The sequence below is a fragment of the Streptomyces sp. NPDC056222 genome (assembly GCF_042264065.1).
Lineage (GTDB): Bacteria > Actinomycetota > Actinomycetes > Streptomycetales > Streptomycetaceae > Streptomyces.
The window spans coordinates 1-56,182 of the sequence record NZ_JBHJTL010000053.1 but is presented as its reverse complement, the minus strand read 5'-3'; the positions used below and the strand labels follow the sequence as shown (position 1 = coordinate 56,182).

Below are 56,182 nucleotides of genomic sequence, written 5' to 3'. Positions count from 1 at the left end.
GATTGTTCGGCGGCGTCCTACTCTCCCACAGGGTCCCCCCTGCAGTACCATCGGCGCTGAAAGGCTTAGCTTCCGGGTTCGGAATGTAACCGGGCGTTTCCCTAACGCTATGACCACCGAAACACTATGAAGTTGAACCGCCGCGCCCCGACCAAGTGGGGGGCGTGTTCGTTACTTCAGAACTAACACAGTGGACGCGAGCAACTGAGGACAAGCCCTCGGCCTATTAGTACCGGTCAGCTCCACCCATTACTGGGCTTCCACATCCGGCCTATCAACCCAGTCGTCTACTGGGAGCCTTACCCTCTCAAGGAGGTGGGAATACTCATCTCGAAGCAGGCTTCCCGCTTAGATGCTTTCAGCGGTTATCCCTCCCGAACGTAGCCAACCAGCCATGCCCTTGGCAGGACAACTGGCACACCAGAGGTTCGTCCGTCCCGGTCCTCTCGTACTAGGGACAGCCCTTCTCAATATTCCTACGCGCGCAGCGGATAGGGACCGAACTGTCTCACGACGTTCTAAACCCAGCTCGCGTACCGCTTTAATGGGCGAACAGCCCAACCCTTGGGACCGACTCCAGCCCCAGGATGCGACGAGCCGACATCGAGGTGCCAAACCATCCCGTCGATATGGACTCTTGGGGAAGATCAGCCTGTTATCCCCGGGGTACCTTTTATCCGTTGAGCGACGGCGCTTCCACAAGCCACCGCCGGATCACTAGTCCCGACTTTCGTCCCTGCTCGACCCGTCGGTCTCACAGTCAAGCTCCCTTGTGCACTTACACTCAACACCTGATTGCCAACCAGGCTGAGGGAACCTTTGGGCGCCTCCGTTACCCTTTGGGAGGCAACCGCCCCAGTTAAACTACCCATCAGACACTGTCCCTGATCCGGATCACGGACCGAGGTTAGACATCCAGCACGACCAGAGTGGTATTTCAACGGCGACTCCACCATGACTGGCGTCACGGCTTCAAAGTCTCCCACCTATCCTACACAAGCCGAACCGAACACCAATATCAAACTGTAGTAAAGGTCCCGGGGTCTTTCCGTCCTGCTGCGCGAAACGAGCATCTTTACTCGTAGTGCAATTTCACCGGGCCTATGGTTGAGACAGTCGAGAAGTCGTTACGCCATTCGTGCAGGTCGGAACTTACCCGACAAGGAATTTCGCTACCTTAGGATGGTTATAGTTACCACCGCCGTTTACTGGCGCTTAAGTTCTCAGCTTCGCAACCCCGAAAGGTCACTAACCGGTCCCCTTAACGTTCCAGCACCGGGCAGGCGTCAGTCCGTATACATCGCCTTACGGCTTCGCACGGACCTGTGTTTTTAGTAAACAGTCGCTTCTCGCTGGTCTCTGCGGCCACCCCCAGCTCACGGAGTAAATCCGATCACCAGTGATGGCCCCCCTTCTCCCGAAGTTACGGGGGCATTTTGCCGAGTTCCTTAACCATAGTTCACCCGAACGCCTCGGTATTCTCTACCTGACCACCTGAGTCGGTTTAGGGTACGGGCCGCCATGAAACTCGCTAGAGGCTTTTCTCGACAGCATAGGATCATCCACTTCACCACAATCGGCTCGGCATCAGGTCTCAGCCTTAATGTGTGACGGATTTGCCTACCACACGGCCTACACCCTTACCCCGGGACAACCACCGCCCGGGCTGGACTACCTTCCTGCGTCACCCCATCGCTTACCTACTACCACCTTGGTTCGCCGGCTCCACCACTTTCCTTTCCCCGAAGGGTCCGGAACGGCTTCACGGGCTTAGCATTAATGGGCTCGATATTGGGCGTTTCAAAGCGGGTACCGGAATATCAACCGGTTGTCCATCGACTACGCCTGTCGGCCTCGCCTTAGGTCCCGACTTACCCTGGGCAGATCAGCTTGACCCAGGAACCCTTAGTCAATCGGCGCACACGTTTCTCACGTGTGTATCGCTACTCATGCCTGCATTCTCACTCGTGAACCGTCCACAACTCGCTTCCGCGGCTGCTTCACCCGGCACACGACGCTCCCCTACCCATCACAGCACCCGTTGGGGCTTATTGCTGCAATGACACGACTTCGGCGGTACGCTTGAGCCCCGCTACATTGTCGGCGCGGAATCACTTGACCAGTGAGCTATTACGCACTCTTTCAAGGGTGGCTGCTTCTAAGCCAACCTCCTGGTTGTCTCTGCGACTCCACATCCTTTCCCACTTAGCGTACGCTTAGGGGCCTTAGTCGATGCTCTGGGCTGTTTCCCTCTCGACCATGGAGCTTATCCCCCACAGTCTCACTGCCGTGCTCTCACTTACCGGCATTCGGAGTTTGGCTAAGGTCAGTAACCCGGTAGGGCCCATCGCCTATCCAGTGCTCTACCTCCGGCAAGAAACACACGACGCTGCACCTAAATGCATTTCGGGGAGAACCAGCTATCACGGAGTTTGATTGGCCTTTCACCCCTAACCACAGGTCATCCCCCAGGTTTTCAACCCTGGTGGGTTCGGTCCTCCACGAAGTCTTACCTCCGCTTCAACCTGCCCATGGCTAGATCACTCCGCTTCGGGTCTTGAGCGTGCTACTGAATCGCCCTATTCGGACTCGCTTTCGCTACGGCTTCCCCACACGGGTTAACCTCGCAACACACCGCAAACTCGCAGGCTCATTCTTCAAAAGGCACGCAGTCACGACCCATTGGGTAAACCCAATGAGCGACGCTCCCACGGCTTGTAGGCACACGGTTTCAGGTACTATTTCACTCCGCTCCCGCGGTACTTTTCACCATTCCCTCACGGTACTATCCGCTATCGGTCACCAGGGAATATTTAGGCTTAGCGGGTGGTCCCGCCAGATTCACACGGGATTTCTCGGGCCCCGTGCTACTTGGGTGTCTCTTAAACGAGCCGTCAATGTTTCAGCTACGGGGGTCTTACCCTCTACGCCGGACCTTTCGCATGTCCTTCGCCTACATCAACGGTTTCTGACTCGTCTCACAGCCGGCAGACTGTGAAAAAGAGATCCCACAACCCCGTATGCGCAACCCCTGCCGGGTATCACACGCATACGGTTTGGCCTCATCCGGTTTCGCTCGCCACTACTCCCGGAATCACGGTTGTTTTCTCTTCCTGAGGGTACTGAGATGTTTCACTTCCCCTCGTTCCCTCCACATGCCCTATGTGTTCAGGCATGGGTGACAGCCCATGACGACTGCCGGGTTTCCCCATTCGGAAACCCCCGGATCAAAGCCTGGTTGACGGCTCCCCGGGGACTATCGTGGCCTCCCACGTCCTTCATCGGTTCCTGGTGCCAAGGCATCCACCGTGCGCCCTTAAAAACTTGGCCACAGATGCTCGCGTCCACTGTGTAGTTCTCAAGCAACGACCAGCCACCCATCACCCCGCCACAAACAGGCGAGTTCACTGGGGCCGGCATCGCGAAGATACAAACCTTACGGCCGTACCCTCAGATACCCAACAACGTGCCAAGCGTGAGCCACCCTCCGTGTCCCTCTTTCCACGCCGAAGCAGTACTGGAAGAACCATCGAGTTCACTCACGCCAACTAATCAACGTTCCACCCATGAGCTGACCGTGCAGAACGTTTGCCTGCAATCGGTACTGTGCTCCTTAGAAAGGAGGTGATCCAGCCGCACCTTCCGGTACGGCTACCTTGTTACGACTTCGTCCCAATCGCCAGTCCCACCTTCGACAGCTCCCTCCCACAAGGGGTTGGGCCACCGGCTTCGGGTGTTACCGACTTTCGTGACGTGACGGGCGGTGTGTACAAGGCCCGGGAACGTATTCACCGCAGCAATGCTGATCTGCGATTACTAGCAACTCCGACTTCATGGGGTCGAGTTGCAGACCCCAATCCGAACTGAGACCGGCTTTTTGAGATTCGCTCCGCCTCGCGGCATCGCAGCTCTTTGTACCGGCCATTGTAGCACGTGTGCAGCCCAAGACATAAGGGGCATGATGACTTGACGTCGTCCCCACCTTCCTCCGAGTTGACCCCGGCGGTCTCCTGTGAGTCCCCATCACCCCGAAGGGCATGCTGGCAACACAGGACAAGGGTTGCGCTCGTTGCGGGACTTAACCCAACATCTCACGACACGAGCTGACGACAGCCATGCACCACCTGTATACCGACCACAAGGGGGGCACTATCTCTAATGCTTTCCGGTATATGTCAAGCCTTGGTAAGGTTCTTCGCGTTGCGTCGAATTAAGCCACATGCTCCGCTGCTTGTGCGGGCCCCCGTCAATTCCTTTGAGTTTTAGCCTTGCGGCCGTACTCCCCAGGCGGGGAACTTAATGCGTTAGCTGCGGCACCGACGACGTGGAATGTCGCCAACACCTAGTTCCCAACGTTTACGGCGTGGACTACCAGGGTATCTAATCCTGTTCGCTCCCCACGCTTTCGCTCCTCAGCGTCAGTAATGGCCCAGAGATCCGCCTTCGCCACCGGTGTTCCTCCTGATATCTGCGCATTTCACCGCTACACCAGGAATTCCGATCTCCCCTACCACACTCTAGCCTGCCCGTATCGGATGCAGACCCGGGGTTAAGCCCCGGGCTTTCACACCCGACGTGACAAGCCGCCTACGAGCTCTTTACGCCCAATAATTCCGGACAACGCTTGCGCCCTACGTATTACCGCGGCTGCTGGCACGTAGTTAGCCGGCGCTTCTTCTGCAGGTACCGTCACTTTCGCTTCTTCCCTGCTGAAAGAGGTTTACAACCCGAAGGCCGTCATCCCTCACGCGGCGTCGCTGCATCAGGCTTTCGCCCATTGTGCAATATTCCCCACTGCTGCCTCCCGTAGGAGTCTGGGCCGTGTCTCAGTCCCAGTGTGGCCGGTCGCCCTCTCAGGCCGGCTACCCGTCGTCGCCTTGGTGGGCCATTACCCCACCAACAAGCTGATAGGCCGCGGGCTCATCCTTCACCGCCGGAGCTTTCAACCAGCTCCCATGCGGAAGCCGGTGTTATCCGGTATTAGACCCCGTTTCCAGGGCTTGTCCCAGAGTGAAGGGCAGATTGCCCACGTGTTACTCACCCGTTCGCCACTAATCCACCCCGAAGGGCTTCATCGTTCGACTTGCATGTGTTAAGCACGCCGCCAGCGTTCGTCCTGAGCCAGGATCAAACTCTCCGTGAATGTTTACCCGTAATCGGGTGCACACCACGAGAGCGGAACGACCGGTCGGAATAGGACCAGTCGTTCACAGCGTCCTCGCTGTGTTGTTGCCTACCCGCCACAAGGGCCGGCAGGACTTTCAAAGGAACCTCGCCATCCGAAGATGGACGGGGTATCAACTAATCTGGCGTTGATTTTTGGCACGCTGTTGAGTTCTCAAGGAACGGACGCTTCCTTTGTACTCACCCTCTCGGGCTTTCCTCCGGGCTTTTCCCTTCGGTCTTTCGTGTTTCCAGCTTAGCAGATCCGATTTCCGTTTCTGCCACCCGCTGGAGCGGGCTTGCCGTTTTAGGAATTCGCTTTTCGCGCTTTCCCTTGCGGCGAGGTCAAACACTACCAGGCTTTTCCGCTCCCCCTGACCACCCCTCCGCAGGCATGCAGAGGTGTAGACCACTGGGGTTAGGATCTGGCTTGATAGGTGCTGCCGACCCACGACTCAAAGTCGCGTTGGGGTCAAGCAGGAGTACGACAGTACATCCCACCGTCAGTAGAGGCAAATCGTTTCCGGCTAGCCCCTAGGTCCGCCAACTGGTACGTCTCGTGCGGAACTAGGACTTCGTATGACATACGCTGCTGAACAGTACGCCGTCCAGGACAGGTAGTGACGGCGCCACACAATCTCCGCCCCTGGGAGGCTTCCCATGACAACCGTGACGTCGCCACTTGCTGGACGCGCCATCGGTCTCGCCGCAGTACCCGACCCCGTCTTCTCCGGCGCGATGGTCGGACCCGGCACCGCCATCGACCCCGTACGTGAGCCGTCGGAGGCCGTGTCTCCGGTCGACGGCGTCATTGTGTCTCTGCACCCGCACGCGTTCGTCGTCGTCGACGGCGAGGGCCACGGTGTTCTGACCCACCTCGGGATCGACACCGTTCAGCTCAATGGGCAGGGCTTCGAGCTGCTCGTGAACAAGGGGGACACCGTGACGCGGGGACAGGCCGTCGTCCGTTGGAACCCGGCCGAGGTCGAGGCCGCGGGCAAGTCCCCCATCTGCCCCGTGGTGGCCCTGGAGGCCACCGCCGACTCTCTCTCCGATGTCGTCGACAGCGGCGACGTGAAGGCCGACGACCAGCTCTTCAGCTGGAACTGAGGCCGTCGTCCTCGTGACGACCACGAGTTCGACATTCATCGCGGCGGCACGATGCCGCCGCTCTATCGGAGACGGGTGAGATGGAGACAACGCTGCGAGGCGTCGGCGTCAGCCACGGAGTGGCGATCGGCGAGGTCCGGCACATGGGTACGGCGGTTCTGGAGCCGCCGGCCAAGCAGATTCCCGCCGAGGAGGCGGAGCGCGAACAGGGGCGCGCCCGTCAGGCCGTGGAAGCTGTGGCTGCCGACCTCATTGCGCGTGGCAATCTGGCCGGGGGCGAGGCACAGCATGTGCTGGAAGCCCAGGCGATGATCGCCCAGGACCCGGAGCTCATCGCCGACGTCGACCGCCGGATCGCGGTCGGCAGCACGGCGGAGCGCGGTATCTACGACGCCTTCTCCCACTACCGCGAGCTGCTCGCGGGCGCGGGTGAGTACATGGCCGGACGTGTCGCGGACCTCGACGACGTGCGGAACCGTATCGTCGCGCGCCTGCTGGGCGTTCCGATGCCGGGCGTGCCCGACAGTGACGAGCCGTACGTGCTGATCGCGCGGGACCTGGCTCCTGCGGACACGGCGCTGCTCGACCCGACGCTCGTCCTCGGGTTCGTGACCGAGGAGGGTGGGCCGACCAGCCACAGCGCGATTCTCGCGCGGGCGCTGGGTGTGCCGGCCGTGGTGGCTCTGCCGGGTGCCGGTGAGATCGGCGAGGGCACGGTCATCGCGGTGGACGGTTCCACCGGCGAGATCTTCGTGGACCCGACCGAGGAGCGTAAGGAGCGGATGACTGCGGCCGCCGCCGAGCGCAAGGCCGCGCTCGCCGCGTCCAGTGGTCCGGGCGCGACCTCCGACGGGCACAAGGTGCCGCTGCTGGCCAATGTCGGTGGTCCGGCTGATGTTCCGGCCGCGGTGGAGGCGGGGGCCGAGGGCGTCGGTCTGTTCCGTACGGAGTTCCTCTTCCTGGACGACAGCAAGAAGGCTCCGTCGGAGGAGAAGCAGATCGAGGCGTACCGCAAGGTGCTCGAGGCGTTCCCCGAGGGTCGTGTGGTCGTGCGGGTGCTGGATGCCGGTGCGGACAAGCCGCTCGACTTCCTGACGCCGGCGGACGAGCCGAACCCGGCGCTGGGTGTGCGGGGTCTGCGTTCGCTGCTCGACCACCCGGACGTGCTGCGGACGCAGCTGACTGCGCTGGCGAAGGCCGTCGAGGGTCTGCCGGTGTACCTCGAGGTCATGGCGCCGATGGTGGCCGACCGTACGGACGCGAAGGCCTTCGCCGATGCGTGCCGTGAGGCGGGGCTGCGGGCGAAGTTCGGCGCGATGGTGGAGATTCCCTCCGCCGCTCTGCGGGCGCGTTCGATCCTGCAGGAGGTGGAGTTCCTGTCGCTGGGCACCAACGACCTGGCGCAGTACACCTTCGCCGCCGACCGTCAGGTCGGAGCCGTGTCGCGGCTGCAGGATCCGTGGCAGCCGGCTCTGCTCGACCTCGTGGCGCTGTCCGCCGAGGCGGCCAAGGCCGAGGGCAAGAGCTGTGGTGTCTGTGGTGAGGCCGCTTCGGATCCGCTGCTGGCCTGTGTGCTGACGGGTCTGGGTGTCACCTCTCTGTCGATGGGTGCCGCGTCGATCCCCTATGTGCGGGCGACGCTCGCGAAGTACACGCTGGCGCAGTGTGAGCGTGCCGCGGCCGCGGCACGCGCGGCGGACACGGCCGAGGAGGCCCGGGTGGCCGCGCAGGCGGTGCTGTCCGGGGAGTGATCCCGGTACGTCGTGGTTGTTGAAGGGGCTTCCCGTCACAGGTGTGGCGGGGAGCCCCTTCGGCGTCAGTGGTGGGTGGGCCAGTCGTCGTCCTCGGGGGTGACGGGGAAGCCGGCGCGGTAATCGACGTGGGGTTCGGGCGGGAGCGGGTCTCCGGTGTGGGCGTCGGTGCAGTAGGCGCTGAACACCTCGGCTTCGGTGAGGGGGTGCAGGGTGCCCTGGGTGAGGCGCCAGCCGTGGAGGCTGTCGCGTGCTCCGGGCCTCGTGGTGCGCAGGACCACTCCCCCGGGGCTGTCGTGTGCGATGCCGGCGGCGAGGACAGTGGCGAATTCGGCTCCGGCGCCGCTGTCGATCTGGGCGGGGCCGTCGTGGTCGCGGGTGGCATGGAGCACCGCGAGAAGTTGTTCGTCCGCGGCTGGGACGCTGCAGACGAGATGGTGGGTGCCGGGTCCAGCGGCTTCGAGGAGTCGCATGAGCAGGTGGGAGGCCCGGTCGAAGGCGGCGCGGCCGATGTCCTGTCCGCAGTCGGCGCAGTCGCCGGTGTCGGTGAGGAGCATGGCGGCGTACTCCCAGGTGGCACGTCGGACGGCTGCGTCGATGAGGGTGGGGACCAGAGTGGTCATGGGCTGGCCGGTGTAGGGGATGCGGGCTCCAGTGGCGGCCAGTTCGGCGGTGAAGCGGCTGCGGCTGGCGGGGCGGTCGGGGTCGAGACCGGTGTCGTCGCAGTACTGCGCGTACTCCTCGGGGTCGAAGAGGGCGACGGTGGTGTGCCCGCCCTGGCCGGCGAGGGCCTTGAGCAGGCCCTCGATCTGGCGGAGGTAGGCCGGGTGGTCGTCGAAGGCGAAGGTGTCGTACCGGCGCATGGCGGTGAAGTCGTCCTCGTCGGCGAGGAGGCCGACGGTGCTGGGGACTTCGCGGCGCAGGGCGCGGCGCAGGGATGTGGTGGTGCCGGGTCGTGTCATGTCTCCCCCTGAGCGCTGTCGATCAGTGCTCACTCACCGTAACCGGCGCCACTGACAGTGACGGCTTGCCGATCCGGTCGCGGATCAGACGGTGCTGCGCCGCGCCAGCGGCGACGAGGCCGAGCCCGAGGAGGGGCCAGGCGAGCGCGCCGGCGGTCATGACACCGGTGACGAGGAGCGGGCCGGCGAATCGCTGGGTGGATTGGGCGAGTCCGTGGGCGCCGAGGTAGGCGCCCTGTGCTTCGGCGGGGGCCAGGGCGACGGAGAGTTCCCAGGAGGAGGTCGCGTGGACGATCTCGGCGAAGGTGAGGGCGATGACGGCGACGACGAGGGCCGTGATGGCGAGGGCTCGTCCGCCGGCCGCGGAGGCGGCGAGGGCGAGGGTGCCGACGACGAAGAGGGCGGCGAGCGGGACGAGGAGCCGTCGGGCGGCTTCGGCGGTGGCGCCGAAGCGGGCGAGCGGGACTTGGAAGATGACGACCAGGACGGTGTTGAGGACCAGCAGCAGCGGGGCGAGGCCGACGGGTGCCGCGGTGGCGTGGACGATCCAGAGAGGGATGGCGACCTGGAGGATCGTGTCGTCGAGGAAGAGGGCGGCGTCGGTGGCCGTGTAGGCGAGGAAGGTGCGGTCGCGCCACGGGGTGATGGGTGTGGCGGCCGTTCGGTCGCCTGCCGTCTCGGAAGCGGCGGCGATGCGGGACGGGGCCGGGGGTTCGGCGCAGCGCAGGGTGAGGACGGCGATGACGAGGTAGGAGAGGACGTTGCCGACGAGGAGCAGGGCGTAGGCGTGGGTGCTGCCGGTGGCGAGCGCGGCGGCGGCGCCGAGGCCGCCGATGGACCAGCCGATGTTGACGGTGGTGCGCTGGATGGCCTGGTAGCGGACGCGATCGGGTCCGGCGAGGCGGGCCGCGTACAGCTTGATGAGGACGCTGCCGGCGCGGTCGGGGAGGGCGCCGAGGGCGGAGTAGAGCGTGAGCAGAAGGAAGTTGTCGGTGCTCAGGAGGGCGAGGAGGGCGGCGGCGCGCATGAGTTGGGCGCCGACGATGACGCGGACGAGGGGGAAGCGGTCGGCGAGGCGTCCGGCGAGCGGGGCGCCGGCGATGCCGACGCCGCCGGAGATCGTCATGAGGAGGCCGACCTGGCCGAGGCCGAGGCCCGAGACATAGGTGAGGTAGAGGACGGTGCAGCCGGCCCACAGGCCGGTGCCGGTCTTGTCGATGATGCTGACGACGAGCATCCGGCGGCCGTCGCGGCCGCCGGGAATGCGGTTGAGGACGGTGCTGTGCCACGGAGTTCGGCGGTTCACTCGGTATCCCCCTTGACCTGAGCTTTGTATTGATACATAGTTCAGTACGTGGCAACACAATATTCGATTGTCGGGACGACGGCCAAGGGGATTGCCGCGTCCGTTGAACAGGCCGTGGCCGAGGGCGGGCTCGGGCCGGGGGACGCGCTGCCTCCGGTGCGCCGGCTCGCGGACGAGCTCGGTGTCAGCCCGGGCACAGTCGCCACCGCCTACAAGGAACTGCGGCAGCGGGGCGTCGTGATGACGCGCGGGCGGGGCGGGACCGTGGTCGCGGAGGTGCCGTCGGTGGCATCGCGGCGGCCGCCACGGGTCCCCGCCGGTCTGGTGGATCTGGCGGGCGGCCATCCCGACCCCGCGTTCATGCCGGAACTGCGGCCGCCCGCCGTGGTGCCACCGGTGTACGGATCCCACCGTGCGGCGCCACGGTTGTCGGCCCTGGAGGAGCTCACCCGAGCCTGGTTCGAGCGGGACGGGGTGCCGACGGACCATGTGACGTTCGCGCACGGTGCGCTGGACTGCATCGCCCGCCTGCTCTCCACGGAGCTGCGGCCGGGGGACGCGGTGGCGGTCGAAGATCCCGGGTTCCACCATCTGCTGGACCTGGTACCGGCCTTGGGGCTGCGGATGGTGCCGGTCGCCGTGGACGGCGAGGGCCTGGTGCCCGACGCCCTGCGGACCGCGCTGCGCGCCGGGGCCCGGGCCGTGGTGTGCAGCCCACGGGGGCAGTGCCCGACGGGTGCGTACTTCACCGAGGCGCGGCGGGACGAACTGGTGGCGGTACTCAGGGAGTTCCCGACGGTCCTCGTCGTCGAGGACGACCACAACGCCGACATCGCGGGGGCGCCGGCCTTCACGCTGGCCGCGGCCGGTCCGGAGCGGTGGGCGCAGGTGCGGACCGCGTCCAAGCACCTGGGGATCGACCTCAGGTGGGCCGGGCTCGCCTGTGACGCGTCGACGCTGGCGCGGCACGACGGGCGGATGCTGATGACGTCCGGCTGGGTCAGTCACGTCCTGCAGGAGACCGTGGCCGGGCTGCTCACGGACCGATCGGTGGCGCGGCTGGTGGCGGCCGGCGAGGCGGCGTACACGTCGCGGCGCGCGGCGCTGATCGACGCGCTGGCGGACCACCGGATCGCGGCGGTCGGGTCGAGCGGGCTGAACGTGTGGGTGCCGGTGCGGGACGAGTCGGCCGTGGTCAACGGCTTGCGGACGCGGGGGTGGTGGGTCGCGGCCGGGGCGCGGTTCCGTATCGCGACGCCGACGGCGGTGCGGATCACGACGGCGACGCTGGGGGTGGCGGAGGCGGGGCGGTTGGCCTCGGACTTCGCAGAGGTGCTCGGCGAGGCGCAGGCGACGTACGGAGGCTAAGGGCGCTCTCCCGCAGGGGGTGGGACTGCCCGGGACCACCCGGGAACTTCCCACCCCCTACGGCATGACTCACTTCGCCCGGTCGCGCGCCAGCTTCTCGTAGAAGCCGAGCAGGTCGAGGTTGTCGACCGAGCCCGGGTTGACCGCCTTGGACATCGGGGTGCCCTGGAGGAGGCGCTTGACGGGAACCTCGATGCGCTTGCCCGTGAGGGTGTGGGGGACGCCGGGGACCTCGATGATGTCGTCGGGGACGTGGCGCGGGGAGAGTTCGGTGCGGATCGTCTGCTTGATGCGCTTGATCAGCGCCTCGTCCAGGGTCGCGCCCTCCGCGAGGTGGACGAAGAGCGGCATCCAGTAGCCGCCGTCCGGCTCTTCGAGGCCGATGACGAGGGATTCGCGGATCTCCGGGAGCCGTTCGACGGCCTCGTAGATGTCGGCGCTGCCCATGCGTACGCCCTGGCGGTTCAGGGTGGAGTCGGAGCGTCCGTGGATGACGACCGAGCCGTGGTCCGAGATGGTGATCCAGTCGCCGTGACGCCAGACGCCGGGGAACATCTCGAAGTAGCTGTCGCGGTAGCGGCTGCCGTCCGGGTCGTTCCAGAAGTGGATGGGCATGGACGGCATCGGGTTGGTGACGACGAGTTCGCCGACCTCGCCGATCAGCGGCTTGCCGGAGGGGTCCCAGGCCTGCAGGTCCGTGCCGAGGCCGGCGGCCTGCAGCTCGCCGATGTGGACGGGGAGGGTCGGTACCGCTCCCGCGAAGCAGGAGCAGACGTCCGTGCCGCCGCTGACCGAGGCGATCCACAGGTCTTCCCCGACCTCGTCGTGCAGCCAGCGGAAGCCGTCGGGCGGGAGCGGGGAGCCGGTGGTCGCGACGCACTTGATCGCCGAGAGGTCGAAGTCCCGCGCCGGGTGGACGTCCGCCTTGGCGCAGGCCATGACGTACGCGGCGGAGGTGCCGTACAGCGTCGCACCGGTCCGTTCGGCGACGCGCCACTGGGCGCCGGTGTCGGGGTAGCCCGGGCTGCCGTCGTAGATGACGACGGTCGTGCCGGTGAGCAGGCCGGAGACGAGGAAGTTCCACATCATCCAGCCGGTGGAGGTGTACCAGAAGAACACGTCCTCGGGGCCCAGGTCGCAGTGCAGGCCGAGCTGCTTGAAGTGCTCGACGAGGATGCCGCCCTGGGACTGCACGATCGCCTTGGGCAGGCCCGTCGTACCCGAGGAGTACAGCACCCACAGCGGGTGGGAGAACGGCACCTGCTCGAAGACCGGCTCCACGTCGGCGGAGGTCAGGTCCGACCAGGCGAGCGCTCCCTCGGGGGGCTCGGTGCCGAGAAGCGGGATGTGGATCACGGCGCGGAGGGTGGGCAGTTCCGCGCGCAGCTCCGCGACCGTCTCGCGGCGGTCGTGCTCCTTGCCGCCGTAGCGGTAGCCGTCGACGGTGAACAGGACGACCGGCTCCACCTGCTGGAAGCGGTCCAGGACGCTGCGTGCGCCGAAGTCGGGCGCACAGGAGGTCCACACCGCGCCGACGGCGGCCGTGGCGAGGAGGGCCGTGACGGCCTCCGGGATGTTCGGGAGGTACCCGCTGACGCGGTCGCCGGGACGGACGCCCAGGGCGCGGAGTTCGGCGGCGAGCGAGCCGACCTGGCGGCGCAGCTCGGCCCAGGAGATCGGGCGCGGCTCATGTGTCTCGTCCACATGGAGCAGGGCCGGGTCGTGGGGTCGCTCGGCGGCGGCGCGCAGGGCGTGCTCGGCGTAGTTGAGGGTGGCTCCCGGGAACCACTCGGCGCCGGGCATCGAGCGGTCGCCGAGGACGCGCTCGTACGGGGTGGAGAAGCGGATGTCGAACCACTCGGCGACGGCCTGCCAGAACGACTCCAGCTCGTCGACCGACCAGCGGTGCAGGGCCGGGTATCCACCCTCGGCCGGGGCTCCGTGGCGCTCGGCGGCCCAGGACTGGAAGCGGGTGACCGCTGCTGCGGCGATGCGTTCCTCGTCCGGCTGCCAGAGCGGCTCGGTGTGCGCTGATGTCATGCGGCGGCTCTCCCTGGGCGTACGCGGGTCTGCGTGTGTCGCGCGCACGGGCTGGGGTGTGCGCGTGACGCGGCTGACAGGGACGATGCCATGTGATCGTCTTTCGCACCAGGGTTCCCCGCCCATGGTCGGACGTCTGAATATGTGCTCCCACCACGGGTGAACGGCAGTTGAACGAACCGCGCCCGGGCCCCGCCGAATGGCAGGGTGAGCTGCATGGACGGTCGTGAGCTGGTGCGTTCGGTGAGGGTGTTCGGATCGGTGCAGGGGTTGCGGGCGGTGCGTTCGGCGTGGCGGCAGCGTCGTACGGATGCGTGGGGGTTGCCGCCGAGAGGGACGGAGCGGGCCCGGGTGCCGGGTCCGGTGGGCGAGGCGGAGCCGCTGCCGGGCGGGGGAATCGTCCGGTTCGCCCGTTCCGAGCTGCGGATCGGTGTGTCGGCCGGGGGCACGGTCTTCTGGGGCTGGGACGGGGCGGAGCCTCTCCCGTCGTACGCGTTGGCCGGTGAGCCGCCCGAGCCGGACCAGCGGGCCGAGCTGGAACCGGACACCGACGGCGGCTGGAGGGTGGTTTCGGAGCGGGTGACGGTCGCGGTGTCCCGGCACGGGGCGGTGGAGATCCGTACACCCGGTGGTGTGATGCTGCGCCGGGATCTTCCGCCGCGCTGGTGGGAGCCGGTCTCGGGTGGGACAGCTCGCTGGGTGCAGCGCAGCGAGGTGCCCGCGGACGCCCGGTTCTTCGGGCTCGGCGGGCGGGCGTCGGGGCCGCGGCTGCGCGACGGCTCGTACCGGCTGTGGAACACCGACCCCAAGGGGAGGTTCTCCCCCGGCGACGATCCGCTGTACATCACGATGCCGGTGCAGGTCGTCGTCTCGGACGCGGGCACGCATCTGGCGTTCCACGACAACTCCTGGGACGGCCGCGTCACCCTCACCGAAGGTGAGGAGGGCGCGGGCTCCGGCCACGACCGGCCCGGGACGAGCGAGGTCCGGATGGGCGGCGGGCCGCTGCGCTGCTGGGTCGTGGTCGGCACCCCCGCGCGCGTGCTGCACGGCTGGGCGGCCCTGACGGGCGCCCCGGCGCTGCCGCCGTCCTGGGCGCTGGGTCCCCAGCACGCCCGCTGGGGGTTCGGCAGCGAGAAGGAGGTGCGTCGGGTGGTTGACGGCTACCGCGAGCGGGGGCTTCCGCTGTCGGTGCTGCATCTGGACATCGACCACTACGACGCGCACCAGGTGTTCACGGTGGACCGCGAGCGGTTCCCCGATCTGCCGGGGCTCGCGGGCGAGCTGCGGGAGCAGGGGGTGCGGCTGGTGTCGATCGTGGACCCGGCGGTGAAGGCGGAGCCGGGGAACGCGGTCTACGACAGTGGCTCCGCGGCCGGCGCGTTCGTCCGCGACGGGCGGGGGAACGAGGTGCACGGGGTGGTCTGGCCGGGTGAGTGCGCCTACCCGGACTTCACCGATCCGGCGGTACGGGAGTGGTGGGGCGGCCTGTACGAGGAGCGGCTCGCGCAGGGCTTCTCCGGGATCTGGCACGACATGAACGAGCCGGTCTCCTTCTCCCCCTTCGGGGACCAGACGCTGCCGCGCTCGTCCCGGCACGCCCTCGACGGGCGGGGTGGCGACCATCGCGAGGCACACAACGTGTACGGGCTGACGATGGCGAGGGCCGGGTACGACGGGCTGCGCCGGCTGCGCCCGGACGAGCGGCCGTTCCTCTTCTCGCGCTCCGGCTGGGCCGGGATGCAGCGGTACGGCGGAACCTGGTCCGGTGACGTGTCGACCGGTTGGCCGGGGCTGCGGGCGTCCCTGTCGCTGGTGCTGGGGCTCGGACTGTGCGGGGTGCCGTACTCGGGGCCGGACGTCGGCGGGTTCGACGGGAGTCCGTCGCCCGAGCTGTTCCTGCGGTGGTTCCAGCTGGGGGCGTGGCTGCCGCTGTTCCGTACGCACGCGGCGATCGACGCGGGGCGCCGCGAGCCGTGGGAGTTCGGTGCCGAGGTCCTGGAGCACGCGCGCGTGGCGCTCGTCGAGCGGGAGCGGATGCGCCCGTACTTCGTCACCCTCGCCCAGCTCGCCCGACTGACCGGCGCGCCGTACGTCAGGCCGGTGTGGTGGGGCGCTCCGGAGGACCGTGCGCTGCGGGACTGCGAGGACGCGTTCCTGGTGGGCGACGCGCTGCTGGTGGCGCCGGTCCTCGCCCGGGGCGCGGACCGGCGCGCGGTGCGCCTGCCGCGCGGGCGCTGGTACGACATGGCGACGGGGCGCGCGTACGAGGGGCCGGGGCAGGTCCTCCTCGACGCGCCCCTGTCCCGTATCCCGGTGCTCGCGCGTGCGGGGGCGGTGATTCCCGTGCGGGGTGCGGACGGGGGTCTCGAGCTGGAGGTGTGGGCGCCGGCGGCCGGACGTACGGGCGGTGGGCTCGTCGTACGGGACGCCGGGGACGGCTGGGAGAAGGCCGAGATCGAGCGGTACGCGTCGCGGCTCGTGGACGGCCGGGTGGTGGTGGAGAGGGTGACGGACGGGGGTTCGGAGGAGGTGGCGCTGCCCGTGCGGGTGCGGGGCCTGGAGGGGTGACTTCCTCAGGACCCTCGACAGTCTCGGGGTTCCTCGGGAGTCCTCGGGATTGCTCTGTATCCCGGGGACTCCCGCGCTGATCGTGCTCAGGCTCCGTAGGTGTACCTCCCCGCGAACCAGCGTCGTACCGCCTCCGTGTGGAGAGGGAAGGCGAGTTCCGCCGGGGCGTGGAGCAGGTGCCATCCGGTGGTCTCGTCGGTGGGGGCGGAGAGCGGCAGTTCGGCGGCCGGGCGGGGCGGGAGCAGGCCGAAGAGGAGGAGGTGTCCGGCCGGGGAGCTGAGTGCGTCGGCGAGCCGCACGTCCCCCGTCGGCGCCTCGATCCCCGTCTCCTCACGCAGCTCGCGGACGACGGCGTCGCGCCAGTCCTCGGCGTGGTCGATGAAGCCGCCGGGGAGCGCGACTTCGCCCCTGGCGGGTTCGATGGTGCGTGTGATGACGACAAGTCCCGTTCCCCGCACGTCCGTTGCGGGGAGCAGGGCGATGGCGACGGGCAACGGGTTGCGGTAGGCGACCGAGCCGCAGGAGGCGCAGGTGCGGGGCCAGTCGACGGTCTCGGCGTAACGGGCGCCGCAGCTGGAGCAGTAGGAGTCCTTCACGACAGGACCGTATGCGATCACTCTTTCCCGTGCCCCGCGGAACTGATAGACGGTGCACATGAGAGGACTTGCTTCCGTATTCCGTACCGCCGGTGTGCTGGCGTCCGCCGCTCTGCTCGCCGCCACCGCCGCCGTACCGTCCGCGCAGGCCAGGCCGGAGCCGAAGGCTCCGAAGGAGTTCGTGGCGCTGAGCTCGGTGGACCGGACGATCATTCAGGAGATGCGCTACACCACGGTGCACAACTTCGTGGGCGAGAAGGTCGACGGCTACCGCCAGCCCCTGTGCATCCTGACCCGTCCGGCCGCCGAGGCGCTGCACCGCGCCCAGGTGAAGCTGCTCGCACGGGGCTACTCGCTGAAGGTCTACGACTGCTACCGGCCGCAGCGGGCGGTCGACCACTTCGTGCGCTGGGCGAAGGATCTCCAGGACGAGGGGATGAAGAAGGAGTTCTATCCCTTGGTCGACAAGTCGAGGCTGTTCGCGGACGGTTACATCGCGGAGAAGTCCGGGCACAGTCGCGGCTCGACGGTCGATCTGACGATCGTGAAGCTGCCGGCGGCGCCCACCCGCCCCTACGTGCCGGGCGAGAAGCTGGTCGAGTGCTACGCCCCGCAGGACCGGCGCTTCCCGGACAACTCCGTCGACATGGGGACGGGCTTCGACTGCTTCGACACGCTGTCGCACACCGATGATCCACGGATACAGGGTGCGCAGCGGGCCAATCGGCAGCTCCTGAAGGGGACGCTGGCGGAGCAGGGGTTCGTGAACCTGCCCGAGGAGTGGTGGCACTTCACGTTCAAGCCGGAGCCGTTCCCGAGCACGTTCTTCGACTTCCCCGTGGCACGGAGGTCGGTGGCCGGTCACTGATCTCCAGCGGAGGACGGGCGGTCGGGACCACCCCCGTGGGTCCCGGCCGCCCGTTCCGTACGTAGGGACGCGAGAAGGGCCCGTACGGTTCTCAGCGCGCGGCATCCATGGCAGAATTCTGACGCTTCGTCAGATTCATGGGATCCCGGAGTCGGGGAGGGCCTTCGTGGCACGGACGCGCAGACCGGTGGTGGCCGGATGGTTCACGGACGACAGCGGGGAGGGCGGTGACTTCCGGCTGCTCGGCACCCGCTGTACGGCCTGCTCCTCGGTCTTCTTCCCCCGCGAGGACTCCTGGTGCCGCAATCCCGGCTGTCCGGGCGGCGGCGAGCTCGTCGAGACCCCGCTCTCCCGACGCGGCCGCGTCTGGTCGTACACCGACGGCCGCTACCGCCCGCCCGCGCCCTACGTCTCCGATCCGGACGCGCCCTGGGACCCGTACACCCTGGTCGCGGTGGAGCTGGAGGCCGAGGCGATGGTGGTGCTCGGGCAGGCGGCGCCCGGAGTGCGGACCGCGGACCTCGCCGTCGGCATGGAGGTCGAGGTGGTGCCGGGAGTCCTCAACGAGGACGGCGCGCACACCTGGACCACCTGGCACTGGAAGCCGGTGCACGCGCACATGGCGGAGGACCGGTCATGAACGACATCGCCGTACTGGGGGCCGGGATGCACCCCTGGGGCAAGTGGGGTCGCAGCTTCGTCGAGTACGGGACCGCGGCGGCCCGCGCCGCGCTCGCGGACGCCGGGCTGGGCTGGCGGGACGTCGGTTCGGTGGTCGGCGCCGACACCATGCGGTGCGGGTATCCCGGGTACGTGGCGGGGGCGACCTTCGCCCAGGCGCTGGGCTGGCAGGGGGCGCGCGTCACCAGTGTGTACGCGGCCTGCGCCTCCGGGGCACAGGCCGTCGGCACCGCGCGGGCCCAGATCCTCGCCGGACTTGCGGACGTGGTGCTGGTCGTCGGCGCGGACTCGGCGCCCAAGGGCTTCTTCGCCCCGGCGGGCGGGGAGCGGCCCGACGATCCCGACTGGCTGCGTTTCCGGGTCCTCGGGGCGACCAACCCCGCGTACTTCGGGCTCTACGCACGGCGCCGCATGGCCCTGTACGGGGACACGGTGGACGACTTCGCCCAGGTCAAGGTGAAGAACGCGGCGGCGGGCGCGCTCAACCCGCTCGCCCGCTACCGCAAGGCGGTGAGTGCCGAGGAGGTGGCCGCCTCGGCCGTCGTCGCCGATCCGCTCCGGCTGCTCGACATCTGCGCGACCTCGGACGGGGGCGCGGCCCTGGTGCTCTCCAGCATGGAGTTCGCCCGCCGGCACGGGCAGCCGGACCCCGTCCGTATCCGGGCGGTCTCCACCGTCACACCGACGTACCCCAAGGCGGTCCTCGACCTGCCGGACATCGCGACCGACTCGGCCGTGGCGGTCTCCCCCTCACCGGACGGCTTCCGGGCGTCGATCGCGCGGGCCGCGTACGAGGAGGCGGGGATCGGGCCCGAGGACCTGTCGCTGGCGGAGGTGTACGACCTGTCCACCGCGTTGGAGTTGGAGTGGTACGAGGACATCGGTCTGTGCGCGCCCGGTGAGGGCGCGAAGCTGGTACGGGAGGGGGTCACGGCGCTCGGTGGCCGCGTCCCGGTCAACACCAGCGGGGGCCTGGGGTCCTTCGGCGAGGCCGTGCCCGCCCAGGCCATCGCGCAGGTCTGCGAGCTCACCTGGCAACTGCGAGGCACGGCCGGCGGCCGTCAGGTGGACGGCGCGCGGGCCGGGATCACCGCGAACCAGGGGCTGTTCGGGCACGGGTCGGCGGTGGTGGCGGTGCGCTGACGCCCACGCGCGCCTCGGCCGAGCGGCGCTGAGGCAGAGCAACGCGGAAGCCGAGCTGCGCTGAGGCCGAGCAGCGCCGAAGCCGAGCTGCGCTGAGGCCGACGTACGCCGGCGGAAGGGCGCGCTGACGCCACGTGCGCCGATGCCACGGTGTGCCGACGCCACCGCCAGCCCGTGTCAGGTGGCGACGGGCGTGACGCCCTGGTCCGCCAGGACCAGGGCGTGCTCGACGACGGCCACGAGGATGTTCTTCACTGACTCCCGGTCGCGCGCGTCGCACATCAGCAGCTCGACCTCGGGGTCGAGGTCGAGCGCCCCGCGCACGCTCTCGGCCGGGAACCGCTGGGCGCCTTCGAAGCAGTTGACCGCCACCGTGAACGGGATGCCGCGCCGCTCGAAGTAGTCGATCGCCGCGAAGCTCTCCTCCAGGCGACGGGTGTCCGCCAGGACGACCGCCCCGAGCGCACCCTGCGCGAGCTCGTCCCAGAGGAACCAGAAGCGGTCCTGGCCGGGCGTGCCGAAGAGATAGAGGACCAGGTCCTCGCGGAGGGTGATCCGCCCGAAGTCCATCGCCACCGTGGTGGTCGACTTGCTCTCGACCCCGTGCAGATCATCGACGGGCCGGCCGGCCTCGCTCAGGACCTCCTCGGTCCGCAACGGCTTGATCTCGCTGACGGCGCCGACCAGCGTCGTCTTGCCCACCCCGAAGCCGCCCGCGACCAGGATCTTCAGCGTCACCGGTTCGACAAGGGGCTTCTTGTGGCTAGAGCGCCCGAAGGCCATTGATCACCTCGCGGAGAATGCTCACGTCCGGCAGCTCGGCCGGCGGAACGGGGCGGGTCACATGGACGAGTTCGTCCTCGACGAGATCGCCGACGAGGACCCGGACGACCCCGACGGGGAGGTCGAGTCCGGCGGCGAGTTCGGCGATCGACTGCGGTGCGTCCGAACAGCGCTCGACGATCTCCACGTGTTCCGGGGAGAGCGTCTGGTCGCGGCCGGGATCGTCCGCGGCGGGCTCGGGCACCACCACGGCGATCAGGTCGAGGCGGTGACGGGTCGCGGCGCTGGTCCGGCCGCGGGTCATCGCGTACGGACGGACCACCGGCCCGGCCTCGTCGTCGAACCAGTGGTGGGCCGGGGCCTGCGCGCGCTCCTGCGGTGCCGCGTCGATCGTGCCGTCGGTCGTGCCGTCAGTCATGGTGTCCCCCACTCACCCTCCGGCGGACGGTCCGGAGCGCGGGGCCGTCCCGAGGTGGACGCCGACCCGCTTGACCATCAGTGTCATCTCGTAGGCGACCTGGCCGACGTCCGAGTCGGCGTCCGCGAGAACGGCGAGGCAGCTGCCGTCACCGGCCGCCGTGACGAAGAGGAACGCCTCCTCCAGCTCCACGACGGTCTGGCGGACCTTGCCCGCCTCGAAGTGGCGGCCGACACCCTTGGCGAGGCTGTGGAAGCCGGAGGCGACGGCGGCGAGATGCTCGCCGTCCTCGCGGGTCAGGTCCGCGGAGGCGCCGGTGGAGAGTCCGTCGCTGGAGAGCACCAGAGCCTTGCGGATGGATCCGACCCGCTGGACCAGCTCGTCGAGGAGCCAGTTCAGCTCGCCGTTGGCGTTTCCGGAGGTGTTGGTTGCTGCGGCGTTCGGTGCGGTCATCGACCGTCCCCCTCGGGTGTCGTTCCTGGTGCTGGTGGTTCGGCGTTCTGCTCTCGTCCGCGCTGCCAGCCGCGCTGCATGGACGCCATGCGGCTGCGCACTTCCTCTGCGTCGCGCTCGAAGTCCGAGCCGGCGGAGGCGGTGGTGCCGGCGGAGGTCTTGCCGTCGTCGCGTCCGCCCGTCTCGCGAAGCTGGCGCGCGAGGCTCGCCTGACGGACCCGGCGGGGCAGTCCGCCGAACGGCGCGGGGCCGTCGGACGGTACGGCACCGTTCGGCGGTACCTGGCCGTTGGACGCCACGGGACCGATCGGCGGCACGGGAGCCACCGGCGGTACGGGACCGGCCGGGGGTACGGGACCGGCCGGGGGTACGGGTACCAGCGTGCGCGGTGTTCCCTTCGGGCCCGTGGGCTCCTGGGCGGCCGCGGGGTGGGCGCGGCCCGGCTCGTCGATCCTGCGGCCGTGGTCGACGACGAGCGTGGGCGGACGGCGTCGGGGCAGCGGCACGGGGCCACGCTGGGACGTCCGGTCGTACGGCGGCTCCGGCGTCTGGTCCGGGGTCTGCTGATGCTGCTCGGCACCCGGGGCCGAGGTGAGGCCGCGGCGGTGGTCCCGCGGCCGGAAGAGGCCACCGCGCTCGCTCTCGGTGTCCTCCAGGTCCGCCGCGGACGGGTCGAGCAGTTCCTCGAAGCCGGAGGTCCCGAGGGGCGGTTCGAGCTCGACGGGCCCGTCGAGCGGGCCGTCCAGGAGTGAGGAGGCAGCGGAGCGCGTCGCCCCGGTGGCCCGTGGCGCGCCGCCCTGCACCTTGGTGAGGGCGGGACGCCGCCCCGGCTGCTCGCCGTTCTCGCGGTCCGCGAGCGCACGGTCGAGGCTCTTGCGGTCCAGGCGGAAGCCGGCGCCCTGTGTCTCGGGCGCGTCGGTGAGCAGCACGGCCGGGATGAAGACGACCGCGGTGGTCCCCCCGTACGGCGAAGGCTGCAGCGAGACGCGGACGTTCTGGCGCTGGGCGAGCCGGCTGACCACGAAGAGGCCGAGGCGGTCGGTGTCGGAGAGCTCGAACTCGGGGGTCTCGGCCAGCCGGAGGTTCGCGTCGAGCAGGGCGTCGGGGTTCATGCCGAGGCCGCGGTCGTGGATCTCCAGGGTGAAGCCGTTGGCGACCCGTTCGCCCAGCACCTGAACGGCGGTGTGCGGGGGCGAGAACACCGTGGCGTTCTCCAGGAGTTCCGCGATGAGGTGGGTGAGGTCGGCGACGGCGGGACCGCCCACGCCGAGGCGGGGCAGGCGGCGCACCTCGATGCGCTCGTAGTCCTCGACCTCGGCTACCGCCGCGCGGACGACATCCATCAGCTGGACGGGCTTGCGCCACTGGCGGGAGGGGGCGGCCCCGGAGAGGATCACCAGGCCCTCGGCGTGACGGCGCATGCGCGTGGTCATGTGGTCGAGCCGGAACAGGTCGGCCAGTTCCTCGGTGTCCTCGGTGCGCCGTTCCATGGTGTCGAGGAGGGTGAGCTGGCGGTGCAGCAGCACCTGGTTGCGGCGCGCGAGGTTGACGAAGACCTCGGCGACGCCGCGGCGCATGTCGGCCTGCTTCACGGCGGCCTCGACGGCGGCGCGCTGGAGGGTGTTGAGGGCCTGACCGACCTGGCCGACCTCGTCCTGCTCGTACCGCAGCTGCGGCACCTCGGTCTCGACATCGACGTGTTCGCCGGCGGCGAGGCGGCGCATGACGCTGGGCAGGCGTACGCCGGAGACCTCCTGGGCCTCCTTGCGCAGCCGGCGCAGGTCGCGGACGAGTTCGCGGCCGATGCGTACGGACACGACGACGGAGACGAGCAGGGCGAGGAAGCCGAGGACACCGGCGATGCCTGCCTTGAGCAGCACGCTGTAGGCGGCGGGCTGGACACGTTCCTGGTAGCGGTCGCCCGCGGCGGTGTTCTCCCGCGCCAGGTCCTCCAGGACGGGGTTCGCCCGCTCCTCCCAGCGCTCCGCGGTGATGGCGCGCGGGTTCTTGGCGGGACCGGCGGCGATCAGGTCCTCTTCGGCGCGGCGCAGCGGCTCGGTGTCGGGACTGCCCCAGTACCGCTCGAACTTCTCGCGCTCGACCGTGGGCAGGAGTTCGAGGTTCACCTCGTAGAACTGCTTGCGCTGGGCGATGAGATCGCTGATCGCGCGGAGCTCCTGCGCCGTGACGCGCTCGGAGATGAGTGCGGAGACGATCAGTGCGTCCTCGCGGGAGAGCGCTTCACGGCCGCGGGTGACGCCGACGAGGGCGCGGCCCTGCTTGTCCATCTCCACGTTCTCGAGCGCGTGGAGGCTCATGAGGAAGCTGTAGCAGGGGTCGACCAGGCGGTTGTAGAAGTCGAGGGCCTGCATACGGCCGATGCTGCGGTTCTCCACGGAGCGGCGCAGCGCGTCGAGGCCGTCCAGCGCCGTCAGGAGCGATTCGAGTCGCTGCGAGGCGAGGGGCCGCATCTCCTCCTGTACGCCGGAGTCCGCTGCGTTCCGCCGGATGAGGGCGATCTGACGGTCGGTGGCCTCGCGCTGCTCCCGCAGGGTGGTGAGGGAGTCGGAGGCACGTGGATCGGCCAGATAGATCAGGGACTGGCGGCGTTCCTTCTGGATGACGCGCGCGGTGTCCTCGATGGGGTAGCCGACCTTCTCGACGATGTAGCCGACGTCGAGGAGTTGGTCGGCCTCGCGGCCGGTGAGTACCGTCGCGAAGCCCCAGAGACCGGTGAGGGACACGAGCGGCACCAGCAACAACGCCACGATCTTCCGGCGGATGGACTTCCCGCGAAAGCGCATGGCCTCCCCCAGTTCGGCCTCCACCCGTCGCGGAGGTCCTCCTTTGCGACGCGTGGCGTCAACTCACAGCGTCAACACATGGCGTCAACCATCGGATTCAACAAACGGCGGCGTGAGCCTACTACTGCATCACAGCCAACTCGAAGGCACGTCCGGACGTTTTTCAGCCTCTCGAGTGAGCGTTGATCATGAGATGTCCCGGTATTCAGGGAGTTGGCATTCGCCACTGTGGCGCAGGACACGTGGCGGGACCGGTGCGAGTGGGGGTACGGCGGATGGCTGGAACTGTTCGTTCCGGTACGAACGAGGGGAAACCTTTTCCCTTCACCGAGCGTCATTGTGTACGGGGCGGGGTGTGTCCGTGTAAAGCCACTCATGACGGGCAGCCGTCCCTGAGGACGGTCGGCGGTGGGGAGTGACGAGAACGATGGTGCACGAGGCGGAATCGGCACGGCAGTTGTGGGTGGAGGACAAGAAGGGCCGGCGCCGGATGCCGGACCCGGTGCGTACCGCCGCCGTGCGGGCCGTGATGCTCACGTCGGTGACGCTGATACAGGGCATGGTCGCCTTCTTCTGCGCGGTCACCGACTCCTGGCTCGCGTTTCCGATGCTGCTCAGCTCCGTGGGCAGCACGGTCGTCGCGACGTGGAGCGTGCTCGATGTGTGGGTGACGCGCCAGGTCTGGCGGCAGCGGAACGGCGTGGTGTCGGAGCCGAGCAGTACGGCACGCCGGCTGAGGCGGGAGCGGCGCAGGGAGCGGAAGGCCGGGCAGGTGCCGGAAGCCGAACAGGGGCACGGCACAGCGGGGCTGGTGCGCGACGCGGAGACCGCGCGGAGCGAGAGGCCGGCGCGGACGGAGACACACGCCCTGTCCGAGGCCGCCTGAGGGCGGAAGCCTCGGGCAGGGGCTGAGGCGGGCCTTGGGCTCCCGGGCTTGAGCGCCGGGCTTGGACCCTGCGTTGAGCTCCGGGCTTGGGCCCGGACTGATCCCGGCGTTGCATTCCGGGCTTGGGCCCGGACTGGGACCCGGCGTTGGGCTCCGGTCTCGGACCCGGCGTGGAGCTCCGGGCTCGGACCCGGCGTGATCCCGACGTTGCATTCCGGGCCTAGGCCCGGACTGGGACCCGACGTTGGGCTCCAGGCTTGGGCCCGGACTGGGACCCGGCGTTGCGCTCCGGGCTTGGGCCCGGAATGGGACCCGCGAGTTGGACAGATGAACGGCCCGGTCCGCTCTCGGGGGCCGGGCCGTTCTTCGTACGCGCGCTGCTACTGCGGGACGGACTCCTCGACCTGCGAGCGGCGGAACATCCGGGTCGCGGTGATCTCGCCGTGAATCGCCTCGCCCTCCGCGCTCGGCTGCGGCAGCCCCGGGCGCAGGTGCTCCTCCACGCTGATGTACTTCAGCCCGGCCCGCAGGTCGGCGTCGTTGCGCAACCGGATGACCAGCGGGAACTCCGCGAGCGCGGTCGTGTCGAACAGACCGGTCGTGTACAGCAGCTGGACGCCGAGGGCGTCCGAGACCGCCCGCTGGAGCTCCAGCAGGTATGTGGCGTTGGCGCGGCCGATCGGGTTGTCGAGGAACAGCGTGCCCGCGTGCCGGTGCTTGTCCCGGCCCCGGTCGTTGGAGCGCAGCGCGGCCATCGTGCAGTACAGCGCGATGGCGGCGGTGAGGAGCTGGCCGCCGGAGAAGACGTCGCCCATCTGCCCGACCGGTACGCGCTCGGCCCGCAGCACGGCGTCCGGCTTGAGGATCTCGACCGCGATGCCCCGCGGCTCGAGCGCGGCCTGAACGCCCCGCAGGAGCAGGGACATTCCGTCCCGGCGCATGTCGGAGTTCTTCTTGACGGCGGCGCGGGTCGCCTCGTCGATGACCTCACCGAGCCGCTCGGTGAGGGTGGCCTGGTCCGGCTCCTCGAAGCGGATCCGCAGGAACTCCTGCCCCGACCACTCGCCGAGGCCCTCGGGCAGCCGCGACAGGCGCTGCGCCGAGCGGAGCGTGGTCAGCGCCGACTCCACCAGTCCGCGCAGCCGGTCGACGATGGAGTCGCGGTTGCGCTCCAGTTGCTCCAGCTCGTCGGTGAGGACCCGGAGGCGGGGCGCGAACGCCTCCGCCCACTTCGCGGCGTGCTCGGGCAGCGCGGCGGCGGGCAGTTCGCGGATCTGCTGCCGGGCCGGGGTGCGGACCTGCTCGTAGCGGGTGGAGTTGGCGTGCCGGACGAGGATGTCGCCGGCTTCGCGGACCGCGGCGTCGGCCGCGGAGAGCTCGGCGGCGCAGGCGCGCAGCGCGCGACGGGCCTCGGCGGCGGTGTGCCGCGCCTCCTCCAGCGTGCCGGGGTACGTCTCCGGGCCGTCCTCCTCGTCCTCTCCGTGGTCGCGCAGCAGGTCCCGCAGGAGCGCCGCGGTCTCGTCGAAGCCGCCCGCGGCGTCCTCGGCGGCGCGGTGGGCCCGCAGGAGGCTCGCGTGCGCGGTGCGCGCGGCTTCCAGGGCATCGCTGCGGGCGGCGAGTTCGGTGGTCGCGGTACGGAGCAGGGTCTGGGCCTGCTCGACGTCGGCGGGGACCTGGTCCTCGGGCAGCTCGGTGTGCGACTCGCCGTCCTCGGGGGCCAGCCTTTCGGCCTCGCCGCGGAGCCGGCCGAGCTTCTCGCTCGCCTCGGACGCACGGGTCTCCAGCATCTGGACCAGGGCTTCGGCGCGGGCGGCGGCGGCCTGGCGGGACGGCCCGTCGGCGCCGTCCGTGGATTCCAGGAGCTGCTCGGCGCGGGTGCGGACCTTGTTGGTGAGGCGGTCGAGCTCGGCGAGGGCGGCCGATTCATCGCTCTCGGCACGGGCCTGTTCGGCGCGCAGGTCGGCGCCGACACCGACCTTCTCGTACAGCTGGGACGCGGCGCGGTACGCCTCGCGGAGGGTCGGGAGCGCGGTACGGGGCGCGGCCTCGTCCTCCTCGGGAAGCTGGTCGGGAGCGCCGGCGATCTCGGCCCGCTCGGCGCGCAGGGCGCGAGCGGTGCGGTGGGCGTCGTCGGCGGCCCGCTGGGCGGCGCGGCGGTCCTCGTCGGCGGCGCGGGCCCGCTCCAGGCAGGTCTGGGCACGGGCCTCGGACTCGGCGGCGTCGTCGGCCAGTTCACGGAGCTTGGCCTGCCAGGCGGACCGCTCGCGCAGCCGGAACGCCAGCCCGGCGAGGGCGTCGGCGACACGGCGGGCGCGCTGGGCGGCCTCCTGGCGTTCGTCCCGTACGCGGGCGGCGTCGGCGGCGGCCTCGTCGGCCTCCGCCCGTACCGTCCGGGCCTCGGCGAGCGTGGCCGCGGCCGCCTCCGCGGTCTCGCGCGCGGCGGCGGCGACGGCGGCCAGTTCGGCGATCATGCCGGGCGGGCAGTCGGCTCGCCACGAGCCGATCCGGGCGGCGAGCGAACGGTCACCGGTGAGCCGGGCCGCGAGCGTACGGATCTCCTCGTCGCGGGCGGCGGCGCGGGCGCGCAGGGCGTGCCGCTCCTCGTCGGCGGCGTGCTCGTCGTGCATGGCCGGGTTCGGCGGGACCAGGAAGACGCCCGTGTCATCGCCGGACTCCGGGCTCGGGACGGGCGCGAGGAGCGCGGCGGCGGTGCCGACGGCGACGGTGGAGCGCGGCAGCAGCGCCGCCGTGCTCAGCACCTCACGGGCTCGTGCGTACGAGACGGGGTCGGTGATCACGACGCCGTCGACCAGCTCGGGGCGGGCGGCCAGGACGGCGGCGTGGTCGGCGGGGTCGACGGCCTGGGCCAGATAGCGCCAGCCAGGAAGTGCGGGGATGCCCTGTTCGCCGAGGTACTCGACGGTGGCGAGCACGTCCGGTCCCGGCGGCAGCAGTCCGCCGTCGCCGAGGGCGCCGAGGATGCGGGAGTCGTCGGCGGCGGCGGTGCGCAGGTCGAAGAGCTGACGCTCGGCGGAGCCGATGGACTGGTCGAGCAGTCGGCGGAGCTCGTCGGCGTACCGGTCGAACTCGGTGACGGTGAGCGGGCCGGGGGTTCCGTCGGAACCGGAGTCCGGCGCGCCCGCGAGCCCGAAGGCGGCGCCGGGGGCGGCATCCGCACCCGTACCGGGCTCGCCGGACGCGAGGCCTCGCGGCTCCGGGCCGGTGGCTCCGTGCGACCCCGTCGTCCGTCCGGGGCCGCCCGGCTCGGCGTTCGGGCCGTCGGTGCCCGCCCCCATGTCGGTCTCCGCCGCGCGCTGGCCTGGGAACGGGGAGGTCGGCCGGGCGGCCGGCAGGCTCAGGAGTTCGGCCAGGCGTGCGTCGGTGGCGAGGGACTCGGCGGCGCGGCGTTCCGCGTCGTAGGCGTGCTCTGCGGCCTCGGCGGCGTCCGTGGCACGGGCGGCGGCGAGTTCGGCGCGCGACTCGGCCGCCGCGGCCTCGCGGGCCTGGTCGCCGGCGGCGCGGGCCGCGTCGCGGGCCGCGTCCCAGGCGGCGACGGTGGTCTTCTCGGCGTCGCTCGCGGCGAGGGCCGCGCGCGCCGGGTCGGCGTCCGGGGCGGTGTCGTCGAGCCAGCCCGCTCGTACCGCCTCGGCGGTCTCCTGCTCGACCTCGGCGAGGCGCTGCCGCAGGTGTCCGGCCTCGCTGCGGGCGCGCTGGGCCTCGGTCGCGGCGGCGGTGGCGTCGCGGTGGGCGGTCTCGCCCGCGTCCTGGAGTGCCGCGGAACGCTCCTCCTCCTCGGCCGCGTGCCGCTCACCCTCCTCGGCGGCGGCGTGCAGGGCTCGTACGAGATCGGCGGCGGCCTTGGCGCGCGCGGCGAGCGCGGGGGCGGCGTCGCGCTCGGCCTCGCGGATCGCGGCGGCGACGCGCGCTGAGCGGTCGCCGGCCGCCCGGTTGCGGAGCACGGCCTCGGCGGCCTGCCAGGCGGCGTGCAGCGTGCGGGCGTCGGTGAGCTCGCGGCGCTGGGATGCGGCGCCCTTCTCGGCGACGGTCAGCGCCAGGGAGGCGTGCCGGTAGGCCAGTTCGGCGGCGATGAGGGAGCTGCGGCCGCGCGCGGTCTCGGCCTCGGAGACGGCGTGCGCGGCGGAGGTGACCTGCTGGGCGAGTTCGGCGGTGCGGCCGCGTTCCTCGGTGGCGCGGGCGGAGAGGCGGCGGGCGAGCGTACGGGTGCGGCGCTCGGACGCCGCGTGGACGTCACGCGCGCGTGCCCGGGTCCCGGCGGCTTCGACGATCCGTCCGAGGAGGTCGACGGAGCCCGCGGTGAAGTCCCGCTCGGCGGTCAGTTCGGCGCGTCGGCCGAGCTTGTTGCCGAAGCCGCCGACCAGGTCGGCGAGGCCGTCGGTGTCACGGGTGTCGGTGACGGCCCGCAGGAGCAGGTCGGTGAAGTCGGAGTCCTTCTTGACCGCGAAGAGGCCGGCGGCCTCACCCTCGTCGGCGTTCATCTCCCGCTGGTAGCGGAAGAGTTCGGGGTCGAGACCGAGGTCGCCGAGGTGCTCGTTCCAGCGGTCGTGGATCTCTTCCCAGTAGACCTCCAGGTGCGGGTACGCCTTCCCCGCCTCCGTGAGGGCGTCGCGGAAGCCCTTCATGGTGCGGCGGCGGCCCTGCGCGCCGGAGGCGCCCTCGACGGGCGCGCGGACGGCGGTGGACTCGGCGACCGGGAGGTTGTCCAGGCTCAGGCCGGGTCCGGGGCGGAAGGAGTACCAGGCCTCGGCGAACTTCCGCGGGTCGTTCGAGACCTGGCGGCCGCGCCACTCGCTGGCCTTGCCGACGACGACGAGCTCGCCCGTGAGGGTGTGCTGCCACTCCAGGGCGACATGGCCGCAGTCGTCGGCGAGCAGGAACTTCCGGAGCACGCCGGAGCTCGCGCCGCCGAGGGTGTTGCGGTGGCCGGGGAGCATGACCGAGAAGATCAGCTTCAGGAGGACGGACTTGCCGCCGCCGTTCTCCAGGAAGAGCACGCCGGCGGGCGCGGGGCGGCGCGGCGGGCCGACCGGCTCCTCCTCGAAGAACTCCGCCTGGGTGGGGGCGGGGTGGGGCACGGGCGCGCCGACTCCGCGCAGGTCCAGGACGGTGTCGGCGTAGCGCGCACCGGCGGGACCGATGGAGTAGAGGCGGACCCGGGACAGCTCGTACATGGCGGCGGACTCTCGTCGACTGGTTCGGTGATGACGCGGGGCGGTGGCGCGGGGCGGTTACGCGTGGAAGGGCAGGCCGGCGTCGGCGGCGAGCTCCAGGTCGTCGCCGTCGGGCGGCGGGAGGAGTGTCGCGGAGCCGTCGCTGACGGGGACGACGCCGAGGTCGAGGAGCTCGGCCATGGCGGCGCTGCCCGCCATGTCGCGCACCTGGAGCTGGTAGCGGGCGGTGGTGCGGTAGGCGCCGCCGGCGTCGTCTCCGGTGCGCTGGAGGAACCCGGAGTCGGTGAGGAAGGCGACGGCCTTGCCGACGATGCCGGTGGTGGAGCCGGCGAGACGGCGGGCGTCCTTGGTGGCGCCGGTGGAGCTGCGGCGGGCGTAGATCCGCCAGGCGGCCTCCAGGCCGGGGGCGTCCGAGGCGGGGTCGGTGTTCTCGCCCTGCTCCTCGGCGCGCTCTTCGAGCCGGCGGCAGGCCTGGCGTACGAAGGAGTCGACGCCGTTGACGGTGAGGCGGCCGATGTAGCCGTCGTCGGCGAGGTCCTCGGGGCGGGGGAAGGCCATGGCGGCGACGGCGAGGTGGGCGAGGCCGTGCAGGAACCGGTCGGCGGAGTCGGTCGAGGCGCGGCGGGCGTAGTCGCCCATGCGGACGGCGAAGACGGAGTCCTCGCCGGCGGTCACGGCCATCCCCGCGCGCGGGGAGACTTCGAGGACGACGAGTCCGAGGCCGGTGGCGACGGCGTCGGCGAGGCGCGCGAAGGCGGGGTCCTCGCGGTAGCGCCGGAGCAGCTCGGCGTACTCGGCGTCGCGGGCGGGCAGCAGCTTGGGCTGGAGCCCGAACGAGACGAGCCGTGCGGCGTCGGCGGCGTCCGCGGGGGTGACTGCGGCGGGCGCCGCCGGGGTGTGCGGGGGCTCCGGCTCGCTCCACGCGTCGGCGTGCTCGGCGTGGTGTTCGCTCACGGCTGGGGCTCCTCGGTGGGGGTGGTCGGCGGTGCGGTGGGGACGGGGCGCGGCAGGGGCAGGCGGACGGGGGTGACGCGCACCGCCTTCCGCCGGGGCGGGACGTCGCCGGACGCGCCCGCGGGGGCGCTCAGCCGGACGGCTCGCACGGAGGGAGCCGGACCGCGGCGCGCCGGCGCGGGCGCCGACACGACCCCGACGGCCATGACGGGCGCGGTGGGTGTCCCGCCGGCGACGGCCGGATCGTCGCCGTTCGGGAGCGGGGCGGCGTCGGCCTCCTCCGCGAGGGCCGGCTCGACCACGAGCGGGCCCTGGGCCGGGAGCCGGGGCCCCGCCGGGAGGGAACTCCCGACCAGGGGCGGACCGTCGACCGCGGGCGCACTCCCGACCGCCGAAGGAGCAGGCACGACCACGGTCTCACCCGAAAGGCGGATCCCGTCGACCGGCTTCCCGTCGACGACCGACGGCCCGGCCGGGAGAGCGCCCTCGGCCGACGGCGGACCTTCGACCGCGAGCGCACTCCCGACCGCCGAAGGAGCAGCCACGACCACGGTCTCGCCAGGAAGGCGGATCCCGTCGACGACGGGCGCCCCGGCCGTGCGGGTGTCCTCGGCCGGGGGCCGGGCCTCGCCCGATGGCGTGTGATCCTGCGGGGACGGCGGCTGGGGCAGCGTTCCCGTTGCCGCCTGGTCCGTGGTCATGAGGCCTCCGTGCGGTCCGCGGCCATGCCCAGTGCGTCCAGGAGCGCCGTACCCACTATCAGGTCGGCGCCGCCGAACTCCGGGTCGTCCAGCTGCGTGCCGTCGTCGACGGCGAAGAGCAGGCGCTCCTCGCCCTGGCGGTACGCGGTGCCGACCGGGGGGCTCGCCGCGTGGACGGCGAGGAGAGCGACCAGGTACGGCAGGTCGGGGTCGCGGCGGCGCGCGTCGGCGAGGAGGCCGGAGAGGCGCCGCGGGGCGTCGTGCTCCAGGTCGAGCAGCTCCATCGCGCTCGCCAGCTGCTCCTCGCTGAAGCGGCTGTCGTCGGGGGTGGCGATCAGGTCCGGCTCGGGCATCTCCGCGCCGAGGTGCTCACGCTCGACCGGCGGGGTGAGCAGCATCTCGACCAGGTCCCCGACGCGCACCGAGGCGGGGGTGCGCAGTCCCGTGCCGCGGGCGAAGAAGGCGTCCGTGACCTTGGTCGCCTGCTCCACGGGGAGCGGCAGGATCGGTGCGACGAGCTGCCCGTACAGATCTATCCCGGTGTACGAGGTGGGCGCGGCGAAGGCCTGCCGGTCCTGCTCGGCGCGGAACAGCGGGCCGGCTTCCAGGAGGCGGGACTGGAGCTGGGTGTGGCGGCGGATGCAGTCCTTGACTATGTCGACGAGCTCGGCGGCGCGACGCTTGTGCTCGGCGTCCTCGGCCTCGTCGCGGGCCTTGCGGATATTGGTGAGGATCGCGTTCTCGTGGCGGTAGCGGTCGGCGACGTGGTCGAGCGCCTCGGCGATCATGTCGGGCACGGCCTGCAGCCAGTCCACGGCACGGACGTTGCGCCGGGTCGCCTCCAGGGTCTTGCGGAGGGTCTCGGCGTACTGCACGGTCCGGTACCGCGCCTGCTCGGCGGCGAGCTGGGCGTCGGCGAGCCGTCCGCGGCTGATGAGGACCTCGAGCTTCACCTCGGCCGCGATCTGGGCGCTGGTGACGTCGGTGTCGAGGGCGCCGACCAGGACGTTGACCGCTTCGTCGGTCGTACGGAGGTAGACCCCGCCGCCGTAGCCGGGGACCTCTTCGATCAGCTTGAAGTCGTAGTCGCGGCGGGTGTAGACGCCGTCGGCGCCGAAGGTGCCGTAGACGGCGCGGAAGCCGCGGTCGACGCTGCCGACGTTGATCAGGTTCTCCAGGACCCAGCGGGCCACCCGCTCGTGTTCGGCGGCGGGGCGGGCGGGGGCCTGGGCGGCGACGCGGGGCAGGAGACGGGCGACGATCTGCTCGTGGTCTGCGCCGGTGTCGAAGTCCATGTTGAGCGTGACGAGGTCGATGGCGGCGAGGGCGACCTCGGCCATCGCGTAGACCGAGTACTCACCGGCCAGGTTCGCCTTGCGGGTGTCCAGGTCGTGCAGCGGCGCGGTGCACGCGAGCGCGCGGAGGCGCCGCGCGAGCCCTTCGTCGGCGGCCGGGCCCTGCGCGGGCCGCGGCCCCGCGCTGAGCTGGGGCGGAACGAGGTCCGTCGAGGCAGGCGAAGTCACGGTGCACAGATTAGGTCCTCGCACCGACAACGGTCGAAACGGCGCAGATGCCCCCCGCGGCGCAGCGGGACGTGGTAGCCCGGGTGCGACCGCTCCGCTCAGGCCTCCAGGGTCTCCGGTTCCTCTACCGCTTTGGCGTAGACCTCGACGATGCGGGTGCGGGAGTCGTCGAGGTAGCCGGCCAGGAGGCGTTCCGCCGTCGTGCGTTCGCCGGCGAGCAGGGCTTCCAGAATCTCCCGGTTTCGTACGAGATAAGGCTCATGGAGGCCGCGAGGGTCGTCGACGATGTGGAAGGCGAGCCGGAGTTCGGCGAGGACGCCCCGCATCAGCTCGTCGGTGCGCGCACTGCCGGCCAGGGCGACCAGTTCGCGGTGGAAGTGGATGTTGGCGGTGGAGACGCCCTTCCAGTCCGCGGCGCGGGCGGCCCGCTCGCCCTCCTCGACCGCGGCGGCGAGGCCGTCGACGGCGAAGGGCGGCTGCCCCAGGTCGCGGACGACCGCGCATTCGACGAGGCGGCGGGTGCGGTAGATGTCGGCGACGTCCTCGACCGTGAGGACGCGCACGAAGACGCCGCGGTTGAGCTGGTGGACGAGCAGCCGTTCGTGCGTGAGCAGCCGGAACGCCTCGCGCAGCGTGTTGCGGGAGACGCCGAGCGCGCCGCCGATGCTGTCCTCGGAGAGCCGGGTGCCGGGCGGGAAGAAGCCCTCGGCGATGCGGGTGCGCAGGATGTCCGCCACTCGTTCCGCCGTGCTGGTCCGCCCGAGCAGCGCCCGGTCGTCCGCCAGTTCGTCGATTCCGCCCACTGTGTCCGTTCCCTCCGTCGTCCGCGGCCGAGTCAATCGCAGGTACCTCGCGGAAACAAGAACGTGACGACATACCTCTTGTCGGATCGTTCAACGATCCTCTACGTTGACGGCACCGCACGGTTCTTCAGTACGTCCTCAGGCACGCCTCCCCCTCTGCGAGGTGCAGATGAGCACGACACAGACCCAGCAGCAGACCCAGGGCGAACGGCCCGACGACACGGGCGCGTTCGCCTGGCTGCGGGCCCTCGGGCCGCGCGGCCGCCGCGCCTTCGGCGGCGCGTTCGGCGGATACGCCCTGGATTCCTACGACTTCTTCACGCTGCCGCTGTCGATGGTGGCCATCGCCGCCTACTTCTCCCTCGACAAGGGCCAGACAGGCCTGCTGACCACGGTCACCCTCGTCGTCTCGGCGATCGGCGGCGCGCTGGCAGGCATCCTGGCCGACCGCATCGGGCGGGTGAAGGCGCTGATGATCACGGTCATCACCTACGCGCTCTTCACCGTGCTGTGCGGCTTCGCACCCAACTACGAGACGCTGCTGGTCTTCCGGGCCCTCCAGGGCCTCGGTTTCGGCGGCGAGTGGGCGGTCGGCGCGATCCTGGTCGCCGAGTACGCCTCCGCCAAGCACCGGGGCCGTACCCTCGGCGGCATCCAGAGCGCCTGGGCGGCCGGCTGGGCGCTCGCGGTGATCGTCTACACCCTGGTCTTCCAGTTCGTCGACGCCGACATCGCGTGGCGGGTCATGTTCTGGACGGGCGCCCTGCCCGCGCTCCTGGTGGTCTACGTCCGGCGGAACGTCGAGGACGCCCCGCAGGCCGCCGAGATCCGGCGCACCTCCGCCGAACGCGGCTCGTTCACCGCCATCTTCAAGGGGCCGCTGCTACGCACCACGCTCTTCGCGGTGCTCCTGTCGACCGGTGTGCAGGGCGGCTACTACACCCTCGCCACCTGGGTCCCCACGTTTCTGAAGACCGAACGCGGTCTGACGGTGGTCGGCACCGGCGGCTATCTGACCTTCCTGATCTCCGGGGCCTTCATCGGCTATCTGACCGGGGGCTACCTCACGGACCGGCTCGGCCGGAAGAAGAACATCGCGATCTTCGCCGCGCTGTCGGCACTGTCCGTCCTCGCCTACACGAACATCCCCACCGGGGCGAACACGCTCCTCCTGGTGCTCGGATTCCCCCTCGGCTTCTGCATGTCGGCCATCTTCAGCGGCTTCGGCTCCTTCCTCGCCGAGCTGTACCCGACGGCGGTCCGCGGTACGGGACAGGGCTTCACGTACAACACCGGGCGCGCGGTGGGCGCCGTCTTCCCGACCCTGGTGGGCTTCCTCGCCGAGAGCTGGGGCGTCGGTGGCGCGCTGATCTTCGGAGCGGTCGGCTACGGACTCGCCGTCCTCGCGCTGCTCGGGCTTCCGGAGACCCGAGGAAAGGAACTGGTATGACGTCCGCGCCGGTTCTCGACCCGCGGGCGGCACGCGCGCGTGCCCGTGCCGGATCGACCGCCCCGACGGCCGGCTGGGCCCCGGGCCACGCGCAGGCCAACCTCATCTCGGTGCCGGCGGACTGGGCGTACGACGTACTCCTGTTCTGCACCCGCAACCCCAAGCCGTGCCCCGTCCTGGACGTCACCGACCCCGGGTCGTGGACCACGGAGCTCGCCGCCGGCGCGGACCTGCGGACGGACCTCCCGCGTTACCGCGTCTGGGAGCACGGGCGACTTGTCGACGAACCGACCGAGGTGACCTCGAACTGGCGTGGCGACCTGGTGTCCTTCCTCATCGGCTGCAGCTTCACCTTCGAGGGGGCGCTCGCGGAGGCCGGGGTGCCGCTGCGCCATGTCGACCAGGGCCGCAACGTCTCCCTGTACGTCACCGACCGGGCGTGCCGGCCCGCCGGGCGTGCCGGCCCGCCGGGCGGCTGCACGGGCCGATGGTCGTCTCGATGCGCCCCGTTCCGGCCGGTCTCGTCCCCACCGCGCGACGGCTCAGCGGACTCCTGCCCGCCGTGCACGGAGCGCCCGTGCACGCGGGTGATCCCGCGGTGCTCGGCATTCGCGACCTCGACCGCCCCGACTTCGGGGACGCGGTCGTGGCGGAGCCGGGGGACGTGCCGGTGTTCTGGGCCTGCGGGGTCACTCCCCAGGCCGCGGTGACGGCCTCGCGTCCACCGTTCGCGATCACCCACGCGCCGGGGCGGATGCTCGTCACCGATGTGCGCGACGCCGAGTACCGCGTCGCGGCCTGACCCGTACCACCACGCCCCGGGAAGGAAGGAACCGTCACCATGACCTGGGCTTCGATCGATCTCAACGCCGACCTCGGAGAGGGCTTCGGCCGCTGGACGCTGACCGACGACGAGGAGCTGCTCTCGGTGGTCACCAGCGCCAACGTGGCCTGCGGATTCCATGCCGGGGACGCGGTCACCATGCGGCGCGTCTGCGAGCTGGCGGCCGCGAGGGGCGTACGGATCGGGGCCCAGGTGTCGTACCGCGATCTGGCCGGCTTCGGCCGGCGCTCCATGGACGTGCCGGCCGAGGAGCTGGCGGCCGAGGTGGCGTACCAGATCGGCGCGCTCCAGGTCTTCGCCCGGGCGGCCGGTTCGGCGGTCTCGTACGTCAAGCCGCACGGAGCGCTGTACAACCGGGTGGTCCGCGACGAGGAGCAGGCCGCCGCCGTCGTGGACGGGGTGCGCCTCGCCGGGGGCGGGCTCCCGGTGCTCGGTCTGCCCGGCTCGCGGCTGCACGAGGCCGCCGAGAAGGCGGGCCTGCCCGTCGTCTCCGAGGCGTTCGGCGACCGGGCGTACACGGCGGACGGCTCCCTGCTGCCACGGGGGCAGGAGGGAGCCGTCGTCACCGATCCGGCGGAGGTCGTCGAACGTTCGGTGTCCATGGCCCGGTTCGGCGTGGTGACCGCGCACTGCGGGCGTTCCGTCGCCGTCCGGGCCCGGTCGCTCTGTCTCCACGGGGACACCCCGGGCGCGGTCGGGCTCGCCCGTCGGGTGCGCGCGCAGCTGGAGGCCACCGGAGTCAGGGTGGAGGCGTTCGTATGAAGGCGCGGCGCGTGTACCGGGTGGGAGAGCGGGCCCTGCTGGTCGAGTTGGGGAGCGGCACGGAGACGGAGGCGTTCCACGCGGAGCTGCTGCGCCGGCGGGCGGGCGGTTCGCTTCCTTCCGTACGGGAGATCGTGCCGGCGGCGCGCACGGTGCTGCTCGACGGGGTCGACGCGCCGGACCTGCTGGCAGGCCAGTTGCGGGAATGGTCGATACCGCCGCTCCACGCGCGCGTGGAGCGGGCCGTCGAGGTGCCGGTCCGCTACGACGGTCCCGATCTGGCCGAGGTCGCCGCACTGTGGGGGGTGTCCGTGGAGACGGCGGCACGGATCCACTCGGGCACCGAGTTCCGGGTCGCGTTCTGCGGCTTCGCGCCCGGCTTCGGCTATCTGACCGGGCTCGGCGAGCAGTACCAGGTGCCTCGCCGGGCCACTCCGCGCACGGCCGTCCCGGCCGGATCGGTCGCGCTCGCGGGGCCGTACACGGGCGTGTACCCACGCTCCTCCCCCGGTGGCTGGCAGGTGATCGGCTCCACGGACACGGTGCTGTGGGACGCGGACCGTGAGCCGGCCGCACTGCTCACGCCCGGCGCGCGGGTGCGCTTCGTGATGGAGAGCCGGTGACCGATCGTGCGGTCGCCGTCGTACGGGCCGGAGCACTGACCACGGTGCAGGATCTGGGGCGGACCGGGTACGCGCATCTGGGCGTGCCCCGCTCGGGGGCGCTGGATCCGGGCGCGGCCCGTCTGGTGAACCGGCTGGTCGGCAATCCGGAGGCCGCGGCGGTCCTGGAGACCACGGTCGACGGGTGCGCGGTACGGCCCCGGTGCGCGGTCACCGTCGCGGTGGGGGGCGCGCCGTGCCCGGTCACCGTCGACGGGCGCCCGGTCGCCTGGGGCACGGCGGTAGGGGTCGCGGCCGGGGCGCTCCTCGAAGTCGGTGCGGCCACCCGTGGCCTGCGCGCGTACGTCGGGTTCGGTGGCGGAGTCGCCGTCGAACCCGTCCTCGGCAGCCGCTCCACCGACCTGCTCTCCGGGCTCGGCCCGGCGCCGCTGGCCACCGGGACCGTGCTGCCGCTGGGAGTGGAATCGGCCGTACGGGGGTCGGTCGACACTCCCCCGTGGCCGGGCCCGCCGGACGAACTCGTCCTGCGGGTCCGGCTCGGGCCACGGCACGACTGGTTCACAGGCGGGGCGCTCCACACCCTCGCCACGCGCGCGTACCGGGTCTCCTCGGCGAGCAACCGGATCGGGCTGCGCACGGAAGGGCCGCCGTTGGAGCGTGCTCGCACCGGCGAACTCCCCAGCGAGGGCATGGTCCTGGGCGCGGTCCAGGTGCCGCCGGACGGCCGGCCCGTGGTCTTTCTCGCGGACCATCCGACGACCGGCGGCTATCCGGTGGTGGCGGTGGTACGGGAGTCCGACCTGGCGGCGGCCGCGCAGGCGGTGCCGGGTACGGCGGTCCGGTTCGTGCCGCTGCGCTGAGCGCCGGGGTTGCGGGACCTCCTACCGGAGGCCGCTCACGAGCGGGCGGGGCCGTAGCCTCCCCCGCCGGGGGTCCGCAGGACCAGGACGTCGTCCGGGCCGACCTCGGTGGCGTCGACGCCACCGAGGCGCTCGACGGTGCCGTCGGCGCGCTCGACCAGGTTCTCCCCGAGCGCACCGGGTTCCCCGCCGGCCATGCCGTAGGGCGGCACCCTGCGGTGGCCCGTCAGGAGGGTCACGGTCATCGGCTCCAGGAAGCGGACACGGCGTTCGACGCCGTTGCCGCCGTGCCACCGGCCGGTCCCGCCGCTGTCCCGGCGTACGGCGAAGGAGTCCACCCGGACCGGGTGGCGCCACTCCAGGATCTCGGGGTCGGTGAGCCGGGAGTTGGTCATGTGCGTCTGGACGGCGTCGGCCCCGTCGAAGCCGTCCCCCGCGCCCGAGCCGCTCGCGACCGTCTCGTAGTACTGCACGCGCTCGTTGCCGAAGGTGACGTTGTTCATCGTGCCCGAGCCCTCCGCCTGGACGCCGAGGGCCGCGTACAGGGCACCGGTGACCGCCTGGGAGGTCTCCACGTTCCCGGCGACCGTCGCCGCCGGGTAGGCGGGCGCGAGCATCGAGCCGGGCGGCACCCGGATGTCCAGGGGTTCCAGGCAGCCGCTGTTGAGGGGGATGTCGTCGTCGACGAGGGTGCGGAAGACGTACAGGACGGCGGCCATCACGACGGAGGTCGGCGCGTTGGCGTTGCCCGGCTGCTCGGGGGACGTGCCGGCGAAGTCGAGGACCGCGGAGCGCCCTTCACGGTCGACGTGGACCGCGACCTGGACGACCGCGCCGCCGTCCGTCTCGTAGCGGTACGAACCGTCCTCGAGCCCGGCCACGATCCGCCGTACGGACTCCTCCGCGTTCGCGCGCACGTGACGCATGTAGGCGTGGACGACATCGAGGCCGAACTGTCCCACCATGGTGCGCAGTTCCTCGATTCCCTTCTCGTTGGCGGCGATCTGGGCGCGCAGGTCGGCGAGGTTGGTGTCCGGGTCGCGGGAGGGGTACCGCGCTCCGGCGAGCAGCGCCCGCGTCTCGTCCTCGCGCAGCCGCCCGTCCCGTACGAGCAGCCAGTTGTCGAAGAGGACGCCTTCCTCGTGGACGGTCCGGCTGAAGGCGGGCATGGAGCCGGGGGTGATGCCGCCGATCTCGGCGTGGTGTCCGCGCGAGGCGACGAGGAAGAGCAGCGCGTCACCGGAATCGTCGAAGACCGGTGTGACCACCGTGACGTCCGGGAGGTGGGTGCCGCCGTGGTAGGGGTCGTTGATCGCGTAGACGTCACCGGGGCGCAGGGAGTCCCCGCCCCTCCGCAGCACCTCCTTGATGGATTCGCCCATGGAACCGAGGTGGACGGGGATGTGGGGCGCGTTGGCGATCAGGTTGCCCTCGGCGTCGAACAGGGCGCAGGAGAAGTCGAGTCGCTCCTTGATGTTGACGGAGTGGGCGGTGTTCTCCAGGCGTACGCCCATCTGCTCGGCGATCGACATGAAGAGGTTGTTGAAGACTTCGAGGAGGACCGGATCGACGTCCGTGCCGACCGCGACGCGTGCCGGGCGGGGCCGCGCCCGAGTGAGGACGAGGTGTCCGCCGTCACCGGCCGTCACCTGCCAGCCGGGGTCGACGACGGTCGTCGCGTCGGCCTCCGCGAGGATCGCGGGACCGATGACGGTGTCCCCGGGGCGCAGGTCCTCCCGCCGGTACAGCGGGGTGTCGCTCGCCGTGGCGGTGCCCGCGCCGTACATCCGTACCGTCGCCCGGGGTGTGGGATCCCCGTCCCGTACGCCCGTCTCGACGGCCACCGGGCCGTGCGGTCCGGCGGTGCCGACGGCCTCGACGGAAACGGCCTCGACGACCAGCGGCCGGTCCATGGTGAAGGCGTACCGTGCGCGGTGGAGGGCCTCGAACGCCTCGGCCATCTCCTCGGCGGCGGCCAGGTCGACCTGGAGGCTCGCGTCCGTGCCGGCGTAACGCAGCAGCACGCGCGCGTGGGTGGTGATCGCGGAGTCGGGCAGGCCGTCGGCGCGCAGCTCTCCCCTGGTCCTGTCGGCGAGTTCGGCGCAGAGCTCCGTCACGCGCGCGTGCGTCCCGGGGGCGTGGAGCTCCGCCTCGACCGACTGCTCGCGCATGGCGGTGGCGTCGGCGAGGCCGATCCCGTACGCCGAGAGCACACCGGCCAGCGGCGGTACGAGGACGGTGTCGACGCCCAGGGCGTCGGCGACGGCGCAGGCGTGCTGGCCGCCCGCGCCGCCGAAGCTGGTGAGGGCGTAGCGGGTGATGTCGTGGCCGCGCTGGACGGAGATCTTCTTGACGGCGTTGGCCATGTTGAGGACCGCGATCTCCAGGAAACCGGCGGCGACCTCCTCAGGGGTGCGGCCGCCGCCGATCTCCTGGGCGAGGGCGGTGAACTTCTCGCGTACGACGGCGGCGTCGAGCGGCTGGTCCCCTTCCGGTCCGAAGACGGCCGGGAAGTGGTCGGGCTGGACGCGGCCGAGCATCACATTGGCGTCGGTCACGGTGAGCGGGCCGCCGCGGCGGTAGCAGGCGGGGCCGGGGACGGCGCCCGCGGAGTCGGGGCCGACACGGTAGCGCCGGCCGTCGTAGTGGAGGACGGAGCCGCCGCCCGCGGCGACGGTGTGGATGTTCATCATCGGGGCGCGCATCCGGACGCCGGCGACCTGTGTACCGAGTTCACGCTCGAACTCGCCCGCGTAGTGCGACACATCGGTGGACGTGCCGCCCATGTCGAAGCCGATCACCCGGTCGAACCCCGCCTGTTCCGAGGTGCGGGCCATCCCGACGACACCGCCGGCCGGTCCGGACAGGACGGCGTCCTTGCCGCGGAAGTGGGCGGCCTCGCGCAGCCCGCCGTTGGACTGCATGAACATCAGCCGGATCCCGGCGAGTTCGCGGGCCACCTCGTCGACGTACCGGCGCAGGATCGGGGAGAGGTAGGCGTCGACGACGGTGGTGTCGCCTCGCGGCACGAGCTTGATGAGCGGGCTGACCTCGTGGGAGCAGCTGATCTGGGTGAAGCCGAGGGCACGGGCGCGGGCGGCGATCCGGGTCTCGTGGTCGGGGTGCCGGTAGCCGTGCATGAGGACGACGGCGGCGGAGCGGTAGCCGGCGCGGTGGGCGGCCCGCAACTCCTCGGCGACGGCGTGCTCGTCGAGCGGCGTGACGACACGGCCGTGGGCGTCGACCCGTTCGGGGACCTCGATCACCCGCTCGTAGACGGCCTCGGGGAGCACGATGTGGCGGTCGAAGAGCCGGGGACGGTTCTGGTAGGCGATGCGCAGGGCGTCGCGGAAGCCCTCGGTGACGAGGAGGACGGTCGGCTCGCCGCGCCGCTCCAGGAGGGCGTTGGTGGCGACGGTCGTGCCCATCTTGACGACATCGATCCGGTCGGCGGGGACCGGCTCGTCGGGGCCGAGCCCGAGGAGGAGTCGGATCCCCGCGACGGCGGCGTCGTGGGGGCGGGCCGGGTCGTGGGAGAGGAGCTTGCGGGTGACGAGCCGCCCGTCGGGCCGTCGGCCCACGACGTCGGTGAAGGTGCCGCCACGGTCGATCCAGAACTCCCAGCGCCCGGTCATTCCCCCATTGTGGCCACCGGGGCGTCCAGCGACACCGCCGCGAGGGCGGCGGACAGGGCGTGTTCGGCCCGCCGGTCGAGCCGGGCGCCGGTGCCGCCCGCCCAGTGGCGCAGCTCGGAGCCCGCCAGGTGCAGCAGCTGGGGCAGCAGGTCGTGGCAGCGCCGGGCGACCCAGCCGGTTCCGGCGGTGGCGAGCCAGAGCACCGCCTCCGCGCGGGTCGGCGGGGGCTGTTCGGGCTCGGGCGAGGGAGGCGTGCCGTGGGCGAGGCCGCGGGCGGCGAGGAGGGCGTGGAACCGTGCGGCGATGGCCCGGTGGCCGCGCTCGCCGGGGTGGAGCCGGTCGGCGCTCCACAGCGACCGGTCGTCGGTCCACTGCGCGTCGGCGAGGTGGAGATGGACGGCGCCGTAGCGGTCGGAGACCGCGTGGACGAGGGCGTTGACGGCTTTCTGGCGGCGGGCGAGCGGACGGGCGAGCGGGGCGGGGAGGCCGAGCATCCGGCCGGGGTCGGGCAGACACGCGGTGAGGAGTACGGCTCCGCCCGCCGTGAGGTCGGCGCAGACCCGGTCGAGACGGTGGGCGAGCCGGGCTATGTCGAAGGTGTGGCGCAGGGTGTCGTTGACACCGACGACGACGGAGGCGAGGTCCGGCCGGAACGCCACGGCTTCGGGGGCCTGCTGCTCGGCCACCTCCTGACTCTGGGCCCCGCTGACGGCGAGGTTCCGGAACTCGACGTCCTGCGCGGGCCCGGCGAGCCCCTCGGCGAGCAACGCGGCCCAGCCACGCCAGGCCCCGTCGACACGGTCCCCGACACCCTCGCTGAGCGAGTCCCCGAGGACGACGAAGCGAAGAACCGCGGCGGGCGCGGCCCCGACCGTCGGGGGCACGTCCCGGCCGGCGGCGAGGGAAGGGGGCGCGGCGTCGGGGTCCCGGCGTTGGGCGGGAAGCGGGCCCACACGCGCGTGAAGGGTCTCGACCGAGTCGGGCGGCCAGGTCTCCACCGGCGCCGCCGGCCGGGCGGCGCACGCGTGGGCGGCCAGGGGGAGGCCCTCGGCGAGCCCCGCGGACCGGATGGCGCCTGCGTGGACGGCCTCGGCCGGGCCGAAGGTGCGGGCGGTGCCCGGCGTCGCGGGTGCGCCGCCGCCGGTCGTCGCCGGCTCAAGCGTCCGGGCGGCGCCCGCGTGTTGGGCCTCGGTCAGGCCGGACGGTCGGGCGCTGCCCGGCGTGGCGAGTGTGCCGCTGCCGGTCTCCACCGGCGCCGCCGACCGGGCGGCCTCGGCCTGGCCGGACATCCGGGCGCGGCCCGGCGTCGCGGGTGTGCCGACGCCGGTCTCCGCCGGCGGAAGCGTCCGGACGGTGCCTACGGCCTCGGTCGGCCCCTCCGGCCCGGCCGTGCCCTCGCCGCGGCCCGGCGTCTCGCGTACACCGAAGCCGGTCTCCGCCGGCCCCGCGGACCGGGCGGCGCGCGGCGTCTCGGAAGCGTCGGCCGTGACGACGGTGTGCAACGACTCCGGAGTGCCCGCGGTCCGCAGGAACGTGGTGGTCATGGCCGGGCTCCTTGCGGCGGGACGAGGATCGATGCCGGGGCCGCGTCGTGGGCCTGGAGGAACGCGGCGATCGAGCGGTCCCAGCCGAAGAGTTCGGCTCGCGCGCGTGCCGCCGCGCGACGCTCCCCTTCCGGGCGGGCGAGCAGCGCACGGATGCTCGCTGCGAAGGCGGCCGGGTCGTCGGCCGCACCGGCGCCCGCGTCCCCGAGGACCTCGGGAAGTGCCGAGGAGGCGCTGGCCACCACCGGGGTGCCGCAGGCGAGCGCCTCCAGCGCGGACAGGCCGAACGTTTCGGCAGGCCCGGGGGCCAGGCACAGGTCGGCGGCGGCCTGGAGGTCCGCCAGGGTCTCGCGGTCCGCGACATGCCCCAGGAACCGCACCGGCAGCCGTTCGTCCCGCGCCCGGCGCTCCAGCGCGGCCCGCATCGGCCCGTCGCCGGCCACGACGAGCGCGGCCCGGACTCCTGCGGCGCGCACATGGGCGAGCGCGTCCAGCGCCGTGCCCGGCCGCTTCTCCACGGAGAGCCGCGAGCACATCAACAGCAACACCCGCTGGCCGTCCGCGTGCTTGGCCCGCAGGACGGTGCTGCGCCGCCCGGGCCTGCAGCGGACCAGGTCCACGCCGAGCGGCGCCCGTACGACATTGCGGGCCCCGATCCGTACGAACTCCCGCTCCGCCCACTCCGTCGTGCACACGATCCGTGAATACGCCCAGGCCGTACGGCGATTGAGCCGGTCGGCGGCCCTGGCGGCGGCGGACGACGGCACACCCCAGGTCCGCAGCACTCCGTCGGCGGTCTCGTGGGAGACCATCACCGAGGGCACCCGGGCGCGCCTGGCCCACTCCCCCGTCCACCGCAGGGTCGTCCGGTCGGAGACCTCCAGGCGGTCGGGGGCGAGCTCTTCGAGGAGTCGGCGTACACGCCCCCGATCGGCGAGGACGCGGTAGCCGCCGGTCCCGGGCAGGACGGGGCCGGACAGGGTGATGACCCGCCCCTGGTCGGTGACCTCGTCGCTCCCCACGTCTCCCGGGACGATCAGGACGGGCTCGTGCCCGGCCGCGAGGTATCCGCGGCCGAGCTGTTCGAGTGCGGTGCGCAGGCCGCCGGAGGTGGGGGTGACGAAGTTGGCCAGCCGCACGATCCGCAGCGGCCGACGCCCGCCGCGCGCGTCTGCCCCAAGCGCGTCCGTGCCGTGGGCGTCTGTGCCAAGAGCGTCCGCGCCGACGACATGCCGGCCGATGGCACCCGTAGCGGGGAGATCGCCACCGAGGACGTCCGTGCCAAGGGCGGCCTCGGCGAGGACACCGGCCCCGACGTCGTCCCCACCGGCGCCGTCCCACCCGAGCGCAGCCGTCCCGGGAGCGTCGGTGCCGACGGCACGAGTTCCGTGGACGTCCGCGCCGAGACTGCCCACGCCCGGGGCGGACGCGCCGAGGCCACTTCTCCCCCGGACGTTCGTGCCGGTGCCTTCCACGCCTGCGCCGCTCCTTCCGCTGACGCTCATGCCGCGACCGCCGTCCGCTCGCGCAGCACCTCCAGGTAGTGGCCGATCAGCTCGTCGCCGACGGCCTCCCAGGTCCGGTCCTCGACCGCCGCCCGCCCGGCGCGCCCGTACGCGGCCCGCTGCGCCGGTGCCGCGGCGAGCGCGGCGACGGCGTCCCGCAGCGCGGTCGCGTCGTCCGGCGGGACGAGGAGTCCGGTCCTCCGGTGGTCGACGAGGTCCAGCGGACCGCCGGCGGCCGGGGCGACCACGGGGACTCCGCTCGCCATCGCCTCCTGCACGGTCTGGCAGAAGGTCTCGTACGGGCCCGTGTGCGCGAACACGTCGAGCGAGGCGAAGATCCTCGCCAGGTCCGTCCCGGTGCGGCGGCCGAGGAACTCGGCGCCGGGGAGGGCGTTCCGCAGGCCGGGACCGCTCGGGCCGTCGCCGACGACCACGACCCGGACGCCGGGCAGTCCGCACACCCCGGAGAGCAGTTCGACCCGCTTCTCGGGGGCGAGGCGGCCGATGTAGCCGACGAGGAGCTCGCCGCCGGGGGCGAGCTCGCGGCGCAGAGTCTCGTCGCGCAGCTCGGGGCGGAAGCGCGCGGTGTCGACGCCGCGCCGCCAGAGCCGTATGCGGGCGATGCCGTGTGTCTCCAGGTCGCGCGCGGCCGCGGTGGACGGCGCGAGCGTGCGGTCGGCGGCACCGTGGACGGCGCGGAGCCGACGCCAGGCGGCGCCCTCGCCGGCGCCCACATAGGTGCGGGCGTAGCCGGCGAGGTCGGTTTGGTAGACGGCGACGGCGGGCAGTCCGAGTCGGCTCGCGGCGGCCATGCCGCGTACGCCGAGGACGAAGGGGCTCGCCAGGTGCACCAGGTCGGCCCGGTGTGCGGCGATGGCGGCGGTGAGGCGGCGGCTGGGCAGCGCGACGCGCACCTGCGGGTAGCCGGGCAGGGGGAGGGACGGTACGCGCACCACGGGGCACGGCGCGTCGGAGTCCACGGGGTCGGCGGGTCCGGTCACGGGTACGGCCGGGGCGATGACGAGCGGGGCATGACCGCGGCGGACGAGGTGGCGCGCGGTCTGCAGGGCGCAGTGCGCCACACCATTGACGTCGGGTGGGAAGGATTCGGTGACGATGACGACACGCATACCGGTGTTGTCGTCGCGCCCGGCGTGTTCCCGCCGACGTTGATCTGGACGCGCGGGGAACGTCCCATGAGCGTTTGCCCCGCCGGGCCGCCGGCGCCGCGACCTCTGGGCCGCACACTCAGGCCCGCGCCCCGAGCCCCACCGCACACCCGAGCCCCAACGCCCGGGCCCAACCCCACACCCAGGCCCCACGGCCCCGGCCCAAACCCCAACCGCCCGGGCCCAACCCCCCACCCAGGCCTCACGGCCCCCGCCGTGGACCCCACACCCAGGTCCCGACGGCCCCCGCCCCGCACTCGGATACGACGGGGCGGGCGCCCTCGCTCGGACAGGCCGGGCGCCCCCGCTCAGCCGTCACTCAACCGGCGCGCGGCCCCGCTCCGCCGTCACTCAACCGGCGCGCGGCCCCGCTCAGACCTGCAGGTCGGGCCCTATCCGGTTGCGGACGGCCGTCTGGACCTCGGCCTCCTCGGCCGGGTCGGCCGCCAGGCGGCGCAGTCGCTCCGCGACCCGTACGTCACCGGTCTCGGCGTGCAACGCCGCGACCTCGCGCGTGGTCTCCTCGCAGTCCCAGAGGCATTCGACGGCGAAACCCGTCGGGAAAGTCGGGTCGGTGGCCGCGAGGGCGCGGGCCGTGCGGCCGCGCAGCTGGGAGGAGGCCGTCTCTCGGTAGACGTGGCGCAGCACAGGGGCGGCGCAGGCGATGCCGAGGCGTCCGGCGCCGTCGACGAGGGTGTAGAGGGCGGTCGCGTCGGGGCCGTCGGCCCGGACCGTCTCGCGCAGGGCGCCGAGGACGAGCAGGGCGTCCTGGGCCCCGCCGCGGCAGGCGAGGACTCCGGCGGCGGCCGCCCCGAGCGCGTCGGGCCGGTGGACCCAGCCGCGGGCGCGGTCGACGGCGGGCTCGCCGCACATGCGCTCGAACGCGGAGACGGCGGCTTCGGAGACCGTACGGGAGCCACTGCCGGCGGCGGCCTCGATGAGGTCGAGGACGGCGGGGTCGCGTGACTCGGCGAGGTAGTGGAGGGCGGCGCAGCGCGCGCCGTCGGGTCCGCTGCGGGCGGCCTCGACGATGACCGGCCGGTCCTCGGGGCCGGCGACGGCGGTCAGGCAGCGGGCGGCGGGGCCGTGCAGCATCGCACCGCGCTCCAGGCCCTCCTGGGCCCAGTCGAAGACCGCCTGGACGCTCCAGCCGGGCCGGGGGCCGCTCGGTCGCATCTGACGCTGCCAGCGGTCGAAGGAGCCCTGTTCCTGGGCCGCCCTGACCCGGGCGCCGACGGCGTCCCGCTGGTCCTCGGCCCACAGCCGCCACGGCCGGGGCTCGAAGGCGTCCCGTACGGCGCTCGCCAGTTCGGCGTCGCCCTCCGGGGTGGCGGGGAAGCGTGCGAGGACCGGGGTGGCGAGCGAGCGCAGTCCGGCGTCGTCGTCGCGCAGGGCGAGCTCGTCGAGGGCCCAGGCCCAGTTGACGCCGGTCGCGGCGTACCGCCGGAGCAGCACCAGGGCGTCCTGGCGGCCGTAGGAGGCGAGATGCCCGAGGACGGCGAGCGCGAGCCCGGTCCTGTTCTCCTCGGTGTCGAAGTGGTCCTCGGCACCGAAGAGGTGGGTCTCGATCTCCGTGAGCCCGCCGTGCAGGTCGAGGTACAGGCGTGCGTAGTAGAGGGAGCGGTTCTCGACCTGCCAGTCCTGGCGGGGGTCGCTGAGAACGCAGTGGTTGAGGGCCGCGAGGGCCTCGGCACGTGGCGCGGCGAGCGCGTGCAGGGTGCCGTCGCCGCGGCCCCTCTGCAGCAGGCCGAGCAGGGTGCCGCTCGGCGCTATGACTGGTTCGAACATGGAAGATGCCTCACATCAAGCTGTCGACACGACCGGGAGTACCGGGGACTGGTGATCGCCTAGGCCGCGCAGCAACATGTTCGGCCGCCCGTCGTCCTTCGCTTGGTGTTGACCATCTTCCTCTGCCTCTCGTCGGTGGCCCGTTGCGGGCCCGACGTCATGATGACCCAGCCATTTCGCCACCGCGACCACATTTACGACACCGCTCTCACCTGGGGTTCAGTGCCCGTTCACCCGGATCTTCATCGGGCGTCGAACAGCTCCAGGAGTTCTGTCTTCCCAAACATCCGAGCAGTATCCACGGCAGACGGAGTCCCCGCTTCCGGATTTGCGCCGCCGGCGAGCAGCGCGCGCACGACGGCGTCCTCTCCCTTGAAGACCGCACCGGCGAGCGGGGTCTGGCCGCGGTCGTTGGCGCGGTCCCCGTCGGCACCCCGGGCCAGCAGGGCGGTGACCGCCTCCGCGTGCCCGTGGTAGGCGGCGAGCATGACGAGGGAGTCACCCCTGTCGTTGGTGAGGTCGGCCGGGACGCCCGCGTCGACATAGGCGGCCAGGGTCTCGGCGTCGCCCGTCCGCGCGAGGTCGAAGACCTTGCTCGCCAGCTCGATGACCTCGGGGTCCGGAGTCTCGCTCATCGGACGTGTCCGCCTTTCCGTTCCGTCGCGCACGTGGGTTCCCGTGCGGGTGACCTGCGCACGGCGATCAAGGCCGTACGAGTGAATCGACAGGGTACTGCCCGTCCCGCGACATGACCGGGCGCGTCCACGGCAAAGATCACCTAGCGCGCTCCGGGCATTTCGCCACTCGAGCACGCCCTCCACCTCCGCCAGTCAAGTGAAATCGCCAATCTTTAACCCATTTGCACCTTTAATCGCATAGATACTCCCCGTGAACCTGGAAGGACTCATGGTGACTGTCCCCTCAACCAGGAGAACCCCTCATGATCCTGTCCATCTCAGGCGTGGTCCTGCTCGGCATCATCTGCTTCCTGTTCTTCAAGAAGGACGGCATGAAGGCGTCCCACGCCTTCGTCAGCGCCCTCTTCGGTTTCTACCTCGCGGGCACCGCCATCGCCCCGAGCATCACCGCAGGCGGACAGAGCCTCGCCAGCCTCTTGGGCGGGATCAAGTTCTGACGCCCCACAACCCCTTCCACAACTCCAGGAGTACGACGTGGCCCGGCGACCACTCCCCCGCATTCTGAGCAGCGGCAGCGACCGGATCGCTCGCAGTCGAGAGATCGCGCGCACGGCCGCCGACAGCGCCACCGATGTGCTCCATCCGCTGATCACCATCACGCGTGGTCTGCGGAAGCTGGCCGCGACCGCGCGTGCCAGGTGGGCCGCGACCCCGAAGGAGCGGCGCGGTCCCACGCTGCTCCTGGTCGCGGCCTGCGTCCTCGTCCTCGCGCTCGTCCCGTACGGTCCGCTTCTCGCCCTCGTCTCGGTGATGGGCGCCGCCGCCTGGATGGGGCGCGAACGCCCGGTGGTGAAGACAGGGCCCGACGAGGCCGAGATCGAGCGGCTCAAGGGCCTCTACGAGGCACTGGTGCCGTACTTCTCCGTCCCCGAGGACCCGGCGCCGCTCTTCGCCCATGGCGGCGACTGGACCGGCCCGTTCGGGGAGCACGCCTTCGACGACGGCGGGCGCCTCACCCGCCTGCGGATCAAGTACCCCGCGTACTTCACCGACGGGGAGGCCGCCTCCCGCGCCCGGATCGAGCAGCTGCTGCACGCCAAGTCGGGCCGCGGACGCGAGTACCTCTTCGACTGGGACGAGGAGGGCAACCAGCTCGTGATGAGCGTGCTGCCGCCCCTTCCGACCACGATCGCCGCCCAGCGCTTCGTCACCGTGCCGGGCGAGACGGTCCTCGGCTTCACCGACGCCGACGCCGTCCAGCGGACCGTGCCGGTGCAGGCCGCCGACGGGGCTGAGGACGCGCCCCCGGTCGTCTGGCGCACCGGTCCGCGCTCCACGGAGCCGCATCTGCTCGCCGTCGGCCAGCCCGGCAGCGGCACGACCTCCCTGCTGCGCTCCATCGCGCTCCAGGCCCTGCCGCACGGCGACGTACTGATCGTCGAGGGCGGCGGCACCGGTGAGTACGCCTGTCTGACCGGTCGCGGCGGAGTCCTGGGCGTCGAGTGCGGTCTCGCCGGTGCGCTGGCGAGCCTGGAGTGGGCGGCGCACGAGACCGAGCGGCGGCTGATCGCCGCGAACCGGGCCCGTCAGGCGGGCCACCCCGCGCCCGACGACACCAGGCGCCCGCTGTGGATCCTGCTCGACCGGCCGAGCGTCCTCGGCCACCTGGCGGCGGCGGACGGCCGGCCCGATCCACAGGAGCTGCTCCAGGTGCCGCTGCGGCACGGCAGGGCCGCGCACGTGACGGTGGTGGTCGCGGAGCAGTTCGACAGCATGGAGACGCTCGGCGAGACGGTACGCACGCACACGCGCGCCAGGGTCGTGCTCGGCCCGGCCTCCCCCGGCCAGATCGCGTCCGTCCTCGGCGTCGGGCCGCACACCACCCCGGTCCCGGTCGTCCCGCCGGGCCGCGGCTACGCCCGCCTCGGCAGCGGCCGGGTCCTCCGTCTCCAGGTGCCGGCGACGCCCGATCCGTTCGACGACGCGACGAGCGAGACGCACCGTCAGGCCGTCCTGGCTCTCCTGCCGGAGCGGCAGTCCGCCACGGCGACGGCGGTCGAGGCGGCTCCGGGCTCGGCGCCGGACCCCGGTCCCACCGTCGTGACCAAGCCTTCCGCGCCCGACCCCGGTCCGGCTCCGCTCCACGCCCCGGTCCCGGCGTGAGGCGCTCTACGCCACGAACGTCCGCGAGGGCTCCACGCCCGCCCCCGCACCCGACTCCACCAGCCGCGCCGCGGCCGCCAGCCGGGCCGCGGCCTCCTCCGCGACCGGGCCGCCCACTGTGAACGGCAGCCGGACGTACCCCTCGAAGGCACCGTCCACGCCGAACCGCGGCCCCGAGGGGACCCGTACCCCCACCCGCTCGCCGACCTCGGCGATCCGCGAGCCCGAGAGGCCTCCCGTACGGACCCAGAGCGTCAGGCCGCCGCGCGGGACCTCGAACTCCCACTCCGGGAGCTCGGCCCGCACCGCCGCCACCAGCGCGTCGCGGTTCTCCCGCGCCTGGGTGCGTCGGATGTCGACGGCCTGCTCCCAGCCCCCGGTGCGCATCAGCCAGTTGACCCCGAGCTGTTCCAGGACGGGGGTGCCCAGGTCCGCGTAGGCGCGTGCCGCCACCAGGGAGCGGATCACGTCGGGCGCGGCCCGCACCCAGCCGATCCTCATGCCCGCCCAGAACGCCTTGCTCGCCGAGCCGACCGTGAGCACCGTCGCGCCCGCCGGGTCGAAGGCGCAGACGGGGCGGGGCATCTCCAGGCCGTCGTCCAGGAACAGTTCGGACATCGTCTCGTCGACCACCAGGACCGTGCCGGCCGAGCGGGCCGCGTCCACGAGCTGCCGTCGCTGGTCCTCGTCGGCCAGGGCGCCCGTCGGGTTGTGGAAGTCGGCGACGACGTACGCGAGCCGCGGCGCCGCGTCCCGCAGCACCTGCCGCCAGCGGTTCAGATCCCAGCCGGTGAGCCCCTCCGCCATCGCGACGGGCACGAGCCGGGCGCCCGCCGAACGCATCAGTTGGAGGATGTTGGCGTACGAGGGCGACTCGACGGCGATCCGCTCGCCGCGCCCGGCGAAGAGATGGCAGATGGCGTCGATGGCGCCCATCGCGCCGGTGGTGACCATGATCTGCTCGGGCATGGTCGGGATGCCCCGCTCGGTGTACCGGTCGGCGAGCATCTGCCGCAGCGCGGGCAGGCCGGCGGGATAGTCCCCGTGCGTGTGGGCGTACGGTGGCAGCTCCTCCAGGGCCCCCTGGACGCTCCGGGTCAGCCAGGGCTCGGGGGCGGGCAGCGCCGCGCAGCCGAGGTCGATCATCGACCCGAGCGACTCCGGCGGCAGCGGTTCGAGCCCGCGCGCGGGCAGTGGGTTCCCGGCCGGTACGGCGGTCCAGCTGCCGGCCCCGCGCCGCGACTCCAGGAAGCCTTCGGCGCGCAGCGCCTCGTACGCGGCCGCGACCGTCGTACGGCTGACGGTGAGCGCCACGGCGAGCTCCCGCTCGGCGGGCAGCCGGGCGGCCACGGGCACGCGGCCCTCGAGCACGAGGAGGCGGATGCCGTCGGCCAGCGCGCGGTAGGCGGGTGGCTTGCGCGCGCCGGGTCCCGCGGGACGCGGCTGCTGCGCCTGGAGCTGCCGTGCCAGCTGGGCCGGCCCGACGGCCGAGGTCCACTGAGCCATGGAAGTCAGTCCACCTTCCTCGAATTGGCCATGGTTGGGATGCAATCCCCGCCACAGAGTGTCATGAGTCAGTCCACTACCACCACAGGGGGCACCACCTTGTCCATCGCCTCCGGCCTCCGCGGCCGGCTCACCGGTCGTCATCTGACCCGTCGGCTCGCGCAGCTGTACGTCGGATTGGCGCTGTACGGGATCAGTTCGGCGCTTCTGGTGCGCGGCGGGCTCGGTCTGGAGCCCTGGGGCGTCCTCCACCAGGGTCTCGCCGAGCGGACCGGACTCACCATCGGAGTCGTCTCGATCTTCGTCGGGGCGATCGTCCTGCTCCTGTGGATCCCCATCCGGCAGAGGCCGGGTCTCGGCACGGTCTCGAACGTCTTCGTCATCGGCGTGGCGATGGACGGCACCCTCGCCCTGGTGCCGGAGGTCCATGGCCTCGCCGCCCGGATCGCTCTGCTGGTCCTCGGCATCGTGCTCAACGGCATGGCGACCGGCCTCTACATCGCCGCGCGGTTCGGCCCCGGCCCCCGCGACGGCCTGATGACCGGGCTGCACCGGCTCACCGGCCGCTCGATCCGCCTGGTCCGCACGGCCATCGAGGTCGCGGTGGTCGCCACCGGCTTCCTGCTGGGCGGCTCGGTCGGCGTCGGCACCGTCCTCTACGCACTGAGCATCGGCCCGCTCGCGCAGTTCTTCCTGCGCAGGTTCGCCATCCCCGAGAAGGACGTGAGCAGCACCGTGGTCGCCTCCGGGACACCGGAACAGGCGATACTGCGGCGGTGACTCGCGTACGCCACCCCTACCTCGACCACCCGTCGCCCATTCCGTTCGCCCACCGCGGCGGCACGGCGGACGGCCTGGAGAACACCGCGGCCGCCTTCCGGCGGGCCGCGGCGGCCGGTTACCGCTACTTCGAGACCGATGTGCACACCACCGCGGACGGTGCGCTGGTCGCCTTCCACGACTCGACGCTCGACCGGGTCACGGACGCCGCCGGCCGTATCCGGGATCTTCCCTGGGACGCCGTCCGCGAGGCGCGGGTGGCCGGCAAGGAGCCGCTGCCGCTCTTCGAGGAGCTCCTGGAGGAGTTTCCCGAGGCGCGCTGGAACGTGGACCTGAAGGCCGAGTCCTCACTGGTCCCACTGGTCGACCTGATCCGCAGGACCGGGGCGTGGGACCGGATCTGTGTGGGCTCCTTCACCGAGGGGCGGGTGGCCCGGGCGCAGCGCCTCGCGGGGCCGCGGCTCGCCACCTCGTACGGCGTGAAGGGCATCCTCGGCCTGCGGCTGCGCTCGCTCGGCATCCCGGCGGCGCTGCGCGCGGGCGCGGTCGCCGCACAGGTGCCGGCGAGCCAGGGCGGCATCCCGGTCGTCGACCGGCGCTTCGTGCGGGAGGCCCATGCCCGCGGCCTCCAGGTGCACGTGTGGACCGTCAACGATCCGGAGCGGATGAACTCTCTCCTCGACCTGGGAGTGGATGGCATCATGACCGATCATCTGGAGGCGCTGCGCGCAGTGCTGACCGCTCGGGGCGTGTGGGTCTGACCGCGCGTCCCGCCACGGGGACCAAAGAGGGGGCCGCGGCCGTGACTGCCGACACCACCGAGCCGGAGGGGCACACCGCCGATCCGGCCGAACGCAGGCGCGAGCAACGCGGCTGGTACTTCTACGATTTCGCCTGCTCGGTGTACTCGACGAGCGTCGTGACCGTGTTCCTCGGCCCCTATCTGACCTCGGTCGCGAAGGCCGCGGCGGACGCGGACGGCTTCGTCCACCCCCTGGGCATACCCGTGCGGGCCGGCTCGCTCTTCGCGTACGCCGTTTCGGCCTCGCTCGTGGTGGCGGTCCTCGTGATGCCGCTGGTGGGCGCGGCGGCGGACCGTACGGGACGCAAGAAGCCGCTGCTCGCGGTCGCCGCGTACACCGGCGCGGCGGCGACGGCGGGGATGTTCTTCCTCGACGGCGACCGCTATCTGCTCGGTGCTTTCCTGCTCATCGTGGCGAACGCCTCACTGGCCGTCTCGATGGTGCTCTACAACGCCTATCTGCCGCAGATCGCCGAACCGGACGAGCGGGACGCGGTCTCCTCGCGCGGCTGGGCCTTCGGCTACACCTCGGGCGCCCTGGTCCTCGTCCTGAACCTGATCCTGTACTCCGGCCACGAGTCGTTCGGCCTCACGGAGGGCATGGCGGTGCGGATCTGCCTGGCCTCGGCCGGGCTGTGGTGGGGCGCCTTCACACTGGTGCCGCTGCGGCGGCTGCGCGACCGGCACGTCCGGCCGAAGGGCGAGGGTGCGGTCGGCGGTGGCTGGCGGCAGCTGGTGGCGACCCTGCGGGACATGCGCCGCCACCCGCTGACGCTGTCGTTCCTGCTCGCCTACCTCATCTACAACGACGGCGTGCAGACCGTGATCTCGCAGGCGTCGATCTACGGCTCCGAGGAGCTGGGGCTCGAGCAGACGACGCTGATCACGGCGGTGCTGCTGGTCCAGGTGCTCGCGATCGTGGGAGCGCTCGGCATGGGGCGGATGGCGCGTTCGTACGGCGCCAAGCGCGTGATCCTCGGCTCGCTGGCGGTCTGGACGCTGATCCTGGCCGCCGGGTACTTCCTGCCCGCCGGCGCGCCGGTGGCGTTCTTCTTTCTCGCGGCGGCGATCGGTCTCGTCCTCGGCGGAAGCCAGGCGCTGTCCCGCTCGCTCTTCTCCCATCTGGTGCCGCGCGGCAAGGAGGCGGAGTACTTCTCGGCGTACGAGATGAGCGACCGCGGTCTCAGCTGGCTGGGCCCACTGGTGTTCGGTCTCGCGTATCAGCTGACCGGGAGCTACCGGGATGCCATCATCTCTCTGGTGATCTTCTTCGCGGCCGGTTTCGTCCTGCTCGCGCGGGTACCCGTACGGCGTGCGGTGGCCGCCGCGGGCAACCCGGTTCCGGACCGGATTTAGACGCGGCAGTGAAAGGCCGGTAGTGTACGCCTTTGGCCTGCCAGGCGGACCGTTACTGCGTGCTGCTTTGGTGAAGACGCTGGGTGACATCTGCTGCCAGATGTGACAAACCGGGCACTGGTGGGTAGAACAAGGGGCGGCACGACGGGCGACGCATGACCCGGAACGGGAATCTTTACCGCCGACCGGACGTTGACCGGATGACGACGACAGCGACACCTGTCCTGTGGGCGACAAGCCCGGGAGGCACGATTCATGAGTGAGCGAGCTCTTCGCGGCACGCGCCTCGTGGTGACCAGCTACGAGACCGACCGCGGCATCGATCTGGCCCCGCGCCAGGCCGTGGAGTACGCATGCGAGAAGGGCCATCGTTTTGAGATGCCCTTCTCGGTGGAAGCGGAAATTCCGCCGGAGTGGGAGTGCAAGGTCTGCGGCAGCCAGGCACTCCTGGTGGACGGGGACGGCCCCGAGGAGAAGAAGGGCAAGCCGGCGCGTACGCACTGGGACATGCTCATGGAGCGGCGCACCCGCGAGGAGCTGGAGGAGGTCCTGGCCGAGAGGCTGGCGGTCCTTCGTTCCGGCGCCATGAACATCGCCGTACATCCGCGAGACAGCCGCAAGTCCGCCTAGCGGACGGCACGGCCTGAAGCGACGCCGCGGGGCCCGGTACACCTTGTGTGTACC

The 56,182-nt window shown here is 71.5% G+C and carries 38 protein-coding genes, 3 rRNA genes and 1 pseudogene; 19 read left to right on the top strand and 23 right to left on the bottom strand.

Features of this window, described 5'->3' with window-relative positions; all coding sequences use genetic code 11:
- Positions 1 to 4 precede the first annotated feature (4 nt).
- The 3 genes from rrf to ACFC0D_RS23780 all read right to left on the bottom strand — a co-directional run bounded on the left by rrf (position 5) and on the right by ACFC0D_RS23780 (position 5,143).
- Positions 5 to 121: ribosomal RNA gene (rrf, locus tag ACFC0D_RS23790) — 5S ribosomal RNA — on the bottom strand.
- Positions 122 to 206: 85 nt separating this feature from the next.
- Positions 207 to 3,330 (bottom strand): 23S ribosomal RNA (locus ACFC0D_RS23785).
- 287 nt (positions 3,331 to 3,617) lie between these two features.
- A 16S ribosomal RNA gene (locus ACFC0D_RS23780) occupies positions 3,618 to 5,143 on the bottom strand.
- Together the 16S, 23S and 5S rRNA genes form the textbook arrangement of a ribosomal RNA operon.
- Before the next feature lie 680 nt (positions 5,144 to 5,823).
- Between ACFC0D_RS23780 and ACFC0D_RS23775 the strand changes: the two genes are divergently transcribed.
- Positions 5,824 to 6,273, top strand: coding sequence for a PTS glucose transporter subunit IIA (locus tag ACFC0D_RS23775; RefSeq protein ID WP_362372008.1), 450 nt, complete (start codon positions 5,824 to 5,826; stop codon positions 6,271 to 6,273).
- Positions 6,274 to 6,353: 80 nt separating this feature from the next.
- A complete protein-coding gene (ptsP, locus tag ACFC0D_RS23770) occupies positions 6,354 to 8,024 on the top strand; it encodes a phosphoenolpyruvate--protein phosphotransferase (protein ID WP_376439323.1) in 1,671 nt (556 codons plus the stop codon).
- A gap of 65 nt (positions 8,025 to 8,089) precedes the next feature.
- On the opposite strand, the gene ACFC0D_RS23765 is transcribed toward ptsP, so the two are convergent.
- The gene (locus tag ACFC0D_RS23765; RefSeq protein ID WP_376439320.1) at positions 8,090 to 8,986 is read right to left on the bottom strand and encodes a hypothetical protein; all 897 of its coding nucleotides are present in this window, start codon (positions 8,984 to 8,986) and stop codon (positions 8,090 to 8,092) included.
- A 22-nt stretch (positions 8,987 to 9,008) separates the two neighbouring features.
- On the bottom strand, positions 9,009 to 10,292 hold the full coding sequence (locus ACFC0D_RS23760; protein ID WP_376439318.1) for an MFS transporter: 1,284 nt from the start codon (positions 10,290 to 10,292) through the stop codon (positions 9,009 to 9,011).
- Positions 10,293 to 10,340: 48 nt separating this feature from the next.
- On the opposite strand from ACFC0D_RS23760, the gene ACFC0D_RS23755 reads away from it, so the two are divergent.
- A complete protein-coding gene (locus ACFC0D_RS23755) occupies positions 10,341 to 11,660 on the top strand; it encodes an aminotransferase class I/II-fold pyridoxal phosphate-dependent enzyme (protein WP_376439315.1) in 1,320 nt (439 codons plus the stop codon).
- A gap of 69 nt (positions 11,661 to 11,729) precedes the next feature.
- Here the strand turns inward: ACFC0D_RS23755 and ACFC0D_RS23750 are convergent, their stop codons facing one another.
- Positions 11,730 to 13,700 carry an acetoacetate--CoA ligase gene (locus tag ACFC0D_RS23750; RefSeq protein WP_376439312.1) on the bottom strand — a complete coding sequence of 657 codons (1,971 nt, stop codon included), beginning with the start codon at positions 13,698 to 13,700 and terminating at the stop codon, positions 11,730 to 11,732.
- Between the two features lie 216 nt (positions 13,701 to 13,916).
- On the opposite strand from ACFC0D_RS23750, the gene ACFC0D_RS23745 reads away from it, so the two are divergent.
- Entirely contained in the window at positions 13,917 to 16,271 is a 2,355-nt protein-coding gene (locus ACFC0D_RS23745; protein WP_376439309.1) for a glycoside hydrolase family 31 protein, read from the top strand.
- A gap of 86 nt (positions 16,272 to 16,357) precedes the next feature.
- Here ACFC0D_RS23745 and ACFC0D_RS23740 read toward each other — a convergent pair whose 3' ends face one another.
- The gene (locus tag ACFC0D_RS23740; protein ID WP_376439306.1) at positions 16,358 to 16,927 is read right to left on the bottom strand and encodes an NUDIX domain-containing protein; all 570 of its coding nucleotides are present in this window, start codon (positions 16,925 to 16,927) and stop codon (positions 16,358 to 16,360) included.
- Between ACFC0D_RS23740 and ACFC0D_RS23735 the strand changes: the two genes are divergently transcribed.
- The 3 genes from ACFC0D_RS23735 (at position 16,926) to ACFC0D_RS23725 (ending at position 19,559) form a co-directional block, all read left to right on the top strand.
- Positions 16,926 to 17,735 (top strand): M15 family metallopeptidase, encoded by an 810-nt coding sequence (locus ACFC0D_RS23735; protein WP_376439304.1) that lies wholly within the window; start codon positions 16,926 to 16,928, stop codon positions 17,733 to 17,735. The two genes, ACFC0D_RS23740 and ACFC0D_RS23735, sit on opposite strands and share 2 nt — an antisense overlap.
- A 166-nt stretch (positions 17,736 to 17,901) precedes the next feature.
- Positions 17,902 to 18,375: a Zn-ribbon domain-containing OB-fold protein gene (locus ACFC0D_RS23730; RefSeq protein ID WP_376439301.1), complete on the top strand. Its 474-nt coding sequence runs from the start codon at positions 17,902 to 17,904 to the stop codon at positions 18,373 to 18,375.
- Positions 18,372 to 19,559 carry a lipid-transfer protein gene (locus tag ACFC0D_RS23725; RefSeq protein WP_376439298.1) on the top strand — a complete coding sequence of 396 codons (1,188 nt, stop codon included), beginning with the start codon at positions 18,372 to 18,374 and terminating at the stop codon, positions 19,557 to 19,559. Before ACFC0D_RS23730 ends, ACFC0D_RS23725 begins: the two co-directional genes overlap by 4 nt.
- A 177-nt stretch (positions 19,560 to 19,736) precedes the next feature.
- Here the strand turns inward: ACFC0D_RS23725 and ACFC0D_RS23720 are convergent, their stop codons facing one another.
- From ACFC0D_RS23720 to ACFC0D_RS23705, 4 genes are read right to left on the bottom strand one after another with little or no spacing between them, the layout of a single operon-like run.
- Positions 19,737 to 20,342 carry an ATP/GTP-binding protein gene (locus tag ACFC0D_RS23720; RefSeq protein ID WP_376439295.1) on the bottom strand — a complete coding sequence of 202 codons (606 nt, stop codon included), beginning with the start codon at positions 20,340 to 20,342 and terminating at the stop codon, positions 19,737 to 19,739.
- Complete coding sequence (locus tag ACFC0D_RS23715) at positions 20,323 to 20,760, bottom strand: DUF742 domain-containing protein (protein WP_376439292.1); 438 nt, start codon at positions 20,758 to 20,760, stop codon at positions 20,323 to 20,325. The genes ACFC0D_RS23720 and ACFC0D_RS23715 overlap by 20 nt, the downstream gene beginning before the upstream one ends.
- Positions 20,761 to 20,772: 12 nt before the next feature.
- Entirely contained in the window at positions 20,773 to 21,213 is a 441-nt protein-coding gene (locus tag ACFC0D_RS23710; RefSeq protein WP_376439289.1) for a roadblock/LC7 domain-containing protein, read from the bottom strand.
- The gene (locus ACFC0D_RS23705) at positions 21,210 to 24,017 is read right to left on the bottom strand and encodes a nitrate- and nitrite sensing domain-containing protein (protein ID WP_376439331.1); all 2,808 of its coding nucleotides are present in this window, start codon (positions 24,015 to 24,017) and stop codon (positions 21,210 to 21,212) included. The genes ACFC0D_RS23710 and ACFC0D_RS23705 overlap by 4 nt, the downstream gene beginning before the upstream one ends.
- A 427-nt stretch (positions 24,018 to 24,444) precedes the next feature.
- On the opposite strand from ACFC0D_RS23705, the gene ACFC0D_RS23700 reads away from it, so the two are divergent.
- Positions 24,445 to 24,903, top strand: coding sequence for a hypothetical protein (locus ACFC0D_RS23700; RefSeq protein WP_376439286.1), 459 nt, complete (start codon positions 24,445 to 24,447; stop codon positions 24,901 to 24,903).
- Between the two features lie 380 nt (positions 24,904 to 25,283).
- Here the strand turns inward: ACFC0D_RS23700 and ACFC0D_RS23695 are convergent, their stop codons facing one another.
- The 5 genes from ACFC0D_RS23695 to ACFC0D_RS23675 form a co-directional block, all read right to left on the bottom strand.
- Positions 25,284 to 30,092, bottom strand: coding sequence for a hypothetical protein (locus ACFC0D_RS23695; protein ID WP_376439283.1), 4,809 nt, complete (start codon positions 30,090 to 30,092; stop codon positions 25,284 to 25,286).
- A gap of 57 nt (positions 30,093 to 30,149) precedes the next feature.
- Positions 30,150 to 31,046 (bottom strand): hypothetical protein, encoded by an 897-nt coding sequence (locus tag ACFC0D_RS23690; RefSeq protein ID WP_376439280.1) that lies wholly within the window; start codon positions 31,044 to 31,046, stop codon positions 30,150 to 30,152.
- On the bottom strand, positions 31,043 to 31,747 hold the full coding sequence (locus ACFC0D_RS23685) for a hypothetical protein (protein ID WP_376439277.1): 705 nt from the start codon (positions 31,745 to 31,747) through the stop codon (positions 31,043 to 31,045). The genes ACFC0D_RS23690 and ACFC0D_RS23685 overlap by 4 nt, the downstream gene beginning before the upstream one ends.
- On the bottom strand, positions 31,744 to 33,270 hold the full coding sequence (locus tag ACFC0D_RS23680; protein ID WP_376439275.1) for a hypothetical protein: 1,527 nt from the start codon (positions 33,268 to 33,270) through the stop codon (positions 31,744 to 31,746). The genes ACFC0D_RS23685 and ACFC0D_RS23680 overlap by 4 nt, the downstream gene beginning before the upstream one ends.
- 98 nt (positions 33,271 to 33,368) lie before the next feature.
- Entirely contained in the window at positions 33,369 to 34,073 is a 705-nt protein-coding gene (locus ACFC0D_RS23675; RefSeq protein WP_376439272.1) for a GntR family transcriptional regulator, read from the bottom strand.
- A 169-nt stretch (positions 34,074 to 34,242) separates the two neighbouring features.
- Between ACFC0D_RS23675 and ACFC0D_RS23670 the strand changes: the two genes are divergently transcribed.
- From ACFC0D_RS23670 to ACFC0D_RS23650, 5 genes and pseudogenes are all read left to right on the top strand, one after another.
- Positions 34,243 to 35,523 carry an MFS transporter gene (locus ACFC0D_RS23670; RefSeq protein ID WP_376439269.1) on the top strand — a complete coding sequence of 427 codons (1,281 nt, stop codon included), beginning with the start codon at positions 34,243 to 34,245 and terminating at the stop codon, positions 35,521 to 35,523.
- Positions 35,520 to 36,325: pseudogene (locus ACFC0D_RS23665) on the top strand (putative hydro-lyase). The gene ACFC0D_RS23670 and the pseudogene ACFC0D_RS23665 overlap by 4 nt, the downstream one beginning before the upstream one ends.
- 39 nt (positions 36,326 to 36,364) lie before the next feature.
- Complete coding sequence (locus tag ACFC0D_RS23660) at positions 36,365 to 37,129, top strand: LamB/YcsF family protein (RefSeq protein WP_376439267.1); 765 nt, start codon at positions 36,365 to 36,367, stop codon at positions 37,127 to 37,129.
- Positions 37,126 to 37,752, top strand: a complete 627-nt coding sequence (locus ACFC0D_RS23655) for an allophanate hydrolase subunit 1 (protein WP_376439264.1) — start codon at positions 37,126 to 37,128, stop codon at positions 37,750 to 37,752. Before ACFC0D_RS23660 ends, ACFC0D_RS23655 begins: the two co-directional genes overlap by 4 nt.
- Positions 37,749 to 38,612, top strand: a complete 864-nt coding sequence (locus tag ACFC0D_RS23650; RefSeq protein WP_376439262.1) for a biotin-dependent carboxyltransferase family protein — start codon at positions 37,749 to 37,751, stop codon at positions 38,610 to 38,612. The genes ACFC0D_RS23655 and ACFC0D_RS23650 overlap by 4 nt, the downstream gene beginning before the upstream one ends.
- A gap of 35 nt (positions 38,613 to 38,647) precedes the next feature.
- Here the strand turns inward: ACFC0D_RS23650 and ACFC0D_RS23645 are convergent, their stop codons facing one another.
- The 6 genes from ACFC0D_RS23645 to ACFC0D_RS23620 all read right to left on the bottom strand — a co-directional run bounded on the left by ACFC0D_RS23645 (position 38,648) and on the right by ACFC0D_RS23620 (position 48,888).
- Complete coding sequence (locus ACFC0D_RS23645; protein WP_376439259.1) at positions 38,648 to 42,247, bottom strand: hydantoinase B/oxoprolinase family protein; 3,600 nt, start codon at positions 42,245 to 42,247, stop codon at positions 38,648 to 38,650.
- The gene (locus ACFC0D_RS23640; RefSeq protein WP_376439329.1) at positions 42,244 to 43,131 is read right to left on the bottom strand and encodes an SGNH/GDSL hydrolase family protein; all 888 of its coding nucleotides are present in this window, start codon (positions 43,129 to 43,131) and stop codon (positions 42,244 to 42,246) included. The genes ACFC0D_RS23645 and ACFC0D_RS23640 overlap by 4 nt, the downstream gene beginning before the upstream one ends.
- 656 nt (positions 43,132 to 43,787) lie before the next feature.
- Positions 43,788 to 44,939: a glycosyltransferase gene (locus ACFC0D_RS23635; protein ID WP_376439327.1), complete on the bottom strand. Its 1,152-nt coding sequence runs from the start codon at positions 44,937 to 44,939 to the stop codon at positions 43,788 to 43,790.
- Positions 44,940 to 45,292: 353 nt separating this feature from the next.
- The gene (locus ACFC0D_RS23630) at positions 45,293 to 46,426 is read right to left on the bottom strand and encodes a glycosyltransferase family 4 protein (protein ID WP_376439256.1); all 1,134 of its coding nucleotides are present in this window, start codon (positions 46,424 to 46,426) and stop codon (positions 45,293 to 45,295) included.
- Between the two features lie 411 nt (positions 46,427 to 46,837).
- Positions 46,838 to 48,253: a HEAT repeat domain-containing protein gene (locus ACFC0D_RS23625; RefSeq protein WP_376439254.1), complete on the bottom strand. Its 1,416-nt coding sequence runs from the start codon at positions 48,251 to 48,253 to the stop codon at positions 46,838 to 46,840.
- A 242-nt stretch (positions 48,254 to 48,495) separates the two neighbouring features.
- Positions 48,496 to 48,888, bottom strand: coding sequence for an ankyrin repeat domain-containing protein (locus tag ACFC0D_RS23620; protein ID WP_376439251.1), 393 nt, complete (start codon positions 48,886 to 48,888; stop codon positions 48,496 to 48,498).
- A gap of 305 nt (positions 48,889 to 49,193) precedes the next feature.
- On the opposite strand from ACFC0D_RS23620, the gene ACFC0D_RS23615 reads away from it, so the two are divergent.
- On the top strand, positions 49,194 to 49,388 hold the full coding sequence (locus tag ACFC0D_RS23615) for a hypothetical protein (protein WP_147976179.1): 195 nt from the start codon (positions 49,194 to 49,196) through the stop codon (positions 49,386 to 49,388).
- 37 nt (positions 49,389 to 49,425) lie between these two features.
- Positions 49,426 to 51,054 (top strand): hypothetical protein, encoded by a 1,629-nt coding sequence (locus ACFC0D_RS23610; RefSeq protein ID WP_376439248.1) that lies wholly within the window; start codon positions 49,426 to 49,428, stop codon positions 51,052 to 51,054.
- Positions 51,055 to 51,060: 6 nt separating this feature from the next.
- Here ACFC0D_RS23610 and ACFC0D_RS23605 read toward each other — a convergent pair whose 3' ends face one another.
- Positions 51,061 to 52,560: a PLP-dependent aminotransferase family protein gene (locus ACFC0D_RS23605; protein WP_376439245.1), complete on the bottom strand. Its 1,500-nt coding sequence runs from the start codon at positions 52,558 to 52,560 to the stop codon at positions 51,061 to 51,063.
- Between the two features lie 63 nt (positions 52,561 to 52,623).
- On the opposite strand from ACFC0D_RS23605, the gene ACFC0D_RS23600 reads away from it, so the two are divergent.
- The 4 genes from ACFC0D_RS23600 to ACFC0D_RS23585 all read left to right on the top strand — a co-directional run bounded on the left by ACFC0D_RS23600 (position 52,624) and on the right by ACFC0D_RS23585 (position 56,128).
- Positions 52,624 to 53,340, top strand: coding sequence for a YitT family protein (locus ACFC0D_RS23600; protein WP_376439242.1), 717 nt, complete (start codon positions 52,624 to 52,626; stop codon positions 53,338 to 53,340).
- On the top strand, positions 53,337 to 54,101 hold the full coding sequence (locus tag ACFC0D_RS23595; protein ID WP_376439239.1) for a glycerophosphodiester phosphodiesterase family protein: 765 nt from the start codon (positions 53,337 to 53,339) through the stop codon (positions 54,099 to 54,101). The genes ACFC0D_RS23600 and ACFC0D_RS23595 overlap by 4 nt, the downstream gene beginning before the upstream one ends.
- 41 nt (positions 54,102 to 54,142) lie before the next feature.
- Positions 54,143 to 55,498, top strand: a complete 1,356-nt coding sequence (locus ACFC0D_RS23590; protein ID WP_376439236.1) for an MFS transporter — start codon at positions 54,143 to 54,145, stop codon at positions 55,496 to 55,498.
- Between the two features lie 255 nt (positions 55,499 to 55,753).
- Positions 55,754 to 56,128 carry an RNA polymerase-binding protein RbpA gene (locus ACFC0D_RS23585; RefSeq protein ID WP_026278069.1) on the top strand — a complete coding sequence of 125 codons (375 nt, stop codon included), beginning with the start codon at positions 55,754 to 55,756 and terminating at the stop codon, positions 56,126 to 56,128.
- The last annotated feature ends 54 nt before the right edge of the window (positions 56,129 to 56,182 follow it).

What these genes read in the sequence shown, in the direction of transcription:
- ACFC0D_RS23775 (WP_362372008.1), top strand. Translation starts at nt 5,824, where the DNA reads ATGACAACCGTGACGTCGCCACTTGCTGGACGCGCCATCGGTCTCGCC.
- ACFC0D_RS23685 (WP_376439277.1), bottom strand. Translation starts at nt 31,747, where the DNA reads ATGACCACGGACCAGGCGGCAACGGGAACGCTGCCCCAGCCGCCGTCC.
- ACFC0D_RS23620 (WP_376439251.1), bottom strand. Translation starts at nt 48,888, where the DNA reads ATGAGCGAGACTCCGGACCCCGAGGTCATCGAGCTGGCGAGCAAGGTC.
- ACFC0D_RS23585 (WP_026278069.1), top strand. Translation starts at nt 55,754, where the DNA reads ATGAGTGAGCGAGCTCTTCGCGGCACGCGCCTCGTGGTGACCAGCTAC.
- ACFC0D_RS23750 (WP_376439312.1), bottom strand. Translation starts at nt 13,700, where the DNA reads ATGACATCAGCGCACACCGAGCCGCTCTGGCAGCCGGACGAGGAACGC.
- ACFC0D_RS23725 (WP_376439298.1), top strand. Translation starts at nt 18,372, where the DNA reads ATGAACGACATCGCCGTACTGGGGGCCGGGATGCACCCCTGGGGCAAG.
- ACFC0D_RS23645 (WP_376439259.1), bottom strand. Translation starts at nt 42,247, where the DNA reads ATGACCGGGCGCTGGGAGTTCTGGATCGACCGTGGCGGCACCTTCACC.
- ACFC0D_RS23655 (WP_376439264.1), top strand. Translation starts at nt 37,126, where the DNA reads ATGAAGGCGCGGCGCGTGTACCGGGTGGGAGAGCGGGCCCTGCTGGTC.
- ACFC0D_RS23600 (WP_376439242.1), top strand. Translation starts at nt 52,624, where the DNA reads ATGAGTCAGTCCACTACCACCACAGGGGGCACCACCTTGTCCATCGCC.
- ACFC0D_RS23710 (WP_376439289.1), bottom strand. Translation starts at nt 21,213, where the DNA reads ATGACCGCACCGAACGCCGCAGCAACCAACACCTCCGGAAACGCCAAC.
- ACFC0D_RS23660 (WP_376439267.1), top strand. Translation starts at nt 36,365, where the DNA reads ATGACCTGGGCTTCGATCGATCTCAACGCCGACCTCGGAGAGGGCTTC.
- ACFC0D_RS23705 (WP_376439331.1), bottom strand. Translation starts at nt 24,017, where the DNA reads ATGCGCTTTCGCGGGAAGTCCATCCGCCGGAAGATCGTGGCGTTGTTG.
- ACFC0D_RS23745 (WP_376439309.1), top strand. Translation starts at nt 13,917, where the DNA reads ATGGACGGTCGTGAGCTGGTGCGTTCGGTGAGGGTGTTCGGATCGGTG.
- ACFC0D_RS23765 (WP_376439320.1), bottom strand. Translation starts at nt 8,986, where the DNA reads ATGACACGACCCGGCACCACCACATCCCTGCGCCGCGCCCTGCGCCGC.
- ACFC0D_RS23670 (WP_376439269.1), top strand. Translation starts at nt 34,243, where the DNA reads ATGAGCACGACACAGACCCAGCAGCAGACCCAGGGCGAACGGCCCGAC.
- ACFC0D_RS23740 (WP_376439306.1), bottom strand. Translation starts at nt 16,927, where the DNA reads ATGTGCACCGTCTATCAGTTCCGCGGGGCACGGGAAAGAGTGATCGCA.
- ACFC0D_RS23615 (WP_147976179.1), top strand. Translation starts at nt 49,194, where the DNA reads ATGATCCTGTCCATCTCAGGCGTGGTCCTGCTCGGCATCATCTGCTTC.
- ACFC0D_RS23735 (WP_376439304.1), top strand. Translation starts at nt 16,926, where the DNA reads ATGAGAGGACTTGCTTCCGTATTCCGTACCGCCGGTGTGCTGGCGTCC.
- ACFC0D_RS23625 (WP_376439254.1), bottom strand. Translation starts at nt 48,253, where the DNA reads ATGTTCGAACCAGTCATAGCGCCGAGCGGCACCCTGCTCGGCCTGCTG.
- ACFC0D_RS23715 (WP_376439292.1), bottom strand. Translation starts at nt 20,760, where the DNA reads ATGACTGACGGCACGACCGACGGCACGATCGACGCGGCACCGCAGGAG.
- ACFC0D_RS23630 (WP_376439256.1), bottom strand. Translation starts at nt 46,426, where the DNA reads ATGCGTGTCGTCATCGTCACCGAATCCTTCCCACCCGACGTCAATGGT.
- ACFC0D_RS23605 (WP_376439245.1), bottom strand. Translation starts at nt 52,560, where the DNA reads ATGGCTCAGTGGACCTCGGCCGTCGGGCCGGCCCAGCTGGCACGGCAG.
- ACFC0D_RS23720 (WP_376439295.1), bottom strand. Translation starts at nt 20,342, where the DNA reads ATGGCCTTCGGGCGCTCTAGCCACAAGAAGCCCCTTGTCGAACCGGTG.
- ptsP (WP_376439323.1), top strand. Translation starts at nt 6,354, where the DNA reads ATGGAGACAACGCTGCGAGGCGTCGGCGTCAGCCACGGAGTGGCGATC.
- ACFC0D_RS23700 (WP_376439286.1), top strand. Translation starts at nt 24,445, where the DNA reads ATGGTGCACGAGGCGGAATCGGCACGGCAGTTGTGGGTGGAGGACAAG.
- ACFC0D_RS23695 (WP_376439283.1), bottom strand. Translation starts at nt 30,092, where the DNA reads ATGTACGAGCTGTCCCGGGTCCGCCTCTACTCCATCGGTCCCGCCGGT.